Genomic DNA, 57,671 nt, shown 5'->3' with positions numbered 1-57,671 from the left:
AAACTGTCGCATCTCTCGCTCTGGATGCCAAATCAACAGTTTTCGATGAATGACTCTCTGGAATGAAGGCTTTAATGGTGATTTCTGGTTCCCAGTATTGGACTTGATAGTGAACTAAAGCGACGGTGACATTATCGTGTCCATTTTTAGTGTTAGCAATTTCGATTAATCTATCCGCAACATTTGCTATATTTGCTTCCGCAACTAGAATCGGCAAGATTTCTGTTTCCCAGTACTCCTCCACCCGATCAAAATCACTCAAACCATCGGATGTGAGCAGAAAAACACAATCTTCATCGAGCATAAACCGTCCCGATGTGGGATGCAATGAAGTGCTAGGTCCCATACCCAAAGCCTGAACGAGAGAGCCAGCAGCACTTTGTTGCACAGCCTCGCGGTAAATAGCATAACCTAGGCGCACTTCGCGGGAGGCAACATCATCATCAAGGGTAACTTGATAACAGCCGTGGCGTGTAATCCAGTAGGCACGACTATCGCCGACGTGGGTAATGTACATTTCATGAGCAACAGGCAATGCCATAACTAAAGTCGTGCCCATACGCTGCCGCCCTTGGCGATTTTCACTGTCGTTACGCTGACTAATTTTGTCATTGGCCATGGCCACTGCCTTGTCTAGGTCATTGAGCAACAGTGAGGGGTCGATGTGGTCGTAGGGAACTTTTGTTAGTTGCTGTACTTGTTGCTGAATCGTTTCAATGGCTAAATTTGAGGCAACATTGCCGCCCTCATGTCCACCGATGCCATCACAGACAATTGCTAAGGCTGTGGGCTGGGGTGGTTTGCTCACCAGAGTTCCACTGGGAGGGCTACAGGCATCTTCGTTGCGTTGGCGACTTGGCCCGGTGTCGGTTTTGGTGATAATTTGGATCGTGGGTGTTTGCGATCGCCCTAATTGGGCTAGTCCCTGATCTAAAACTCCGATTAATTGGTCGGTGGAATTAATCTCTCCTTGAACTAAGGAAAGGCTAACGCGATCGACAAATTCAGTTATGGCTGGTTTGGCATCACCGATCAACTGCTGCCAAAATTCACCTAATTGGGGCAATTCTGGTGATGTTACGGCATCAAAACGCAAATCCAACAAACGGACTAATGAGCCTTCTACCCGCAATACATAAGAGTCAAGTAAGCTAGAGGCGACACCTTCACTCGCCAGAGGTTGCCACAAATGAGCTATTTGCCACAACCAATTGAGTTGGCGCATTGATGTCGCATCACGCCAAGCGGTGGTTAACTCGCTGCCTAAATGTACTTGTTGGATAGTTTCATCTACTAATAACGGCGGTTTTTCTAAGAGTAATATTTCTTGATGGGAGAGTCCATCAGCTACAAAAATCACTCCATATACCTGCGGTACGTGTAAACGGTAGGGAATGAGTCTCAGGTAAGCTTTGAGAGGCTGTAAATTCTCTAACTCAGGCGTTAGGGCTAATAAACCAGGCTTCGTATCTAAAAGAAGAAATTTATCAAGGACTAAATAGCGATCGGCCAATATTTCTCCAGGGCTACCCACACTTGGGGCATCTACCACAGCCCAGAGGTAATTTTTGGGTAGGGGCGTGGAACAGCGCTGGCAAAACTTGTGAGTCAGGGGATTGGCAGCCTGACAATTTTCGTTTGGACAGTACAGCGTTGCCGCGTCATTTTCCATAGTTTTCGCACCGATCAGCGATTGGCAATTTCTTTAACAGCATTAGTAGGGACAATCTAGACCGCTCATCTTTCTTAAACTTGACATACCCAGACTTTAGATGATGATTTTAGCTGGTGGATATCAGCAGGTGCTAATACTTAACTTATCTAAAGAATATGCTCCTAAGTCAACCCCACAGCCTCATCATAGCTTCTATTGCCCTGTGACTCTCACTCACCAAAGCAACTAACTCCAACCCTGTTACCAAAGCATAACCCAAGCATAACTGCACGATTTGCTTTTGCTGAATTATCCCATCATCAACAGGCAGATAATGTTGGTATTTGTTTAGTTTATAAGTAGGATGGCAACAATTAACTTTAATTAAGAATTAAGATAAGGCGATGTGCAACTTAATATTCTGTCCATTCTCCGAAAAGGAGAGAGGCTGGGAATTTTTCCCCTTCCCGACGCGGGAAGGGGATTAGGTTTTTCCTGGGCTTTTTCAGATGATCTGAATTGTCCGAAGGGTTCAGCAGTCCCCTACCAACTTATTTGCTTATTGTCTGTCGTCAATGGCAACTTGGGGGACTCCCATACTGTAGTTGGTAACACGGGCAGAAAGATTGTAGCTGATTTCGCCCAGTTGCAGGAGCGATCGCAGATAATGTTCTAAGTCTGACCCAACGCGGCGCAGGTTATAGTCCGTGAGGTCTGCGCCACTAGATGCTTCTACTAGTTCATCAAATTTTCGATAAACTTTTTGCAGGGCATCTTCATTCCAATTAAATTCGTTATCTGGGTCAATATCTAACGTTAAGACTTGTGGACTAGGAACCAGTTCGCCATCTCGGTCAATTTCTCCTGCAAAAATGCGGACATGCCGGGTTGTGGACTTGAGCAGCATCGGATTATCCATAAAAGTGTGTAAGATTTGGGTGGATTACACTGAAATTATTGTAAACGCTATATCTGAGCTTGAATGCTCTCAATTTACAAGCTTTGAAGGCAGTTTCAAAAGGGTATATTGAATGGGCATAAGTAAAAATATCACCTGTACTGATTATCTTGCTACTTCTGTTATGAGTTGAAGATATATTTAGCTGCTAGTACTGACAGTAGTCCAATTATTTTTCTGTAAAAGTTAGTGGATTAAGTATTTTATTTTCGTGTATTAATCTTACCTACCGCTAAAATTTTTGTATCCATAAACCCCAAAAGACAGTAGGGAAGGCATTCGACAGGAATAATTTGATCTGTGTACATTTTTTTATGGAGAACAAAAGTTTTAACAATAATAATTCTGCTGATCAATTTATCCTGAATTTTCTATTGCAAAAAACGTACATCAAGTAATTTCACTGAATAGCGCTACATCGACTGCTGGCTTTAATAAACTCAAAAAACTTAAGCGATTTTACTTACGTATAAACACCAAAATTAGAGTAGCAAGTCAAACGGTTGTTGACGTTAACATAAAGTTGATGTAAAAACTTTTAAAAAGGTTGAACAACTTCTTACAGAAACTTTATTGTGTAGAATCTTAAAAACTGAATAATAGTTATGGCTTACCATAAACTACATCTGGCACAAAAACATCAAAATCTAGATAGGGAAAATTTAGCTTGTAAATAAAACACAGGAGAGTCAAATGGAATACAAAGGTGATTGATGAAGAAAAATTCTTAATTCAAGCACTTTGGATTCAAAAGAGATATAAAGAATTTTTGCTAGACATCTACCTCCTTACCCTCATGACAACCAAGTAAAGGAATCTCAATAGCTATGAACTCCAAAGCATTACCACGCCAGATAAATAATCTTGAAGTAGGTGTTTATGAGTGCGAAATCCATCTCAAATTCCGGTTGATTGAGGAAAAGAGTTTATTGAGCGATCGCGAACAGCTCTTACAGGTGCTACTTGATGCTTTAACCGAAGGTTCTGATGACTTTCTGGAGACGCTACAAGCGTCTGTTAAAGCGCAGGAAGTATCTGAGTTTAAAGCCTCACCTCAAATGCGACGACAGCTTATGCGCTTGCGTAATGTTGCTGAAAATCCCACAACTTAAAGGTGTAATTTAAGTTGTAAAAAACGTGAATTGGGCATTAAATCAAATGTTGATCTCATACCCCCGTTGCCATAAAAACTAAGCAGCAAGCAAGTAGAATTCATAAAACACTGTGATTTCTACTTTGTCAAAGTCTTATTTAGCAGCCCAAAGTCCCAGGAACAGTTTCCGCTATTAAAAACTTTGTAGCAAAGGGTACTGGTAGAATCTCAGAGCAAATTCAGCCGGGTGCATTTTACCGAGTTTTTATCAAAACATTGCAGGAAGAACAAAACCCTGTGTCTTTACAGATGGGGAATTGGATAACAGGCGCGAATCAAATGAAAACCAAAAAGACCAAAGTAAAAATAAATAACCTTCCCATTAGCTTTTTGCTTTAGCTAAGTGCCTGATTTGCTGAAATACTTATGTTTTATCTATTACTGGTAATAGATGAATGGCACTAAGAAAAGCCTAAAGGCTTGTGTCGCCTCGTTCCAGTCTTAAGACTGCGAATGTATTCTGAGAGGGCTGCTACCTCTCGTCAATAAAGATGAGGCTCCGCCTCTCAAGATGGGTTAAGAGCCTCCATACTCTTAGCTCGACTTTATCCATTTTTTTCGCAACGCGATCGCTATCGCTGAAACCTATGTGGGATAGTAGTTTTACTTTTTGAACTTGATCTATGCTTTGTGACGTAGAAAAAGTATTTGCCAAAAAGCCACGATTTTTGCCAGATAAAGAAACTGAGTTCTTAATTTTGGATAAAGTCGAGCTTAGAGGATGTTTGAAAAGTTCTCTTCTCGGTAAAAAAACGTTTATATCCCCCTAAATCCCCCGATATGGGGGACTTTGACTCCAGTTCCCCCCTTTTTAAGGGGAGCCAGCGCGGTCTTGGGGTCTCCCCAAGTGGAGCGACTGGCGTGGTTTAGGGGGGATCTAATGAGTACAAAGACACAGCCAACTACTTTTCAAACAACCTCTTAACCCATCTTGAGCAAGGGCTGTATCTTAAACTTAGTGCCATTCGGTAATAGGTCGTGGTTAAGCAGCCAGTTACCTATTACCAATTACCCACGAACAGGGGCAATACTGCCTAGGTTTTGAATATAGCGCTTCTCTGTTGAGTGCAACACAGACCTAACAAGAACAGCCCCAACCCTAGTAGGGTTGGGGAGTAAGATCAAAGCCTCTCTCCTCTTAGGCTACGGTGTACACACAAGTCGAAAAAAGCTCGATTTCCCATTGTTTTCTCGTTCCCATGCAGAGTATGGGAATGGCTGATTAGGGGCTGCCGCCTCCAGTCAAGACATTGAGCGAGAGACTCAATGAATGCATTCCCAGGCGGCAGCCCAGAAACTAGTAAAGCCTTATCAAGTTAGGTTTTTAGGACTTGTGTGTACACCCTAGCCCAATATATCGGGGGGATTAAGGGGAGTAATTTGACTTCTTTACTCGGAACGGGCTAAACGCCCCGCTACCGTTAACGGAACTGTTTTACCCAATGCCCAATACAACTCTTGGAGAGGCTGCGCCAACGACTTCTCTACGAGACGCTACGCGAACGCGGTAGTTGAGCGTAGCGATGCACTGAGCGTAGCCGAAGTGTCGAAACTCAGTACAAGTGCCCAATACCCAATACTTCGACTTCGCGGTAGTTGAGCGTAGTCGAAACTCAGTACAAGTGCCCAATACCCAATACCCAATACCTATTTAGCAAGACCGTGTTCTAAAGCAAAACGAACTAACTCTGTACGGCTATTGGTGCCAGTTTTACTAAATAAACGGCTGACGTATTTTTCTACATTGCGGACGCTGGTTTCCAAGCGACGGGCGATTTCTTTGTTCATCAACCCTTCTGCGACCAAGTTTAAAACACTTTGTTCTCTGGGAGTCAAATCAATTTTGAAAGGGGCTGGCGATTGGGAAATGGCATTTCTTTGAGTTAACAATGCCTTAATTTGGGCAATCTGATTGGCGAGTTCGGCAAGATCAGGGGTTTCAGCGTCATCTCCGGTACTTGCGGACTTAGCGGCACGGCGGGCTAGCAAATTTTCGACTATAGCCACTAACTCATCTGGATCAAAGGGTTTCGGTAGATAGGCATCAACACCAGCATGATAGCCTTGGATGCGATCGCCTGTCATACCCTTAGCAGTTAAAAATACTACCGGGAGTGCTTGGAAGCGAGGGTCTTCCCGCAGTTGCTTAAGGAACTGATAGCCATCCACCTGGGGCATCATGACATCGGAAATCACTAAATCAGGTGTATTCATTTGCATCCATTCCCAACCTTCAAGGGCGTTACTGGCGACTTGAACGCTGAAACCGCTCTCTTGCAAATAGTCTTTCACGGCTTCCCGTATCCCTGGTTCATCATCCACCAGTAACAATTGTGCTGACATTTAAAATTCCCTTGAGTTTTCCTTTTTCCAATTTAGCGAAAGTTGACAGGCATTGATCAGGAGTTAAGAGTTAGTGGAAATTTATCGCCAAGGAAAAGGAAGTGCTACTATCGCAAAATCAGTTATTGGAGCTGTAGACTATCAGGCTGCTGAATATGCTTTAGTACGCCATAGTCAAAACAGCCTGACATAGAAACTAAGATTCTAGTAGTACTCATGACTACAAGCTGAAACCCTTAACATTATGGTTGTTTTTTAGTGGCTCAGGTCGGAGTTGAACCAACGACCCCAGGCTTATGAGTCCCGTGCTCTAACCAACTGAGCTACTGAGCCATGTTTTCCCAAATCATCTATTAATATAGCATATAAATTCGCTCAATACTAGCCCCTTTTGCAATTTTGTTAGAATTTTCATCCCTATTGAGGCCATAGAAAGCAAAAGAGGGAGGTAAACTCCCTCAACTAACAAGGCAATCTTTTAGTTACAGATACCGAAGTATTACAGGCGTTGCGGTAGAAAGGCTATTGGGTTAACAGCGCCTTTACCTGGTGGATGGACTTCAAAGTGGCAGTGTGGTCCAGTGCTGTGACCAGTAGTACCCATTAAAGCAATAGTTTCTCCTTGACGTACCTGCTGACCCGGTTGCACGAGAATCTTGCTGTTATGAGCATAGCGAGTCGTGCTGCCATCAGGATGGCGGATTTCGACAAGGTTGCCGTAGCCACCATTATTCCAGCCAGCTTTTTCAATCGTACCCTCAGCTGAGGCGACAACTGGCGTGCCAGTGGAGTTAGCAACGTCAATTCCTTTGTGCGGTCTTCCCCAGCGCATACCAAAGCCAGAGGTGAGAGTGCCCTTTGCCGGCCACATGTAAGCTAAGGTTGAAGTCGATGGAGGTGGTGTAAGTTCGTCAATGGGTCTAGGCAGATATTGATCCACTGCTGCCAAAGGCGGCATTGTCTGTGGAGAAACTGTGGTTCCCCGCATCTTTCCTAAGGAGTCAGAATTTACTCTTCTAGAAGGTGTTGCAACCCTCGTGGCAGATTGAGTGCCGGAGGGAGTCCACTGACTAGCAGACCCTAGATTAGGCAAGAATTCTGGGTTAACTGGCTCGCTAGGGCGTACAGTAGTACGGAATTGGGGCTTAATTGGCTGAACGCTATAGTTGGATCTAATAGGTGTAGGAACTGCAATTGGTATCGCTACACTATTGGGTCCAGATGCGGCATTAGGTACAGTGAAATTATTGGGGGTAGAAACAGGACTGAGCATCGCAGCATTATTAGCTTCGGTAGCTACTGCTGGCACAGCTAAGTTACCAGACTGTTGAGCGCGATATTTCTGCTGTAACCTCTGGATTTCCGCTTGTAAGCCCCGCAAACGGTCATTATTGTTGCTGTTTCCTCTTGCTACCTTATTTGCTAGTGTTTTAGGCTGTTGCATTTCGGCAAAAGCTGTTGGCACTGGACTTTCACCACCGACACCATAAGACCTAGTAGTAGGGGCTGTTTCTAAGTCAGTCGCACTATTTGCCTGAATTTGAATAGTTACCGGTGCAGGGACGGCAACGCTACTCTTGTCGGCAATGGTTGGTGATGGTGAAGTCGGTAGATATGAGTTGGCACTACCAATATTTATCGGGTAGGTGGAAACATGAGGAGTTTTGCTGGACTCTACAACAGTGGGCTTACTCGCTATAGTTGCCTCAACTTGAACAGCAGGAACAACTAGTTTTTGACTAATTTGCAGTTCATTGGGATTATTGAGGTTATTTGCCTTAACTAGTTCTGATACTGAAGTATTGTATCTGCTGGCGATCGCTGCTAGTGTATCTCCAGGCTTAACTTCGTAGGCTGTATGAGTGGAGGACGCAATAACTATTGGTGTCGCTGGTACAGATGCACTCGTCTGTGTCTTCTGTTTTAACCTCGATACCAGGTTCGCTTTGCTGGCATCGCTAGAAGTATCCAACTGCGCTAATACAGTCTTCTCAACTACAGTTGTCGGCTGCGCCAACCCTATATCAGCTTGTGATAAATTTTTGGTTTCACCAGACCGCAACTGTGCCAGACTGCTTCTTAAACGGTTCGATTTTTCTTGTAAACGATTCAGTGCGAACTCTTGTTGCGCCTTAAGTTGTGCATTTATTTCACTGTTGGCTGCGGTTGACGTTGCCACTGTTTGTGGCTGGGCAGTTAGTGATGTATTTATACTACCAACACCATCAGCACTAGAGTTAGACAGATTATTAACTGTTGGGAAACTAGTCTCGGCTAAGGTATTGTTCAATCCCTGTGCCACTTGAGGCTTCAGGTAGGTAGAATTTTTATAACCTGCTGTTGCTTGAGAAAACTTGTTTGATGCCGGAACTTGCAAAGACATTCCACTTGCCGCGACTTGCCATTTAGCTTCAAGCCCAGGCACTTGTGAAACTGCCGTTGGTTCCACGATCACAGGATTTTCCGGCACGCTCGCTGATGAGATTGCTTGGGACTCCAGCTTTGTGGAGGCGAATTTCACCTCGGTGTCAGGAACAGCAGGAATTGTTGACGTTGCCTTTTGGCTGCCTACTGGCACTGCTGCTTGGGCTTGATCGCTTTGTCGAGTCACCAAAAGGCTGGTTGCTCCCATAGAGATTGCCAAGCCAATCATGGCGGCTTTTGTCCGCACCCGGCGGTTAACTTTTGGATTCATCATATTTAGCACTTCTACCGGGGCATCATCGCTGCTGGGGTTATTGTTCAACACAGCTTTTACTCTCTTTTTCAATGCTCGTTTCAAAGACGACCTCCTATGATCACTAGCGCTTAACTGACCTCGATTTTTCAGTTGGATACTAGTCAATGATTTAGATCACAACAAATGATAGATCGAGATCACATTCACCAGAGATGCTTACGCAAGATTAACCTGCTTCTCTGATTTAGACAAGTTCACACCTGTTAGCAAAACTTAAAATTTGCTGTGTTTACTTGTCCGAACCACTCCTAACACCACTTAGGACGTTTTGCTCTTTACCATTGTCCGCGCTTGTCTTGCGTCAATCGCGGGGACTGGACAAACTATTTGCCAAGTCCATAGTCGCTGCTGAGAATTAAATTGCTGCGACTTCTGGAAAAGTTATGCCCCCTGCTGTAGATATCTTCAAGATATTTCTACCCAATCCGTCTCAAGAGGAGACTTTACGTTGATTATTCCCTAAAAAACAACCGTATTAACTATCGGCTACTTTTAGGCTGTTTTTTAGTGTTCACTGAACCAAAAGCGCTCAAAGCAAGACATGACTTGGTTTTAGCGCTTTTTTTACCCAATTTAGGATGTTTCAAATTCATCAAAATCTATCATTCTAATTTGGCAATATCCCAAGTTTTATATACAGATTTCTTATAATAACCTTCCTATTCTTGTAAGTATCTTCCACTACAATTGGCGGATAAACCCAGTTTTTGGTATATTCTTTTACATATTATTGCAGTCAAGAACAAAATTTTTGCCGCCAAAAATAAATCGTATAATAGGTTTCTCGAAAATTCATAAGTAAATACACTTATGACTAAAAAGGTAAAATCTATTGTAAATAGCCTAACTGACGACGGGTTTCAAATAAGCCAATTGCCACACTTACTGACAGATTCAAGCTGCGAACCCCCGGTTGGCTCATGGGAATATACAAGGTAGCATCGCAATCTGACAGAATTGCTGGTGATAAGCCCGTGGTTTCACTACCAAAAAGCAGCCAATCATCAGCTTGAAACTGAAAGCTGACATAATTACAATTTCCACCAACCGTATAACCCAACCATCTGCCTCCACGTTCCTGATGTATGGTTTTAAAGGCTTCCATCGATTCGTGATAGTGTAGCTTGACATAAGGCCAGTAATCCAATCCGGCTCTTTTGAGGTAACGATCGCTAATTTCAAACCCCAAAGGCCCCACCAAATGCAACTCCGTACCTGTAGCTGCACAAGTACGGGCAATATTACCTGTATTCGGAGGGATTTGTGGATTAACTAAAACTACCTGAGGCATTATCCGTATAACTTGCGTATTGTATAAAACAATTTATTGTCAATGTTAAATCTACCAAAAGGTAGAGGCTATTCATAGGTTTTGTTAATAATAATCAAGCATACTCATATCGATTAGATTTTTTAAACGAAGCAGAAACCCTCGCAGAGCAATGCCTGAGAGGATATTTGGCGAAAACCAGGAAATATTAAGTTTTGTGTAGAAAAAATAAGTGCTTGTGTTTTTTTGTTTGAACAGGGGAGTTAGGAGTTAGGAGTTATAAGAATTCTTTCCCCAATGCCCAATACTTCGACTTCGCGGTAGTTGAGCGTAGCGATGCACTGAGCGTAGCCGAAGTGTCGAAACTCAGTACAAGTGCCCAATACCCAATGCCTTTTGAGTTAAGCCAGCAGGGACGAACACAATTTTTCTTCGAGTTCGATTTCGCGCTGTTGGGTGGCGACAATAGCCTGAGTGATGACGCGCTGGCTGTCAAAACCGACTGCGTGTAATTGCAACCACTGTTGAGCTTCATTGCCTTCGCGGAGGATTTTGTGCAAAGGGGAAAGGAAACAGCTAAAGCCTTGTTGTTTAGCGATCGCCCAAACATCTTGGTACATTTGAGCAATCCAATCTCTGGCTACAATGCTTCTGCCATCTTGCCAATGCCTCAAATGAGCATCTAGACTACCAGCAGCAGCAGCAGCTTCGTTGTCAGCAGTCAGGGTGACGAGTTCTTCAGGAGAAAATGTACTTTGAGTTAATGGATCGATGCTAGGATTTTCGATTATTTGCAACAAACGCGCTTCTAACAAAGCTGTGATGGCTAGCAAGGCAATGGGATCTGTGACTAAATCGCAAATTCGCAATTCTAGGCGATTTAGGTCATAAGGACGGCGATCGCCATTTGGTCGCACTGATGACCACAAATGCCGGACATTTTGCATAGTTCCGGCAACAAGTTGATCTTCCACCCACTGGATATGATCGGCGTGGCTGGCAAATAAGGGTACATGGCTAGGCGTTTGCGGGAAGAGTCCCCAACGCGTGGAGTGATAGCCAGTAGTTTTGCCATCCAGGAAGGGAGATGAGGCGCTGAGGGCGAGAAATAGAGGTGCTTCCATACGGATGACTCGACACGCCCGCATTAATACTTCTGGGTCACTGATGCCTACATTGATGTGTACGCTGGCGGTGACTACTTTTGTGCCGTAGGTGTTCTCAATGTAGTCATGATAGGGGTTTGCTGGATCGGAACGGAGAAAGCGATCGCTCCCACCCAAAGATAAAGTACTTCCCGGTATCAATGTGTAATCGCCCAAGCGATTGAGGTAGTTTCGCAACTCTCGCCGGGGACGCAGTAAGGCGCACAACAAATTATCGTAATTAGGGGATGGTTGGGTTATGTATTCGACGTTGCGGCTATCTGGCTCCCGCATAAACTCACCCAAAGCGGCAACAATTTTGTCGGAGAGACCGACGATTTCACCTTGAGGCGTGCCAGTGTACATCTCAATCTCAAAGCCTTTTAATAAGACCACTTTCTTCTCCTCGGCTCTCTCTGCTTATAAATTGTATCGAATTAGACGAATCTCTGTATCTATCTTTCAGTCAATCAAAGGTTAAGAATCATTTAATTGCCAATTGACGCCAAAACAGGATGACAGATTCTTGGCTGTCATCCTGAAAATTATTACTACTGAAGTATGAAAAGTATCCTAGTATGGTTTAAGCACGATACAGAATAAAATCATTGGGTGAATCAGTCTCTTGAACTATATTGAGACGTAGAAACTGCGCCCAGACTTCATCACTAAGTAAGTTTAAAGCAGTTTGAGGATTGTGAGTTGCGATCGCGCCGATAACTTTACGCCATCCCTGTTGCAATGACTCAATAAAAATTTCTTCAGAAGAAACCTCATTTAGCAATGAAAGTGCCGTTTTAAAACTTTCTGAATCAGCTTGTATATTCTTCGACCTTAACCCTTGAAGTACTACATTCAACCATATAGACAGAAGTTCAAACCAATTATTTTTCTGTATCTCTTTAAGTGCAATATCTTCCATACCTAGCGCCCCCCACACGCATAAAGCCTCTACAGCAAGTTGAGAATCGCGGTTTTCTAGAGAATTTTGCCATAAAATTTGAGCGTGATTTTGGAAGCGATTAGCGAGAAATTCATAAGCTTCTTGGACTTGAAGGGGAATTGTAACTTTATAAACTGACTCACCTCGTGGTAGGTAATCGCCGCGATAAGATAGCCAGTTATGAGATCCACAAAGATGTATTTCCCGATCAACTATTACTTCTTTGACATGGGAATCTCCCAACCAAAAAACCTGTACACAAGGTAAACCGTCAGGTGTTTTTATTGCTCGAAGTTTTTTCTCTACTTCTGGTGGAATTAGTTTATCTTCGTCTTCTAATTGACGCGCAATTCCATGTCCAATTAAAATCCAAACTCCGCGATTAGCTAATTTCTGTAACAGAGTTAGAAATTTTTCATTAACAACTGCCTGATTCACCCACGGCGAATAAATCAGAACTTGACTTTTAGCCGAATTTAAAACCTCTATAAAAGCTTGGCTAATTTGTCCATCGCGTAACTGTATAGCTCCACCTAGCAATGTCGAACTATCTATTTTTACACTGTTTGCTGTAGCAGCTTCTAGCGCCTTTTGGCGAATATTTTCGAGTCTAGCTTCTATTTCAGTATTTTGATGATTGAGAATGGCTTCGCGTTCAAAATTGATGGTTTCGGTGGACAATTTACATAATGCTTGCAAGGATATTTTACCTTCAGCGTGTAGAACTTCTAACCAATTTGATGTTGACTCTATAATTTGCTTTCCATTTCTTATTTGGATAGTCAATTTATCTTCAAGAGCATCAAATATAACGAAAAGCGATATCTTTCGCCAAAGTTTTTGAGTTGAAGCTAGTACCTTATAGGAAGTGACAATTTTTCCCTCTTCTGGTACATGAAGTGCTAAACCTGAAGCTTGAATACTTTTTTGGATTTCCTCAAGCGATAAGGAAGCAATATCAGCAATTGTCTGATCAATAGTTAAAAAATCTGCCAAGTCAGGCAATTTTATCACTGTCTCATTTAATGATTCAGATTGAAATATTATCTTGTCGCTTAAAGGGTCTGTAATAGCATGAATTTGTATAGGATATGGCGGCTGTGGTACAGAACCTTTTTCATAAAATGAACGCCCTTCAGGAGTAACTGTTAGTGGTGATGTTGCTGATAAAGTTTGTAATGACCGAAGAGTTGTAGTAGTAGTTTTGATAAATACAGAATCAAGCCCAAGTACAGAGGCTAATTCATCCTCAGTTGGCGGTGGCTGAAATTCAATAGCAGCGCGGATGATAAATTCTTCAAGTACGTTAAACTGGCGAGGTTCCTTGATACTTACTTCTATAGGAGTTTGACGCAGACTATAACGGAATTCACGCGCTGCTAAAACTGATAAACTATGACTATGCGCTTCTATTTCATCTACCAAATTTTTGAGATTGTCGTCAATCGGTTTAGGCGAAGAGGCGAGAAAAATCAACGAAACCTCCATGTAGACGAACGATGTTTTAAACTCAAGATAAAGCCCAAAGTCTTGTATTAGGTAACGTATTCCGAGAGATTATACCTCTCATCATGCCACTGGAGGTGGAACCTCCCAATATGGATTCCCAGCCTCCAGGCTGGGAAGCAGTTAGGACAAAAGCTGTGTCTTAACTTAGTACCATAGCAGGTAGGCTTCATTAAATATGAGTGGTTATATCTACTTCCTCCAAGGATGGTGGCGATTCAGAAGAACTAGCGCTACTTTCTGGTGTTGAAAGCTGATCACCTCCAATCCCATCCCATGAATAGTTACAGATTTTAGTGCGAAGCAATGTACCAAAAGTCAGGTTAATTGCTAGGGCGAAGGAATCGATAAAAATTAGATTCACAAAGCGATCAATCATTAGACCCCCTTGAGCTAAATTGAGCATCAAGTTATATTTGCTTTAGACTACATATTCCACGATCTCTTTTCCAGAAATGCATCGGATCTCAATATTTCTCAGTTCAAGGGGAAAGGGGATTGCACGTAAGGGTAACAGTAAACAATTCAATTGTTTATTTTCTTCTACAAAATTCTTGCGATTGTCATCAATAGGTTTAGGAGAAGAGGCGAGAAATATCAACGAAACCTTCATGGATACTGACAATATTTGAAACTTCGGAATACATACTTCCGACTTTACCTGCTTGATGGGTAAATAAATTATGACAACCCACAATTATCAGCAGTTCTTGAGCGCGAGAAAATGCAACGTTTACCCGTTCTGGCTTCTTAGCAAATCCTACATCTCCTTTACTATTGTTGCGAACCATACTGACAATTACAACAGGTCTTTCCATACCTTGAAATCGGTCTACAGTACCAGTACGAATTTCTAGTGAAGGGAAAAGTTCAGATTGCAGACGTTCATCGATTTTTCTTAATTGAGCGCCATAAAATGTAATTACGGCAATTTCTTTTTTTGGTTCACCATTAGCAACTCTAGAAGCCCAAGTATTCTCAAACTGCTGACACAGACGTTCAATGGCATCAATTTCTGGAGTATTAAAGTAAGAAGTTCCATTTCGTTGCTCTAAAAATTGATTTTCCATAGGCGTTTTTACCCAGATAAGATGCTGAGATTCTTGGATAATTTCGTCTGCTAAATGATGGGCGCGTTTTGTGTCCGGCTCTAAAATACCAGATTCTAATTTACCGTCATAAAACTGATTGATTGCTCCCATAATAAATGGATGCATTCGATATTGTGTAGTTAGCATTTGTTTGATGCTTTCATCAGCAGATTCAAACTGACTTTTAAACAGTGATTCTTCTAAGAATTGTAGCTCATCTCGTGTATTACCAATTGTTTGAGCAACTTCTTCTAAAGTGCTAGTATCAAGCATGGGTGGTAATTGGCGATGATCGCCTACCATGACTAATTTTTTGCCTTTCAATGCTGGGATTAGTAACTCTGGTGGAGTACATTTACTAACTTCGTCAATGATGACAACATCAAAGGATTTGAATTCTTCAGAAAAACCTCTATTTGCAGCTTGAACACAGGTAATACCAACGACGTTAGCATTATCTAAATAAATACGTCTTAAATCGTCGCGTAGGCGTAGCCCGCCGCAGGCATCGCCTTCACTTGGCTTTCTTAATTTTTCTATCCAATCTTGAACAAAATTCTGATATTTATTGAGATAAATTTCATCCTTTTTGAGTTGTTCTTGCCAAGATTCAAGCTGAGTATTAATAGTGCGTAAAAACTCGATATTAAATAAATCACCATGAGAAGTTTCGAGCTTAAATTTATCAGGGATTCTTTGCCATTCTGTCACCCACCAGTTTCTTTCTGCTGTTGAAATTTGTGATGGCTCTGGTTGTGACTTTTTTTCTATTTCACGGAGATTAATTTGTAATTTCTGAAGTTGCTGTAGAGAAGTTTCAGTTTCTTGTTTTAGTTTTGATAAATGCTCATTTAGAGAATTTCTAATTATCTCTAGTATAGTCAAAGGTTCTAATGATGAAATTAAGTTTTCAAGCTGACTAATGGAAGTTCCCCAATAATTCACTTGATTTGAAAATTCTTGGGGTTGCTCCCAAACATTTGATTGTGTTGCGAGATATTTTTCAACTAGAATCCGTAATTGAGCAGGTATATTTTTTTGATTAAGTTCTTGCAAGATATTTATCACTCGTCCAAGTTGCAAATTAGCATCTTGCTGTGCTTTTTCTACCTCAGCTTGAGTAATGGATATTTGCTGTTGGCTAACTTCATTTTTCTGAAGTTCATTTAATAGTTGTTGCAGATGCTGAAGCTGTTGTTCCGCTTCAGTTTTGACTTTTAAAACACATTGACGTGCATTTGCAAGGATAATATCTAGCAATTCCTGTGTAATTCTAGTGAGAGTAGAGTCTATGTTATTCCATTCCCATGATGCACCATAGGTTTTTTGCATTCTAATTAAAAAAACCTGGGTATTCTCAACTAGTAATTTTCGCTGTTTGGGGTTGAGTAGCTGATAATTGTTAAACTGTTGATAGGTTTCTTGCCATTGGGTGCAATCGCTCTTTGATAGCACCATCGGAATCTGGCTGAAATTTTGTTGTAAAAAATAGCTAAAATTATGCTGTTTACCTACTCTGTCGGTAAAACCTCCGTCTATTTCATAAGCGATCGCTTTTGTTAATACTTCCCATTCTGGCAGGTTAATTTTATATATTCTTGGTACAATTGGTAATTTTAAGGTATTAGCAAACATCAACAAACCTAGCGGTAAATCTAGTAAATTATCTGTTAGCGGCAAACCTGATTGCTGACAATCTTTTAAAGTTTGATACAGATGAGAAGGTGCGGTAGATTTCCATTCCTTAACTGCTGAGATAATGTAATCGATTTCCCGTTTACGATTTTCCCAAATCTGGATTGTTTGCTGTAGGTTTTGTAGCTTGGTAAGATATTGCTGATAATCTGGTTGTACCTGATTTAACAAGGCGAAATTTTGTTTGACAACCTGTACTGATGCTGCGACTTCTGATATAGCTTGACTTGCATTTTGAGCATAAGTCAAAGCAGTTTTAAATTCAGGAATTTCTCTGGCTACAGTGTCACGCAACCAAGCTGCTAAACCAAAAGCACCAAGTGCTGGACGCACAAAGCCAAGTTCATTAGTATATTTGATGGTTTGACGAACATTTGCTAAAAATTCTTCTACTAAATTATTACCTTCTGTGTATGGCTTAAGAAGTGGCAAAAAGTCTGTAACTTCTGGAGCTTCCCATTTGATATTTTGTGCAGTATTTAGTATATTTTCCAGTCCGACAATTAGGGATTCAATCTCGTTCTGTTTTTCTACAGTTTCGTTATGAGATTTTTCTTGATTTTTAAAATTTATCTCTAGTTTTATCTTGTTTTTATGGAATTTATTTTGTTGCTGATTAAATTCTTCCTCTACTTGGAAGTAGGCTGTAAATCTTGGCGAGGATGCAAGTAATTGACTGAAAGTTTGGATATTTTCGATCCGTTGCGTAATATTATTTTCGCAGTCATTAGCTGTATTTTCTAGCCATCTACCAATCACTTGGTCTTCTAAAAATGGCTGTCCTTCCTCGCCAACTTTCTCGGCTCTACCCTTGCGTACAGCGCGAATCACTGGGTTGTGAACTAATCTACTTAGGGCGTTATCTACTGCTAAATTGGCTTGAGAAGCGATTAAGGTACGTCCACCGCGAAGGGCAATTTGATAACATATCTCGGCAATTACGGTAGTTTTACCAGTACCTGGTGGTCCTTGGATGAGAACAAGATCCTTAGCCGCAAGTACCTTTTCTACTGCTGCTTTCTGACCAGGATTAGCTGAAGATAACAACAAATCTTGTGGTTGAAGTTCGATAGTTGTTTTGATTTCTCTAGCCTGAGAAGCATCGAATAAGAAGTTACCTAAATATGGATTTTGGGTGTATCCATTATTCAAATCATCCAAGGCTTTTTTCTTACGCTGAATCTGCTGAATATCACCAACTGCCTCGAAACACAAAAATCCGGTAGCTGGTAATTGATAACGCTCTGCTGCGATATGTTCTGCTAAGTCGCGTTCTAGTCTGAGGCTGATAATACAACGGTTAGGATCAACTTCCTCAACAGTCCCTAATTGACGACCGCTAATCCAATTTTTGCCGACGGGGGCAGTTTCAAAAAGCTTTAAATCTTCGTTTTTTGTGCGTCTAGCTCGTTCCCAAAAGTTTTCTACTTCGAGGGAATTTTGATAGAAGCCGTCAAGGGTGGCTGAGGCTACATCAATTTCAAAACTGATTCGTCTTTTGAAGTTATAGTTATGACTTACATAACGCACACAAAACTGACGCGCTTTCGCAATTTTTTCCTCAATTTGCAAAAATGCTTTCCAAGCTTTTAGCTGATCTTCTGTGGGTACATGCTCGCCACAAACTGGCGCAGCTGCCATGCGTTTTAATGTTGCCGGCGGAATGTCGAGATGATGCTGATGATTGGGTAGCAAACGCAAGCGACAAGGTATAGCATAGCTATCGGCGTGTCCCCGTGAGGGTTGTAGCAACTGAGCCGAAAGTATTTTTAAACCGCCGCGTCCATCTTTTGGTACAGCCGCTCTAAATCCTAATGTTTTTCTGAGCTTCTCAAGTCTTGCGGGTAATGGAAAATCATCGGAGTCTGTTGCTATTGTCAAATCCCAAATTTCTTCTCTTGCTTCTTTACCCGCACCTTTGCGACGTACATAAAATAGAGAAGGCTTTTTTCCGACGCATTCATACATTAACTCATTGGCGCGATCGCGGCGCTCCCGAAATTCGGGATATGATTTCAGGGCGGTTTCACCTTCCAGATGGCGGATAAAGCTATCAATTGCTGAAGCTATAAAGGTATAGCCCCAATCTTCAGAGTTGGTTTTAGTTTTCGAGGATTTTGCTGTTAGTTTATTTACCGCCAGACGAATGCGTTCTGCGTCGGGTTCGGAGATTGTACTGGTATGGCTTTTGACTACAATTTTAAGTTTTTCGCAAATTAATAATAGCTTCTTGCTATCCAAATTTAATTCTTTTGCTAGTTCGTAGATTCTGAGTTTGCTGTTATTCATCCACTAGTGCCTTTGCCGACAAAATAGGGTTTAAATTTAAATGCAAAGGGCGCAGAGGAGCGCAAAGTTTATTTTAGTCCCATTTTGGCAAGACTCTGCGTACCTTTGCGTTTAAAAACGCTACGATTCTGGGTAAGTCCTCAATCTTAAATTCATGGTGCTTTCATAATTTTATGTAGTATTGCTTAGTAAGTGACTATAGTTTATACTGCTGGTAAACTTGACTGGCGGCGCGATGTATTAGGGAATGCCGCCAAACTAAAGATTTCATATCATCAGCATAACCACCGCCAATGACGCAGGCGACGGGATAACCGCTATTCATACAGGTACTTAAAACCTGCATTTCCCGGCGAAAAATCCCAGCATCGGTTAGGGCTAATTTGCCCAAGCGATCGCCTATATGAGGATCTACACCAGCATCATAAAATACTAAATCTGGCTTGACTTTAGACAATAAATCTGCTAAGTAATTCGCCAAGGTTTGTAAATAAGCATCATCCTCCATTCCCACCGGTAAAGGAACATCTAAATCGCTGTTTTGTTTAGTACCGGGGAAATTGACTTCGCAGTGCATAGAGAAAGTAAAAACGCTGTTGTCGTCTTGGAAGATAAAAGCGGTGCCGTCTCCTTGATGGACATCCAAATCTACAATCAAGATTTTTTGGACGAGTCCAAGTTTTTGTAAAACACGACAGGCGATCGCTAAATCGTTGAAAATACAAAAACCAGATCCATAACTAGGAAAGGCATGATGAGTTCCACCCGCCGTATTACAAGCTAAACCCTGACTTAATGCCAGTTTAGCAGTGAGTATCGTACCACCTACCGCTACACAAGTACGATTCGCTAATGCTAGACTCCAAGGCAAGCCAATGCGTCGCTGTGCTTTGGCATCTAGGGTTCCTTCACAATAAGTTTGAACATAGCTTGGGGTGTGGACTAACTCTATCAATTCTGACGGTGGACGTTCGGGGGTGTGAAATTGTTCTTGATTAGCGACACCATCAGTTAATAGCAATTCGTAGAGTTGTCGGAACTTAGACATGGGAAAGCGATGCCCTTCAGGTAATGGGGCAACGTAATCTCGGTGGTAAATAATTGGCAAGTCCATAAGGAAAGAAAATCTCAAGCCCTGGCGATTTCTAATCACTAAGGTGTGTTTTCAAACTACTTGTTTAGCTTCTTAACTTTTTAGATCCCCCTAAATCCCCCGATAAATTGGGGAACTTTAAGAGAGTCTTAGCCCCCTTTTTTAAGGGGGGTTGGGGGGATCTAAGACTTTGAAAACACGCCGTAGGGCTAGGTGCAGCTAACTTAGATTGCTAATGCTCGTTTTTCTAATGGTAGTTCAAAGCGATCGCCTGGTTTTGGCTCAAGTACCCGCGTTGCCAGATTGTTTTTGTCAAGTAAGGAGCGAAATTCCTCAGCACTTCCTTTAGTCTGAATGAATTTCACCAGCAATCCCTCAAAGGAAACATCCCCACCAGCCGCCGTAGGTAATATTACTTGAGGCTGTAACGACTTTACTACTTCTAAAGCACTATTTTGTCCTTTAATAATCGGCCCAAGCAAAGGTAACGTTAATTCAATAAACGGTGTAATCACTACATCTATAGGTGCAGCTTGCTTAACTTCTGGGGAATGATACCCATGAGGCTCGTAATATACGGTTAAACCACTCTCCAATTCTTTGAGGAGATAACTATTTTCTACCAGAGTCGGGCCAATGGGCGAGCCGGGGAAAGCCTTGATTTCAACTTGATTATTTAAAGTGAAAGTTTCACCATGAGCCAGAGTAGTTACTTGGGTGTAACCTAACTGGTGTACTACCTTGGCAGCATTGGGAGAAGCTACAACCTTGATGCTGTGATCAAGTAATTTAAGCGTTGGTGGATGAGCGTGGTCTTCTAAACCTTGAGACAGCAGGATCAGATCAATATTATCTGGGATTGGGCGATTTTGCGATCGCGAACCTTTAAATAACCAATCCAAATTGCTAAAAATTAACGAACCAACCAGCCAAGGGTCAATTAGTATTCGTTTTCCGCCAACTTCCAGCAGCCAAGAGTTGCTATCTAACCAAGTTAAAAACATAAATTTTATGAAAATAACGCCTACCTTCATTATCAATCGTGTCAGCTTTATTAGTAAGCGCTGATATGAGTCCAATAGACCTCTTGCAAAAGTCCCCTAACACCCCACCCCGCCTTTGACGTAAGTTAAAGGCGGGATGGGGTTCTTTTTTTTGATTTATGCAAGAAGTCCAATATCTACATTCATCCGGTTAAGTCTACACACGGAGTTCTTTTAACTTTACACCTTATATCCCGCCACTGAACCTGTACCCAGGTCAGTGGCGGGATATAAGGTGTGAATTAATTATAAGTATTTGCATATTCTATAACCCGATTTTTTCCTCTTCGCTTGGCCTCAAGCATCGCTTGATTTGCCTGATTCAGAAAATCCTTAACCGTAATCCCTGGTTTTGATAAAGCTATTCCAAAAGAAGCGGTGATGCTTTCGAGGATCTGATCGCCGTCCTTCAATTGCATTCGTTCAACATCTACCCTTAGTTTTTCTACTCGCTTCCTAAGCGCTTCCATTGTCATATTAGGCATCACAATCACAAATTCTTCACCACCCCATCTGCAAGCAATGTCAAAGGAGCGAATAGATTTTAACAGCAGTTTTGCTAATTCCTTGAGAACAATGTTGGCAGTCAGATGCCCATAGCGTGAGTTGTAATATTTGAAGTTATCGATATCAAGGAAAATAACACCAAGAGGTTCTCCCGACCGATCAGCTTCCGCTAGCCTCTGTTCTGTGATGTTTTGCATATAGCTTTGATTGAATAGTTGGGTCATTCCATCCCGCAAGCTATCATAGGTTAGACGTTTTTTTATCGATAGATTATTCAGTGCAATGCCTAAAGTTCTAGCAATAATCTCAGCAGTTTGTTGATCTTCTGGACTAATTTCTTCAATACAATATATGTGTAAAATCCCCACTAATTCGCCTTGTCCAAACAATGGAATACACAAATGTGCGCCGCTAACAGGCTGTATTAAGTGGCTGCATATCAGTCCTGAGTTAAGAGGCGATAAAGGGTTTGATTTACCTCTCCGCAATGCCCAACATTCCGATTGTGAAAATATTTCTTTACTAGTTCTTTTATCTCCCCAAATACTATTCATTTTAACATAATTCTTGGAATTAACAATTATACAGACACAACCGTTCATATTAGGAAATAACTTGGAACAAGTTAAAGCCACCACTTGATACACCTCATCTTCAGACTCGCAGGAATAAAGCATATCTGCCATATCTGAGAGATATATAAGTTCTTGTTTTTTTGTGTCTAATTGTAGTGTTTTTTGTTCTAGCTGCCGATTTAGATCAGTGAGCGATCGCTGTGCTTCTATAGATTCTGTAATATCAATACTAATCCCACCAATGCGGTAAGCGCTCGTTGTGTAATCGCGGAACGGAAACTTAAACGATAGCCAGTAGCACGGGTGATGATTGCCAGGTACTTTTACCTCTTCAATCAGCTTTAAGGGTTGTAGAGTCTTCAAAACGATTTGATCGTTTTCCATTACCCGCCGCCCCTCTTCTGGATCTGGCAAAACTTCACTATCCATTTTCCCCACCCATTCTTGTGGATCTATTGAAAATCTAGTCTGTATCTCCTGGTTGTAGTAAAGAATTCTAGATTGCTCGTCTTTGATATAGGCTCCAAAGGGGCCATGATCTAGAAATAGCTGTTGCATCTGCTGGCTGCGTTGAAGTTCGCGGGTATCTTCTTGAGATTTGGCGATCGCTTCTAAAATTCGATGAGTGGTTGGCATCAGGTTGAGTAAAGCAGCCAAGGAAATAACTGCCATTACATCGAGTACGCATAAGTGCAGCAACGACACTGGCATATATGGCTCAAAAATCGCCAGAAAATGATGAAATCCGCAAAATAGTACAAATCCACCTGATAATAAAAAGGCTAGCCAAAACTTAGAAGGGATGGTTGCCTTGGTTTTGGCAAAAAAAACCCATATCACTGTGGGGATACCAAAGTATGAAAATGCGGTGATACCGTGAGCAATTGTGCAATTCCAGTGAATAGGCTCCATTGCTTATTTGAGATTAAACACCGGCTTACTATAATCCTTGTAGCCTCAAAATGTAAGTACATAAGGGATGATTTTAGTGTCTCATACCTTCGTGTTTATCTGGGAGAGGCTGAAAATCCCTGACAAACTTGACTTACCAAGTGAGTGAGTTCGGGCAAAATCAATTTTTCCATCGCCAGTCGCACAGCATTACTGGAACCAGGAAGCGAGAAGATTAATTTATTTTGATAAACACCAGCAACAGCGCGAGAAGCGATCGCCCGCGAACCAATTTCTTGATAACTTAAAAAACGAAATAACTCCCCAAATCCCGGCAAAGTTTTCTCCAACAACTTCTCAATGGCATCATAAGTGGTGTCCCTGGGTGCAATACCCGTTCCACCATTGAAAATTACAGCATCCAAATTTGAGCTTTTACCCAGATTTTCTATCTGCTCTTGAATTTGGGTCGGTTCATCCTTGATAATCGTGTAGGCTCCTACAGCATAGTTAGCACCAAAGAGTAACTGCTGAATTAGCTGTCCACTTTTGTCTGTTTCCAAAGTGCGTGTATCGCTGACAGTAACCACAGCACAAGTTACCGTAATCTTAGGCGAGTCTGGGTGGGGTTGTGACATCATCGAGCAGTCATAAACTTTTGATCATGGATAATTTAATTGGGCATGGAGAATGGCGCATTGGGCATGACAATAATTACCGATGCCCAATGCCCAATGCCCTATACCCTATGCCTCATTTTTGCTCAGTCCCAGATCGTTTTCTTTAGCATACCGCTCCATGAAGCGCATAAAGCGATCCCATTCTTCAACAGATTTCATGACATAAAGTGCTTCTAATGCTTCCGGTTTCCCGTTGACAAATTTAGCCTTGACTTCACGAGTAATTATCTCACCTTCTTCGTCAATCAAGTACATCCCGGTAATATCTTCAGTGCTACCTTGATCTAAAATCTTTGGATTGGTAAAAATAAACGTCGCTGTGCCACTGTCGCCACTGCGCGATCGCGTCAGCCGCACCTCTGGAGTTACCTCTTCGTCAAGACCTCTAGAAAATTGGATTTTCGTCATGATCAATGAATTTAAACTTTTGTGATGGTTAATTTAATATTCTCTCATCAATTAGAACACCACGATCTACAGGCTACTGTTATTCATTTTTTTAGTATATACACTTAAATTGCTTGATTATCAAGTAACAAAGTTACGAGGCGATGGTTTTCAATTGTCACTTGCATTATTGCCCCAAATTGACCTAATTTAACCCTTTACCCCTCTTTTTTATGAAGCTCAACAACCATATTCTCTTCTCTACCCAAGGTACAAAGTCAACAGCCTAGCATCAGTCTAGAGGCCTATTGCAAAAGTCCTTAACACCCCACCCCGCAAGCGAGGAGGGGAGCGTTTGCCTTAGCAAATGCGGGGTGGGGTTCTTTATGATGGTAAAACCTTTCCACAAAAATACTGGAACGGTGCTTTTGCTGCTTTTCGTGGTTCTTGGAACCGCGATCGCGGCACTGGTTATAAAATGGTATTTGTTCCCTTCGATGCTAAAGGGCGATCGCCAGGTTATGACGAAGACTTTCTCACCGGATTTTTGCTAAATCCTTCTGTACCAACCACTTCGGGACGACCTGTAGGTTTACTCGTGTTGCCAGATGGTAGTCTACTATTAACAGAAGAAGCCAATAATCGGATTTACAGGATTCAGTATACCGGGGAGTGAACAATTCAAAATATCCATAATCATCTAGTTGAGAAATTAGTTATGACTCAAAACGAAAATAATATTCAGTCAAATATCAACGAATTGTCTCCACATTCCGGCACACGATATTGGGGCGAGGTGGAGGTGATCGAGGAGGGAGAAACCTATAGAATTAGTCGTGTTGAAATTAAGCCCAGGCATGGAATTAAACCACAAATTCATTATCACCGCAATGAACATTGGGTTGTAGTTTCTGGTGTGGCAAAGGTGACTTGTGGCGATGTGGAAACATTACTAAATCGAAACGAATCAACTTATGTCCCCGCAGCAACCCTACATAAGGTAGAAAATCCTGGACATATTCCGCTAGTTATTCTAGAAATTCAAAATGGTGAATATTTAGGTGAGGATGATACTGAGCGTCCTTATGACTTAAATTTGGTCAAACCTGTAGCTGAAGGTCAGTAAGGACTGGGAGATGAGGGAGAAATCAATTCAAAATTCAAAATTCAAAATTCAAAAACTTCTACCTCCTGCCTCCTCTTTCCCAATACTTCGACTTACCTCGGCTTCGGCTCCATCGAGCGAAGTCGAGATGCTCGGCACAAGTCGCGGTAGTTGAGCGTAGCGATGCACTGAGCGTAGCCGAAGTGTCGAAACTCAGTACAAGTGCCCAATGCCCAAATTAAAACCACCCTTCTTGTTCCAGGGTTTCAATCAACTGTAAGCCACGGGGATCACCCACTCCTAACAGTGAGGCTTTGGCGTCTTCCCGTACTCCCAAATCTTGGTCTTCGGCAAAGGCTTGAATTAGGGCATCGATCGCTGTGGCATAAACTACATTAGAAGGTAGTTCGCGGCACAGTTGACCAATTGCCCAAGCACTGTTACTCCGCACTGCTGCCACGGGGTCTTTGACTAAGGCTTCAATTAATGGTGGTGTTGCCCCGATAACTGCTTCATAACCTACTTCTGCCATCTGTGCTAAGGCGCTAGCAGCCCACAAACGTACTGCGGAAATGTCAGTTCTTAGGGCATCTGCTAGGGGTGGCAAAGAACGGCGATCGCGACAGTTTCCTAAAGCCCAAACAACACCTTTACGTACATAGCCATTCCAATCATTTTTGAGTTGAGCAATTAACGGACTCACTGCCTCTGAGCTGGGATTGCGTCCGAGTCCATAAGCTGCACTCACCCGCACTAAAGGACAGGTATCAGTTAACAGGCGAATTAGATGGGGAGTCGCACGTGCATCTTCAATATCACAAAAAGCACGTGCCGCTAACATTCGTTGCTGGGGCTGGGGATTTTCCAGGAGGGATAGCATCACTTCTGGATCGGGTCTTGCCACAACTGATTCGGCAGTTAGCGGCTCTATTTTATCTAAGGGGCTTTCTAGCTCGTCCTCAACATCGAGTAGGCTTAGATCGTCTTCGTCATACATAATTTCATTTCAATCCCGAAAAGGGATTAACATATACCCCCGCGCCAATAAATTAAAACCTTATAAATATAAGTTGCAATATTATACACTTTATTTTTACCCTCGTTGAGTTTTATCCAAACGAGAACCTCAGACGCTACAGCGATCGCAATCATGATGTTTATTGTTCTGCACTCAGGAATTTTACCATCCAGATGGATTGGGTTTGATAACCTAACTGATTGTAAAGATTCAATGCGGGTTTGTTCGATTGAAACACTTGCAGTCCAATCTGGCGATCGCCTCTTTCAATAGCCCAATTTTCTATATATCGCATCAACGCCCTACCAATGCCCCGTCGCCGATGTTCTGGTACAACGTAGAGGATAAAGATATGAGCATGACGGTTTCCATGTACTTGATCTATGGCATTCCCCACCCAGAGGCAGGCTATAGGGGAATTGGGCATTGGGAATTGGGCACTTGGAATGGGGCATGGGGCATTGCTTATTCTTCTTGTCTCCCCCATCTCCCCCTGCTCCCCGCTCCCTGCTCCCTGCTCCCCCTCTTCCTCAACCCACCACAAGGGCGTATCGCTAGAAAAGTATTGCTTAACTGTTTGCTCTAAATGGGAAAAATCCTCATTGGGAAAGAGATCCTCATAAGTTCGCTGCATGAATTTAAGCAGAAGCGATCGCTCCAAAGCGGAGCCACGGCGAATAATATACCCAGGTAGTAGTTGTTCAGACACTTCAATACGTTTATTTACTTAGCTAGCTAAGTTATGTGCTGCTGGTGGTAAATCAGTTGGAGTCGGTTGAGAACTCATCTCTACCTTTTCAATTGGTGCGGGTGCTGCCATATCAGAAGGTAAAAAGATCCGGGCGCTGACTGCGACTAAGGCAAAGAGAAATACCAAAACTGCAAGCAGTGGGGCGATGTATTGACGAAAAATAGCCATATTTTAATTGCAAACAGAGTGACGAACTTTTATGAGAACTTAGCTGAAGATTTGTGAAGTATTCTTGATTTATTTTAGCAATTTTATGTGCATGGGAATTGGGAATTGGGCACTTGTACTGAGTTTCGACACTTCGGCTACGCTCAGTGCATCGCTACGCTCAACTACCGGGACTTGTGCCGAGCATCTCGACTTCGCTCGATGGAGCCGAAGCCGAGGTAAGCCGAAGTATTGGGCATTGGAAAAATTCTCTCTTGTCCTGCTAACTCCTAACTCCTAACTCCCAACTTCCCTACTCCTTCTGGCGATCGCGCTCTAAGTCATCAAGCACTCTTTCGCAATACCAATTCTCCGGCATCCCAGGATAAGTTTCTTTTGCTTGTTCAATTAACCGTTCGGCAGCAGCAGTGTCACCGGATAATTTAGCAATTAGCCTGTTTTTGAGATAGCTATCAGATAAACCCTCCTCTACCTGGTTTGGTATCCCTTCATTTATAGTTGATGACCGAGACTGCTCTCTCCGCAACTGCCAAAATAAAACGTAATAAAGTGTACCAAAAATTAAAATTAGGCTGAGTGTTCCAAAAAAAGTTAGGAGGTTAAATGCGAGAAATCCTAGAACTAACTGCGAGAGAACATAGCCAAGTAATAAACCAGTGAGTAAGAGAATAAATGTGCCGACAGCAATAACTACTTGATTCCCCATATATCCTCTTCTTCGTTCTCTAATCCTGGTCTGGATAATACTACCACTGGCTTTGGATTCCAAGGGGCAAAGAATGGCAATAATAGTAATCCTGGCAAAGCTGCTATTGCTGTCAGTAGAAAGAATGTAGACCAGCCGGTGGCTTGTGCCCATGTACCTGCTGGAGCTGTGACAATATCTCTACTAAAAGCCTGCAAACTCGAAAGTAAGGCGTACTGTGTAGCTGAAAAGCTTTGGTTACAAAGACTCATCAAAAATGCTACAAAAGCAGCAGTTTCTAAACCGGCACAGAATTGTTCTATATTAACGGCAGCTAACATTAGATAGAAGTTTTTACCTACTACTGCTAACGCAAAGAAAGCCAAGTTTCCAACAGCCTGCATGATGGCGAATATCCAAAGCGCCCGATTAACACCAATTTTGGTCATTACTGCTCCTGCTGCCAAGGTGCCAACAATAGTGGCAAAAATTCCCAATGCACCAGGAAATGCGATGTCGGTTTGAGAGAAATGTAAGCCTTTATCTAACAAAAATGGGGTGGATACATTCTTAAGTAAAGAATCCCCCAACTTGTAGATCACAATGAATATCAGGATTAAAAGTCCTTGTAGCCAGCCCTGACGCTGGAAAAATTCAATGAAGGGTAATTTGACTGCGGCGGATAAAGTCTGAGGTGGGCGATCGCGTAGGACTGGTTCTGGTGCAAAAATAGAACTTACTAATCCTACGAGCATCAACAGCGACATCAACAGGTAAACAGCCTGCCAAGGCATTCTGTCTGCCAAAAATAGCGTGACGTAACCGGTTACTAGAATGGCAAGGCGATAACCCAATAAATAAATAGATGCTCCAGCACCTCTTTCTTGTACTTCCACTACATCAGTGCGGTAAGCATCAACTAAAATGTCCTGGCTGGCGCTAAAAAAAGCAACGGACACAGCCGCAATTATTAAAGGTTGTAGCCCTTGAGATGGGTGTTGTAGAGCCATTGCAGCTATACTTAACAGTAATGCTACTTGTGTAATTACCATCCAACCTCGACGTCGCCCCAAAAAAGGCGGTACAAATCTATCTAGTAAAGGCGACCAGAGAAATTTTAAAGAATAGGGTAGCTTTACTAAACTAAAAGCGGCGATCGCTGCCAAGCTGATTCCTTCTTTGGTCAACCATGCTTGTAATGTCTGACTGGTTAAATATAACGGCAACCCTGATGAAAAGCCAAGAAATAACAAAGCTCCCATCTTCGGGCTGCCATAAATTCGTAACAGCGATTTATTTACTTCCACAATCTTGAAGATTCCTTTTTATTTAATTGAATTGCAGTTATCTTGCCATAACTGCTGTCTAATTTCGTGTAAGCACACAAACCTGCGAAGATTTTCTTTATTTAAGATACATATAGCGGTTATCGGTTGAGTGAGGTACAAGAACCCCACCCCTCCCTGCTTGCGGGGAGGGGGCTAAAATATAACCTTCTATGATTAGGAAACGCTATAAGCTAAAACACATCTAATTTGCATATTAAAATTTTCTCAACATCTTGTGGGGTGGGCATCTTGCCCGCCTTGATTATGCAACTTAAATGCCCATTAGCTTATCAGCAATACTCTAACAGTGTGATTATTGCTTAATTTTCCTTAATGGAATAAACCTGATGTGCCCTGATTTCTACCCCGTGTGCAGTAAGGCATTTCTCCCAACCTTCACGCGTACCGATGTCGCTTTTGTGATTGAGTAATCCTAATTGTTCTTCTTGTTTGGTGAGTTGAGCAAATTCTTCATAGCCGGGGTAGTTGCTGATCACAAATGTTTCTTTGCGGTGCAAAATCGGCGGATTTGCTCTAGTTGCATAGTCTCGGTGAGTAACGACTAGGGTTTTTAAGTCAATAGTTATACTAGCTTTTAATGCTGGATGGGGATCAGTATCGAAATCAGGGTAACACAGATAGGATATTTGTGGCTTATCAGTGTGATATTTGATCAATGTGGCTTCATCTACACGCCCAATGGTACGGCTAGCGCAACCTTCATAAATCCGTAGCACGGGGTTAAGTGCTGCTAGTGCCGAAACATGGACATAAAGGGCACCGCGTGTATGTTTACCAATTTTGCTTTTTTCACAAGCAGTTTGAATCACGCCAGATTTCCCTAAACTGAAAAGCTTTTGATCGGCTACTTGACAAGCTTCTTCATAGCTACTAAAAAAGGCTTTGATATCGTGACGCATTTCTGGCGCTAGCTTGTACCATGCAGGGCGTTTATCAAAGTGAGTTAGGGCGAGATAAACTTGGATATCTAGAGAACGACGGTAAGCGATCGCATCCCATTCAGCTTCATCAGTAGCTTGTAAAACTACACCAAAGGCGCGGCGAAAGTTCCCAAATTCCCTCAGTAATTCCGGTTCATTTTCCAATTCGCCTTTCACGGGTAGTCTGCCGCGCTTGGTAAAAAAAGCCATGAGTGGTTGCAGCTGTTCTTCGTAGTCTTCAAACCGCTTAGTGGGGATGCGGACTCGCGGTGTAGAGGTGGTAGAAAAGAAGCGGATAGCTTTGAAACTTTGTTTTTCGGCTTCATCTCGAAAAATAAAGTAGACACCTAATGCTATGGGTATGGCATCGGTATTTAGTACTTCATCAATATAAGTTTTGAGTTCTTCTTGTTCGTAATATTTCTGAAAAGTATTGCGGCGCGTCACAATGCCATCATTGTAAGCAAGTTGGGTTTTGCTGGGTGCGTTAATCAGTATTTGAGCCGCGACAATTAAAACTTTCCCACTGAGTTCCCAAGCTTGGAGCAGGCTTTGACGGCGTTCCTCTGAGTCTTCAATGACGTTGAGGACATAGCCCAAATTGACCACATCGGCGGCGGTGCGTGGTACATCAGGATAGTAGTAAGGGTCCCAGCCTGCGCTGGTATAGCCTAAGTTTGCTACTCGCTGAACATCACCACCGTAGCCACAACCGTAGTCAAAAAAAGTGGTGTCTTGATTTAGGATTGCCCATTCTATTGCCAATCGCACGGGGCGAGATATGTCAGTGCGAGCGATCGCAGCTCTGTGACGCTCGATTTCTAGCGCTTCAGGCATAAGAATAATTCGTAATTAAGACACCCAGCACCTAATATTGTTTCAAGATTTCATGGCCAGTTCGATTAAATCTTCAATTTTCTTGATATTTGGATCGCCTGCTAAGTAGCCAATACCGCGATGCAAATGCAGGCGAAATTGGCTGGCGAGGGTTTCTTTGTCGGTGGGATAGCCGTCATTGTGACAGCGTTGCTTGAGGGCGAGGAGCAGAATATCGGACATTTCACCGCCAAAGACGCGCCAAGTCATTTCGACGTTACTATCTTGGAGAATTGGGACGGGGGAGGGGGCGGTTGATTCTGCGAGGGAACGACAAAACGCCCAACGACATAGGATATTCCATTGCTCAATTTTGGTGCTGCGTCTGAGCTTGGTAAGTTGCTCTTTGGCTGTTTGGGAGAGGCGAATACGTTCGATTGGTGATTCCATAATCTTCGTCAATAATCACTTTTACTAAAAATTCAACGCGATCGCGGGAGTCCCCCGTCAATATTTAGAATTACCCTGGTTGCGCTGGTGGAATAATCAAGGTAATTTGCTAAAGACAGGATGAGAGCGATGTCTACGACGGACTATGACGCTCTCTACGTTCGCGCAGCGTGTCGCAGACAGACGCTAAAAGCGAACGCGGACTCGCTACCGCTACGCTATCGGCGTCGCAACGTCTAGCTGCTAAACTAGGAAAATTAAATATCAGCCGCAAGAAGTTAGTTTAATTATTTTGGCAACTACCTTTAGATAGATAGGGTAAACACTACGCGGTTTATCATCATAAATTCTTTGCTAGTAATGAAAAGGCAACTTTCATATCTAAATAATCCAGACAGCATATTTAATTTTTTTTGTCAATACCTAATGCCCAGCTTGTAGTAATAAATCATCAAGGCCTTCTCTGGACTGAATCTATATTCATGCTTTCAGTAGATGCAGTTATGACTTTGCAAATGAGATTATATAAGTACTCTCGAACAATAAATAGTTGCTGTTGTTCAGATGATAAAATCAGATTTTATCGGGTTTCAGTAACTTTGGATTGTTTGATGTTTTGAGAAGGTAACACAATGAATAATATCCTAAAGCGTACACTTTTACCCAGTCTTATGGCTGCAAGTTTAGCTGGTGTCACCTTAGTTCCCGCAAAACCGGCTGCTGCTGATGATCAAATACTACGAGATGTAGGTATTGGCGCTGTTACCAATGTGGTAACCGGAGCTGTTAGGGGAAATGGTAGTGGTGTATTAACCAATGCTGTTAGGGGTGGCGTGACTGGCGCAGCCGTCAATGGTGCAAACGGTCTGAGAAACCATCACAATCGTCGTCACCGAAACCTTGGTCAAGATATCGGAGTCGGTGCAGGGGCTAGCGCATTGACTGGCATAATTACAGGCCATCGCAGAGATACCCTTGGCAATGCTGTTGATGGTGCTGCTGTAGGTGGAGCAATCCATGTATTAACCAATAAATAGTTCGTGAATTCATCGAACTCATAACTCCCTAATTGCTCTCCTTCCTCAAAGAAGCAAACCTAACCTCTCATCCTTGCTAGGGAAGGGAGGTTAGGGGGTTAGATCTATAGTGAGATATATGTCACCATCATGATCGGCTGACCTTAGACTTAATACTAAACTCTAGCCCTTTAACGCCTTTCTAAAGTTTCGACGATAGGATTGATTTGTAATAAACAAAGCTGGCCATAGCAAAGATAAACCAATGCGATTGGTCAAACTTGGATTAAAATTAGTCCGCTCAAACCCATTCCAAAACTTCCAAACGCCGCCTCCGTAAACCACGATCAAGGCAAAAATAATAAAGTTACCCATTCCTATCAACTCCCTTAGTAACTGACAGAATTTAAGTTAAGTTTTACCACACGAGGTAATCACCTCATCAGCAATACCGAGAAGGTATGACAAAACTCCCCAGTTTTTGATATCTAAGTCAGTTAAACACACATTCTCTTATTCCAGTGTAGAATAGCCTCATCCATTGCAGCTATAGCGCTTCTGGGTTGAGTCGAATAGAGACCTAACCAAGTTATACTAAAAATTAACCTTAGACAAGACCAGAACCTCATCTGAAATTTAGACGTTTTGGATGGATCGCTGTAAAAAACTCAGGTAAAGACTTTTCACTTTAAGTGTTGCTACAAATGGGTCGCACAGACATTTATTCTACTTATCATAATTTTCTGGCATCCCCACAGGTGATAAACCTGCGATCGCTCGTAAGTTTTGGCAACGAATCAATTCGGTAAAATTTAAACCAGAACGCCCTTCAATTTTGGCTACCGCTTCAATTGCAGATAGTAGATGCTGTGCTGCTTCTGTTTCTGAATAACCGCGCCTCTGTGCTATTTTAATTGCTGCTGCATCGGCATTTAACTCTGACTCTTGAGATTTATTAGTACGCCAGATCCGAAAAGTGGCGATCGCACTTAGCCCCCCAGCAACGGCTACACCCACCACATCTGACTGTGCTGCTTCCAAGAATCCCCCTAACAACCCAGCCAGTACCACACCTTGGTAAATGTCAGGCTTAAACCACTTCACCCCCGTCAACCAGCTAACCATTTGCAACAGTAGCAAATCTCGTTGCGGCTTTGTCAAGCGACGCCACAAATCAAAATTAATATATATTGGTCGCGTCTGATTCCAGGGTTGGGGAAAGGACGCATCAATCACTTTTGCTTGCTCCGGCTTACTAACAAGTTTTGTCGTCATCCGACCAGAAGCAGGCATCACATCTAACAAACGGCGAATTTCAACATTTGGCTCCATAAATATAATTATTAGCCATAATGTGCATAATGGAGTTTAGACTAAAAAGGACACAACTATTAGTAATTTTCCCTCATAAATAGCTCTGTGTCTACCCTCTGGCGCTAAAATTGCATAATAACGTGCATCTCAAGCCAGGAGGAAAGAGTTGTGAAAGCAGTCTTGATGACAACATCTGGCAAATTATACAGAGTTTTTTCTGAAATCAAATATGAGTCCTATAGAAGAATTAAGTATAGATTTGATTTCTGCGGAATATTGGTTTTACGGCATATCAACCAGTGAATTAGCGGGTTTAGCATCTACTTGGGAATGCACATAAGGCGCAAACAAAGAACGTTCCTCTGGGCGTAACCGCCTTGGGCGCATTGTTTGTCTATCTACAAACAGTCCCTTTTGCCATCCTTCTGCTGCTAATATTTTCTGTTCGTTATAGAAACAAAACTGCATAATAGCAGAAGCATTCTTCAGTTCAGAGATCCACATTTCTACCTGCACAAGTTCGCCCAAATAGAGCGGTAATTTATAGGTGATATTGGTTTGAACCAAAACCGGAACAAACCCTTGCTGAAAAATTTTTTGTGTTGGCATTTCAACAGCTTCCAGCAGTTTTGTCCGTCCAATTTCCATCCACTGAATATAAACAGTGTTGTTCACATGACCAATAAAATCAATGTGGAAAGAATAAACCTGTAACTCAAAGGAAATTTTTTGCATCTTCAATCCTCAAAGTCACTGCTCAGTGACAAAGTATCATACTGGAGTTTAGACTAAAACAGACACAAGTATGAGCAGTTTTCCCCTCATAAATAGCTATGTGTTTACCCTCTTGCGCTAAAGTTGCATAATAACGTGCATCTCAAGCCAGGAGGAAAGAGTTGTGAAAGCAGTCTTGATGACAACAGCTGGCAGTCCCGAAGTTCTGCAAGTACAAGAAGTACCAAACCCTGCTGTTCCTGTAGGGAATACTGAACTTTTAGTACGTTTGGTAGCAGCTGGCATTAACCCCATTGACACTAAACTTCGTAGCCGAGGCACTTTTTACCCCGATCGCACACCGACAATTTTAGGATGTGATGGTGCTGGTATTGTCGAAGCAGTCGGTGCTGGGGTTCAGCATTTTCGCCCAGGTGATGAGGTATATTTTTGCTATGGTGGCTTAGGCGCACATCAAGGAAACTATGCTGAATATACCGTTGTAGATGAGCGATTTGTGGCACGGAAACCCGCTTCCATCTCCTTTGCCGAAGCAGCCGCAGCACCTTTAGTATTAATCACCGCCTGGGAAGCTTTATATGAACGTGGACGATTAGAACCTGGTGAAAGAGTTTTGATTCATGCGGGTGCTGGTGGTGTCGGCCATGTAGCAATTCAATTAGCAAAACTCAAAGGTGCCACTGTCTCTACCACAGTCAGTTCTGAAGAAAAAGCTAACTTCGTCAAACAACTTGGTGCTGATCATGTAATTTTTTACAAACAAACAGACATTGTGCAAGCAGTATTAGATTGGACTAACGGCGAAGGTGTAGACTTAGCTTTTGATACCGTAGGCGGCGAAACCTTTCACAAAACCTTCCCCGCAGTGCGAGTATACGGCGATATTGTGACAATTCTCGAACCAGATGCCAATACTGTTTGGAAAACTGCTAGACAACGCAACCTCCGCATTAGTTTAGAATTAATGTTAACACCAGCATTGCTAGGATTAGAACAGAGCCTCCAGCATCAGGCAGAAATTCTCAAACAATGCGCCACCTGGATCGATGAAGGCAAGTTAAAAATCCATGTTAGTCACAAATTTCCTTTAAAAGAAGCAGCTAAAGCCCACCAACTGATTGAAAGCGGTACTGTAGCAGGTAAAATTGTTCTGCTAATTAGCGACGAACTTGCATAAATTAATTTTTAAACGCATACACACGCACAACTTCAAAAAAGCACACACAAAGCTTTCTCTGCGAACCTCTGCGCTTTCCTTAGCGTACCTTTGCGTTTTAACTCTTTTCCTCCTCCCCCTACCTGCTTTAGCAGCACAAACACAACCAGAACGCACACCTTTAACTCTAGAATTATTACAAGAACGACTGCATACACCCAGACTCCGCGAAGGAAATTTGACTATAGATTTGCAGAAGATGGTGATTGATTTGCGCCCAGAAAACGCCAGTTTTCATGATGTTTTTTACCAACTGCTGCGAAAAGAACTAGGTGCAAAACCTTTAGGTTTAGACCTCAGTTATGCTCTAATTATAGGGGATTTTGTCGGCAGCAATTTGGGTTTAAGAACACCTTTGTATGGTCAAGAAATTGCTCCCATTTTCACCGCTACCGAACAACAAGAACTAGAACGTTTGCGCCTCGTTTGTCTGGATTCACTAGGGATATACCCGACAACCTACACTTACGCTTTACCCAACTCTAAAGATTGTCGATCGCTTTTAGGAACACAGCCAACACCATCCAGTGAAATCATCATCTTTCGTGGTGTCTTAACACTAGTGCAAACTCGGTTTAATGGTGAAGTGAAATTCTCCAATACATTTTTTCTTCAGTCTGTAGATGCCCAAGGTGCAACTTTTCTCCAACCTACTAACTGGACTGAAACAAGATTTGCTCGTTCCGTTAATTTTGCTAGTGTTAACTTCAAGCAAGCAAGCAATTTTCAAGGCAGTATTTTTTTTGAAAAAGCTAATTTTAAACAAACTAAATTTCAGGAAACTGCTGATTTTCAAAGCAGTATCTTTGAAAAAACTGCTAACTTCAACCAAGCCAATTTTAAACAGTTGGCTAAATTCAGTAGTGTCCAGTGGCAAGAAAATGCTGATTTTTCGGATGTGCGCTTTGCCAATCAAGTACAGTTTACTAAAGCGGATTTTAATAATTCCCTGCTTTTAACAGAGGCGACTTTTGAACAAGCTGTAAGCTTTCGGGAAGCAGAGTTTAACCAATCGGTAAATCTGCAAGGTGCAAACATTCTTAACCAAGCAGATTTTAGTGATGCCAGATTTGCGATAGAGGCTTGTTTAAGCGTACCTGGTTTAACTTTTAACTCCAACCAAGCGAAAATTTTAGGTAATCCCGGTGAGATTGGTAAAATGTTTTGTATCCCTACATTGCAAGGTAATCAAAACATCTTGCGGAATTTGGGGCAAAATTTCCGTCAACAACAGCAAGTTGCTGATGCTAATGAACTGGAATACACAAAACAGCGACTGCGATTAATAGAAATGAGTCGCCGTTTGACGGCTACAAATATTAACAGTGCAACTGTCGCAAATTTGATTCATCTGGGTTTTTCTCCAACTCAAGCCAAAGCGATCGCCCAGCGTCGTCTCATCAAACCATTTCGCAACAGCAATGAGTTACTCACCTTAGCAGACATCGGTTTAGAAAAATATACCCAACTGAGCGATCGCCTAATTGTTGGCGAAACCCTTTCTATCGGTGGGTGGTTACTGCAAGCGTGGAGTTGGTTGGCATTGAGTTTACTGTTATTGTTGAGTGGCTATGGTACGAGTTTTTGGTTAGTGTTTGGTGTGGGAGGATTAGCGATCGCTTATTTCGGCTTACTATTTTGGCTAGTGGATCGCTGTCGTCGGCTGCATCCTGTACCAATTATTCCCACATCTTATGAAACCATTTCGATATTAGTCAGTTTTAGCGTTTTAGAATTCTTCAGCTTACTAGCGATCTTTCGCAACGCTGAACAACCTTGGCTAACATTGGGGTGTCTTTTGATAATTATTGTCCCCGTACCAATGGCTTTATTGATCCGACTTTACCAAGAAGGTCGTTATCATGATTTAATGGACGTTTCTTACTTCACAGAAGACGGCACATTTCGCCAATTACGATTATTGATTGGACGTTTGCCAGTGATACCAAGGAATCAGACATTTCGGGAACGATATATGCCCTTGTTGTGCGATCGCCGTTGGAACTGGCTAAACTACTATGATTTTAGTCTTAACAACCTAGTTAAATTAGGATTTAACGACATTCGCCTACGAGATGAACACCTACCAGGTATCATCTCTGCACTTGCTTGGTATCAATGGAGTTTGGGTTTAATTTACATCACCCTAGTTTTGTGGACACTTTCCCGTACAATTCCGGGGTTGAATTTGCTGATTTATCTGAAGTAATTTTTTGTACCTAAACTTTTGCTTGATTTATACGTGTCTATCATCAGTTTTTGCAACAAAACCGCCAATAGTCCAGTGCAAAAGTTTATTATGCTTCATACCTTATTGGTGACACGCTCAATGGATTGCAGCATTGGTATACGACATTTTTCCGTTCGGGATTTGTCAGTGCTATCAATTCTATTTAAACTTTGCGATCGCACTTCCTCTTTCTCTACCAGGTTGACTGACAGCAGTAATTAGCGAGAATTTATGCTGATTTTCATAGAGACGATTTGCGATCGCTATTCTTCAAGTAGCAGAAAATGTCAAGCGAGCATGCCCTTTTCAACTTTTTGTATACCCTCCTCGCCGAGATTTTCCGGCAGAAATCCACCTGCCTGCATCTTCCATAACTTCTGGTAAGCGCCGCCGAGTGCCAGCAGTTTAGCATGAGAACCATCTTCAATAATCCGACCCTTGTCGAACACCAGAATCCTATCTAGATGCACGATAGTAGATAGTCGATGAGCCACTACGATAACCGTTTTCCCATTCATGGCTAAGTCGAGGGTATCCTGGATCGCTTTTTCGGTGATGGAATCAAGGCTAGAGGTGGCTTCATCTAAGATGAGAATCGGCGCATCTTTGAGAATTACCCGCGCAATCACAATGCGCTGCCTCTGCCCTCCAGACAACTTGACACCACGTTCGCCCACCAGAGAATCGTAACCATCCTGACTTTGAGCGATAAAATCGTGAGCGTGAGCCTTTCGCGCTGCCTCGATCACTTCCTCATCGGTTGCATCCAAGCGTCCGTAACGAATATTTTCCCGCAAGGTGCGATGGAACAAAGACGGATCTTGGGGAATCAAGCTGATCTGAGCGTGTAAAGCATCCTGAGTCATATCTCGAATATCGACCCCATCAATGATAATCTGTCCAGATTGTGGGTCGAACAAACGCAGAATCAGATTCACGAAGCTGGATTTTCCCGAACCGGAGAAACCCACCAATCCTACACGCTGTCCCGGTTCGATGGTGACAGAAAGGTTGTTGAAAACTTTCTTCTCATCGGTGTAGTTGAAATTCACCCGTCGAAACTCAATTTTACCTTGGGTAATTGAGTGGGCGATCGCGCGATCGCGATCAACTAACTCGTGGGGTTGAATGATGATGAAGACACCATTGGCGACATTACCGACATGTTCAAAAAATTCCAGAAAGCGGCGGCTCAAATTACGCGCTTCACTGATGATCAACAGCGAGAGACTGGTTGCTACAACAAAGTCAGCAGTAGCGATCTTTCCTTGACTCCAGAGAGAGAGCGAGTAATATAGGGTGCTGATTTTCAGAATCGCTGCTGAGATGAACTGAAACCAGCGAATTCGCTCCGAGTACCAGTTGGACTCTCTGACGTGTTTGATTTCGCGCTTTAATTGCTCATTCAAATAGCGTCGTTCAAAACCGAAACGAGCAAACAATCGGCTACTGGTGAGATTTGTCACCGCATCTACGATAATACCAGTTGTCTCACTTCTGGCGGCGGCGGCTTTCCGGGAGTAAAATCGGCAGCGAGTTGCCAGCCAGAAGGAAATACTGATAAAGAGAACCGCCCATATTCCCACAAGTGCAGCTAGGGGAGGATAGGCGCGATACAGTATCGTCGTGGCGACGCTATACACAACGATTACTGGCATAAATTCAGTAATCATCATTTGCATCGTTTGGGTAACACCCAGAGAAGTTTCGCTAATTCGATGTGCCAATGCCCCGGAAAAACTACTGCTTAGGTAGCGATGGGAATGGTGTTGCAAGTAGGCATATAGCGATCGCACAATGTGCTGTCGGTGGATGGGATGGAGGATAGTTTGCAAAAGTCCAGCCGATCGCCCGAAGATCACTTCACCTACACTTAAACCGATGAACAGCATCAGGGGTTGCCTCATGGCATCAAAAATGGGCTTACTATCGCCCGTTGATCGCGTTACGCCCCGGATGATCTCGCCAATGGCATAAGGCAACATAATGCCACAGGTTGCGTGTATGATTTCCAGGATCACCATTAACACATACCACCAGCGAAACTGGTTAACGAAATAGCAAATGAACCTGAATGGAGTTGATGGCAAATCTGGTGCATCGGCAGCACGTTGAAAGAATTTGGATTGGCTAATCTTTTTCTTCATAAAAGTCGATCTCGTAGCATTAAGCTCTTCTGTAAAATAAAAATGGACGGCTTACAGCAGTTTTCATGTATTTGAACCACAGATGTCGTCGGGGCACAGCATGCTGTGCCCCTACCGCGTGGTCTATTTACCTGAAAATAGGTGTAATTTAGCCGTCCGGTGGTGTTAAATAAAATCATTCCTAACGAAGAGAATCTCCTCTTCGATATTCGGCAGTTAAGTCGTCTAACTTTTGTTTCAAACTGTCGTCGAGTTTTAGTTCTACTGCCTTGAGATTGTCAGCAAGTTGTGGTGGGCGACTAGCGCCAATGATGGGCGCAGTGATAATTGGATTAGATAAAACCCAAGCTACTGCTAGGGTAGTGAGAGACAATCCGGCGAGATCCGCTACTGTGCGTAATTCCTCAACAGTATTAAACTCGCGATCGTGCCAGTAGCGGTCTTGATAACGTTCTGCGGCAGCACCTAGGGTGAAACGAGTGCCTGAAGTGGGGCCTTGAGCGAGAATGTGTTTGCCAGTAAGGAGGCCGCCCGCCAAAGGATTATAGGAAATTACACCCAACCCTTCTTCTTTCGCTAGGGGTAATAATTCTCGCTCTATTTCCCGGAATAACAGGTTGTAGCGGGGCTGAATCGAGATGAACTTGGTGAAATTGCGGGTTTCAGCCCGACCCAAGGCGCGGGCGAGTCGGTAAGCTAAGAAGTTGGAAACCCCGATGTAGCGCACCTTGCCAGCACGAACCACCGCATCCAGCGCTTCCAGAGTTTCATCAAGAGGGGTTGAAGCATCGTCGGAGTGCAATTGGTACAAATCGATATAATCTGTTCCTACCCGTCGTAGGGAAGCATCAATCGCATCCAAAATATGTTTCCGCGAAGCCCCTTGATCCCAAGGTGCAGGGCCAACCCGACCGACGCACTTAGTAGCCAAGATAAAATGTTCGCGTTTGCCTTTCAGCCAGCGTCCAACGATTTCTTCAGTGCGTCCAGCAGTGGTAAGCCCGCCGCCGAGGGGATAAACGTCGGCTGTATCCAAAAAGTTAATTCCGCCATCGGCAGCAGTGTCGAGGATGTCCCTGGAAGTTTCTTCGTCGGTCTGCAATCCAAAGGTCATGGTGCCGAGACAAAGGCGCGAAACGGTCAATCCAGTTTTACCGAAATTGGTAGTTGCTAAGGTCATAGATATGTTGTTGATTGAAAGTAGTTGATTGAGAAAGTGTTGAAATTTTTAAATAGAATGCGACGTGCGTTCCGCCCCGCTTCTCTACGAGACGCTACGCGAACGCTAACGCAGAACAAAAAGCCTATAGGACACATAGCCAATAGGATAGATATTTTTTAAGGCGTGAACCAATTTAACCAACCTTCCCAGTTTTGTACGATGGCAGCAAATTCTGCATAACCTTCTGCTTTTGGGTGAGCGCAGATATTAATATATTGTTATGGCAGTCCTAAATCATTCGGGAAAATTTCTATTCATTCTTCTCTCTGTGTTCTCTGCGCCTCTGTGGTTCGTTAAAAATAGTAATTTTCACAATATGTTAGGCAGGCATCTTGCCTACCTAACGGAATATTACAAAGTTAGTTTTTGGACATTTCACCTCAAGCGACTACAGAAATTTCACGACGGCTTTGTGAAATTAGCCACTGTTGCAACTTCGGATCGCCGTATACCTGATCTGCAATAAAATGATCGCCTTCCGGCAGCACTGTCAAATCGACTTTCCCACCGACTTTGCGTAGGCGCTCAACAAAATGCTCTGTATCCTCAATCGGCAGATTTTTATCCTGTCCACCTTGGAATACCTGAACAGGAATGTCTTTGAGTGCAGCTAGTTCGCTTTCTGCTAATGTTTTTGGTACACGTCCAGACACAGGTACTAAACCTGCGAAGCGATCGGGATGCAAAGCCGCGATATGCCAGATACCCGCCGAGCCTAAGCTGAACCCAGCCAATATCACCCGCGCTGGATCGACGGGTTGGGAAACGAGCAGTTCATCAAGCAAAGCAAGCACATCATCGGCTCGATCTGCCCAAGTCTGTTCAGCCGGAATCTGAGGTGCGGCGAAGACATAAGGTAAGGAGTCGGATAAATCTACGAAACGAGGTAAACCCCATTTTAGTAGCACATTCAAATCCGTACCGCGATCGCGTCCTCCGTGCAGAAACAGTACTAAGGGTGCAGGTTGTTTGGCATTGTCAGAAACAGGCGAGAAAAGATAAGGCAAGGAACCATTGTTAGTGTTGTAAGAGCGTTGTTCGACAGGCATTGTTGTGACTCCTAATTTTATTTGGGAATTGGGCAATTCAATTTGGGATTTTAGATTTGGGATTTTGGATTGGAATTAAATCTAAAATCCCAAATCTAAAATTCCTATTACGCTACTACTAGGCTTTTGTCCACTTGGTTAAATTCGGGGTTACCTACCTTAGATTCGATCGCTGTACCCTTGAAAAATTCGGGGTTAGCTTGGGTGTAAAACTTGTAGGGATTAGCGAATACATAGGATTTAAAGTCGGCTTCGGTAATAACGCCTTCTTGCACCAAATCCCAGCTTTCAGCCAAGGGGGAAGTCAAATCTGGCACATCCCAGTGACCTACATCGGAGGAATAAATCGCGTTGATTTTTACTCCCAAAGGATTGGCTTTGTCATTGAATGCGGCAGCGATGGTGCGATCGTCGGACTCAGAACCAAAGAAGAAACTGTTCACCCAGCGATCGCGGATGTCTTCAGTTGATTCAATACCTGCTGCTGCAAAATCCTCTAGTTCGCTACCAATGGGTGCCCGACTATGACGACTGAATGAAGCTCCGAGTACAGTCTTGGTCAATTCATCCTTATCGAGGGAATGCCCTTGAGTAATTTCAGCCCCATATTGCTCAAATATCTCAAATAGCTCATCGGCATTGGTCAATGCTGGATTGTAGTTTTGCAGTGCCTTGAGATTGCGCTTGGAGAAGCGATCTACCAAATGAATGTAGACGTTGGCACCCCAAGCTGCACCACCTTCGAGCATAGCTACTCGCAACTGTGGAAAACGCTTGGTAACACCACCGAAGAACAACGCCTTAGCAAAAGCTTCTGAACCATCGGCAAAGTGGCCGATATGGTTATTCATGTAGTTACTGATAGAGGAGCGTCCAGTCCAACCCTGACTGCCGTAATGGGTGGTTACGGGTACACCCAGTTCCACGACTTTCGCCCAGAATGGATCATAGTCGTATTCACTATCTAGTCCGTAAAAGTCGATATAAGAAGCATATTTGGCGATTTCGGGGAATTGATCGGCTGGATATTTATCAGCGATCGCTTTTACCGGACGTTTCACCCCGCCAGTAATATTAATCACTTTCAAACCCAGTGTTTTAACGGCAAACTCTAGCTCCTCAATGCCTTCTTGGGGATTGGTCAAGGGAATGCCAGCTACCGGTGTCAAGCGATCGCTATATTTCCGGTAAATATCAGCATGATAGTGATTGACTGCACGTTGTAGCGCCTGACGGTTCTCTGCACTAGCTCCAGCCGGTGCCAGCACATTGTTAGGAAACAGCACCGAATAGTCTGACCCTTGCTCCGCCTGACGCTCATAGAGCAATTCGGGGAGGGTGTAAGTAGCGAGATCCAGTGTGTTTTTGGTAACTCTAGCCCACCAAGGCGATCGGATGGTGCGGTTGTATTGACGTTCTTCAGGGGTTTGCTGATACCAGTCTTTACCGTTGCTCTTGGAGTTAAGACGGGAAGCTTCAGTTTTACGTAACTCGTCTACAAGTTTCACGCCGCCATACTTAGCGATGTAATCTTCAAAAGCTGGGGTGAAATCATTGGTATGAACATCGGTGTCGATTACCGGATAATCAAGGGTTGCTCTGATGGCGGCGGAGCGTGAGGTCTTCAATCGGCTATATTCAGTCATGTTTTTTTCCTTGCCTACTGCACATTATCCGAACAAAAAATTACAGGTTTTTCTCAGCATCCAATGCTGGTAGTAGTTCGCCAAACAAACTTTATAGAGTTCTGTAGGGTGGTGATCTACAGAAGTTGCTGTTTAAAAAGTATGGTTTAAGCATCTGTGAAAAATTCATATAAGCACAGTGCAGAGATGAAAAGTCTTTTACGCCAACACCAATCTCTCATCCACTTGTTTAGCGGCAAAACGATTACCCGGACGACGCAGACCAAGGTTTTCACGCAAGGTACTACCCTCATATTCGGTACGGAACAGTCCGCGTTTCTGGAGGACGGGAACGACTAGGTTAACGAAGTCATCTAATCCTGTCGGGAGGATTGGCGGCATGATATTGAAGCCATCTGCTGCACCGTTGTTGAACCACTCTTCTAGCTGGTCGGCAATGGTTTCAGGAGTACCAAGTATAGTCCGATGACCTCGGGCGGTAGCAAGAGAGAGATACAACTGGCGCAGTGTGAGAGTCCCACGAGTCGTCAAATCTCTAACTAGTTTGAGACGACTTTTGTTAGTGTTGGTGTCGCTGGGTAGTTCAGGAGCCTGATCATCTAAAGAATATTTTGATAAATCTACACCTTTGTAATAGTTCTTTAAAATCCCCCAGGCAACATCGGGATGAATTAACGATTGCAGGAATTCGTACTTCTCTTGAGCTTCTGATTCGGTACGGCCAATGATGGGGAAAGCACCAGGCATGATTTTTAGATCGTCTGGCGATCGCCCATATTGTGCTAGCCTACCTTTGACATCAGCATAAAATTCCTGGGCATCAGCTAGGGTTTGATTGGCTGTAAAAATCGCCTCAGCAGTGCGTGCCGCCAAGTCCCGTCCCGATTCTGAGGCTCCAGCCTGAACAATTACCGGGTAGCCTTGGGGCGGACGACCGACGTTCAAAGGGCCTTTTACAGAGAAATATTTGCCCTTGTGGTTGAGTGTATGCAGTTTATCCGGGTCGAAATAGATCCCAGATTCTTTGTCACGGATAAAGGCATCGTCTTCCCAGCTATCCCATAGACCTTTCACCACTTCCACAAACTCTTCAGCACGTTCATAACGCTGGCTGTGTTCTGGGTGATGTTCAAGGCCGAAATTACGTGCAGCATTCTCATTGCCTGTAGTGACTACATTCCACCCCGCCCGGCCTTTACTCAAATAGTCCAAGGAAGCAAACTTACGTGCCAAGGTGTAGGGTTCTTCATAAGTGGTCGAGGCGGTGGAAATGAAGCCGATATTTTGGGTTACAGAGGACAATGCCGAGAAGAGGGTAACAGGCTCGAAATGAGCTATTTTACCGTTGCGATGCTGAGTTTCTGGAGCGCCCCCCCAGACCCCTGGACTATCCGCCAAGAAAACGGCATCGAATAAGCCGCGTTCGGCAGTCTGGGTAATTTCCTTATAATGCTCGAAATTTAGTCCGGCATCTGCTTGTGAATCGGGGTGTCGCCAAGCAGAGATATGGTGTCCGGTGGCTTGAATGAATGCACCTAAACGAAACTTGCGTGTTGTATTCATGGAATGTAATTCTTTAATGCTCTTCTTGCAACCAAACTTCCCGTTAAGTTGTTTACTAATTGCTCAAAAATCAAATAACCGAACTGTAAGTAACCTGATGTGCAACTTCTTCTTAAAATCCTGCTTCCATTCCCCTTACCCACAGGGAGAGAGACTTTGATTCTTGCTCCCCTTCCTTTGTCGGGAAGGGGTTAGGGGTTAGGTTTGAGAGAAAGTTGCACACGGCACGGCATTAAGTCAGGTTAATACCACAGCAGAATTAAGGATGCTACTGCTTGGCGCTCGAATTACCATAAATTTATCTAGTAATTTTACCCAGCAGATAGAGCCTACACAATATCAACAAAAAAATATGTAGTGGAGATCACAATAACATGAAATACTAATTATTAGTTTCTCGAACATTAAGTATTACAAACTAATTATTTGCTGAATATATAGTTATGCATCAGTAGCACAGGTTGTTACGTTACATATATATGACTTATGCAAAACTACACGGGTGGGGTATTTCTATACCTCACGGAGTTGAAATCTGTTGTAGGTTGAGCTTTTAGACTTTAACTATAAAAATTGCACATTTGATTTTAATAAAAAATATAAATTTGCCATAAAAACATCATTAAAGATTAAGTTCAAACACTGAATTCTAATTACGGCGCATCAGGTGAGCAGTTAATGTAATTTTCAGTATAAATACGCTAAATAAAGAGCTATTTAAATATACAAACAAAAGCCAAAATAAAGATTGACTTTGCTCAATCATCGCTGTTAGAAGTTAAGGAGTGACGCAGACAGGCTGCTCAAAACATTACTGTCTAAATTGTTTTCCCTACTTAATGAGTCTTGATATGAAACCTACTTTATTCACTGCCTTGATTGCCGCTACCGCTACCTTAACCGGATTATTATCCCAAGTAGGAACTGCATCTGCTGCTGGTTTTACTTGGAATAATACCTGGAATCAACCAAAGATATCTAGTGGTTTTAACGCTGATCCTTATCAAAAATTTGTCCAACAAGAAGGTATTGCTCTCCCAAATAGCGGACAAGTTCAATTAGACCCTAATAAATTAAACCTAAAATACGACTACAACGTATCTGTTGACTTTATCAATGAGGGCGCTGGTTATAGAAACCAGTTAGCCTTCAATGCCACAGGAATTACTAACAAGTCTGGACTGCTTTTTAACGATGCTTCTTGTGACGGAGCTGGGTGTATGATGGGCGGGGCCAATAGTGGACTAAAAATCGGTGATGGGGTCAATATTGGTACTATTGCCGGAGGTACTCAACTGGACTTATTTTTGAAAGCTGATGGTTTTAACAATTCCAATGGCAATATCTTTGGTACTCAAACTGCCTCCAATGCTGACGGACTACAGCACGTAGTTGCTTATGCTTATAACAACTACATCATCCTCGGATTTGAGGATTTATACGGGGCTTTACACGCAACTGGTAACTTAAACCAAAATTCTGACCGTGACTTTAATGATCTTGTCGTAGTTCTTGATGTCGGCGAGGCAAATGTTAAAGCATTAATTGGTGCTACCGTTCCTGAACCATCTGTTACTCTGTCAATGTTTGCGGTGGGAGCAGTTAGTATGTTTGGATTGCGTCGTCGCCGTCAAACTCGCACTTCTAACTAAACAATATAGATTACGTTTAGTTTCATTGGGAAATAACAAGTGATTGATCGCATTTTCACCCGTACAAGTATACGGGTGAATTTATGTTTGTAGTGGCATTTATATTCTAAGCTGTCGCGCATTTAATTTGCACAACTAGGGCGCTCATGTTGCCCACCCCACAAGAGATTTATTTTTTGGAGGATGCAAATTAAAAGATTTTTAGCTTATCTATTGCGATCGCGTTCTAAATCATCAATCACTTTTTGCAAATACCACTCGTCTGACATCCCCGGATGGTAATCCTGTTCTTGCTGAATCAATCTTTCGGCAATTTCCCAGTATCCCCCAACCATTCGCAAAAGTCGCTGACGTAGCAGGTGAGATTTTTGCTTTTTTGACTCTGGACTAAATTTCTGGATTTTTTCGAGGCTATTTAAGACTTGTTGATAATTTCCCCAGTCTTCTTGTTCACAAAAGATACTCGCCGCCCGTTGATAATCTTCCACGGCGTTTTGCATTTCTTCTAAGCAAGTATAGGTAATACCACGATTGTAGTAAGCTTGAGCATCATCGGGATTGATTTGTAGGGCTTGGGTGTAATCTTGAATTGCACCGAGATAATTACCCGTTGTTCGATAGGCATTACCCCTGGCAATATAGACTAAGGGATCTTGGGGTTGCATCTGGAGTGCTTGGTTAAGATCCGCGATCGCACCTTGATGATCTCCCAATACAGAACGGGCTTTACCTCGGTTACGATAGACAATAGCATCTTGAAAATTTAGTCGCAATGCTTGATTAAAATCTGCGATCGCTTCTCGATAATTCCCCATTTTACAACGCACAACCCCACGACAGCAGTAAGCTTGGGCATCTTGCGGATCGGCTTTTAATACCCAGTTTAAATCGGCGAGTGCCTCTTGGGTATCTCCCTTTTCAGCTTTTTCTAATAATTGCGTAAAATATTCCTTTGTGGATAAAATTGGCGCATTGGTAGAATGAGATTGCTCTACAACAGGTAATTCCTTGGGTTGTAGCTGTTTAATTCGTTCTAGACACAGGCGACAATTCTCTTTGTCTTGTTGTTCTAGATATAATTGTGCAGCCTTTTTAAAGTTAGCGATCGCATCTTGAATATAACCTTGTTTGCGCCGCACCATCCCCCGGAGATTATAAGCAGCAGCATAATTGAGATTGAGACGAATCGCGCGTTCCACATCCTCCAGCGCCCCTGGCAAATTTTTCAGCGCTACCCTAGCCAATCCACGACAATAATATGCCTCTACACTCTCAGGATTTAGCTTCAAGGCTTCGGTATAATCTGAAACAGCATTAAGGATTGCTCCTGAGTCATAATATGCCAAACCCCGTTGTAAGTAAGCTTCCAGAAAGTAAGGTGTCTGTTGTAAAGCATGGTTAAATTCTTCAATTGCTCCAGCGTAGTCTTTTTGCCTAGCCTTTTCCAATCCTCTATTGTAAAGTTCGTCATTCATGGCATTTGTTTGGTTAATTCAGTTAGTTGAATTCCAGCAGGCTTGTTTCGTAGTCTAACCTATGCACTCATCCTTAATATTCTAAGTATTCACTGTGGCTTTGCTTTATTTCGGATTTTCGATGAAATCAAACGAACACAGCACCCTAAGTTGTTATCAAGGGAATTTGCCAAAATTATTAAATGTATTTTCCGACAAAGTAAAAATAGCTATGTAACTTTCGTTTTTTCCGCCCGACTATTTCCAATTACAAACAAAAAACGTTGGGGAAATGACTACATTCAATTCCCCATATCTCATAGATTATAAAATATTTACAGTTGACTAAAATTATTCTGAAAGCAAGCTAGGAGAAGTCAGTACAAAAACATCAAAACTTCCTTGAGCATCAGTCTGTGGTTTTATGGGATTGGCAAAGTGGAAAAATTCATGATCGTTAACCAATAATAGTTCCCCTGGATTTAGAACTTTGCTAAACACAGGTTTTTCTCTTTTGGCAGTATATAAATGCGTTTCTCCACCTTGAATATTATCTCTATCTACTGAAAATATACCAATAAAATCAGTGCCATCTTGATGGATACCTTCAGGTGCTGGATTACTAAAATTATCTGGCGAACAAATAATTCTAATTTGATGAACTCCGATTTCTGCTTCAGGATGAAGTTTACAAGAATCACTAAATGCTAAGACAAGATTTCTAAAAATATCAAGTTCTATGAGTGCATCATCTAATTCGGCAAACTCTCTTTTTAAGTCACCCATTAATGGATTGTACTCTTTACTTTGAAAGAAGTAGCCATGAGGTAATTTGATTAACTCATTTCCTGATACTGTGAATCGAGATAATCTTCTCGAACGATAGTTATAGTTGCCTTTGATATAAGGGTCAATAGGCATATTCCTAAAAAATGGCTTGAAACCTTCTAGATTTATGGAATTTACTTTTCTTAAAGTAAACAGAAAAGCATATTCTAATTCCGTTTCTGTTCCCAATTCTTGCATAGGATTTACCTCCTTGCACATTAAAATTCTCCCGGATTTTTTCTGGGAGGCTTACAATACTTAGTCTATGCTACTTTTTATTAATATGTTGTTAATTTGACTACAAAAATTGACAATCCATGATATGGAAAGTTGCTCAAGTTCTGCCATAAGGCGGAGTCGCTGCTGAAAATATTTGCTGATGGGGGTTCGGTGGGGAAGGAATCGACGTATATTTAGTAACAGCAACAAGGTTCCATAATGATAGATTGGCTTTACTCTTACCCACCTTTATATCCCGGTATTTTACTCAAGCGTTACAAGCGGTTTTTTGCTGACGTTCAACTTGCTTCTGGGGAAATAGTGACAGCACACTGTCCCAATACAGGTCCTATGACTGGAGTATCGACTCCCCAAAGTGCGGTACAGCTTTCCAAAAGTGATAATCCTAACCGCAAATTGGCTTACACTTTAGAACTAATTCAGGTACATGACAATGAGCCGACTTGGGTAGGCATAAATACTTTTTTGCCCAATCGGGTGGTAAAGCTAGCTTTGGCGAAACATCTTTTCCCCGAATTGGGCGACTATAGCCAAATCAAGGGTGAGGTGGTTTATGGGTTAGATAAAAAAAGTCGAGTGGATTTTTTCTTAACGGGGAGTGATGAGGAACGCCCGATTTATTTAGAAGTGAAAAATGCAACTTTTTCTGAGGGTAGATTAGCCTTATTTCCTGACACGGAGACTACAAGAGGACAAAAGCACTTGCGAGAACTAATGGCGCTGCTACCTCTAACTCGTGCGGTGATGCTTTACTTTATCAATCGCGGTGATTGTATCGAGTTCTCCCCTGGCGATCGCACAGATCCTGTATATGGTAAATTATTACGGGATGCGATCGCTCTCGGTTTAGAAGTCTTACCTTGCCGTTTTGACATTTCTCCCGAAGGTATCCGTTATTTGGGTTTGGCAAAACTAAAAATTTGATTACATCTAATTAAATCTACACCCATAAAACAATAAATCCATCTAGATACTGTCTAGATGGATTTGTTGTTAGTTGGTGTTTAGTGACATACTCCCATTGCTGATTCAGAGTACCGAATACAGTATGGGCTTTTTACCCAACCCGGCTATTGCTGAGGAGTCGATGAACTTTATTAAACAGACAGAATGCCCTAACGCCCCTATACATTAATGTCATATAGATTGGCGATTGGTCATAGGTCTAGTCTGCGGGAATCAAAACGGTGTCAATCACGTGGATGACACCATTATCAGCAGCAACATCTGCTGTTGCAACTGTTGCATCATTGATCTTAACGCCATTAGAAGCGTCAATTTTTACATCTGAACCTTCAACTGTTTTAGCTGTCTTCAGCTTAACTACATCAGCAGCTAGTACCTTACCTGATACAACATGATAGGTCAAGATTTTCTTGAGCTTTGCAGGATCTTTCAGTAAAGCGTCTACTGTACCTGCTGGAAGCTTCTTAAACGCTTCATCAGTAGGTGCGAAGACGGTGAATGGGCCAGCGCCTTTGAGTGTATCTACTAGACCGGCTGCTTGGATTGCTGCAACTAATGTTGTGAAAGAACCATTATTAGCGGCGGTGTCAACTATATTGGCCATGTGCTTTACCTAGTTCTGTGTAACTTGTTACAAATCTAAACTACTTCTTTAATAAAATCTATCTATCGTTAGACGTATGTAAAATAAAATTTTTTATTGATACCATAAAAGTTTATATATATTTTTATCCAAATAAAGAATTATGTGCATACCCTCTGCGTGGATGAGTTCCAACCCAGGTGTGTAGGTGTAGCCCGTCGTAGACATCGCACCCAAGATTGTCAACCCACCACTTTTAATACCAATAAAGTGAGTTAAATTGATCATAAAAATTACTTTGTTGGTATAAATCGAGTTTTAGACAATATTTTATTATCTGGAAATTTACAGGTAAATCTATATCTGGTAGTTATTTCAGGGATTTTTCAGGATTTATCTGCGATCGCTGTAGCTTTTTGTCAGGATTTCTTAACCAAAAATGTTGGTAATGTGCGTACTTAACTGATATTATTTCATAACTAAATACATTTCACTCGCTGTTTGTGTAATTCTACCTGGAAATAATAAATGGCCAATCACACTAATGCTTTTAGCAATTGTGATTGGCCGTTTACAGCACTTTGCAAGTAAATGAAGTACACATCTTAATCTGATAAATCTTGTGGGGTGGGCAGCGTTCGACTGAGCGCTCACGCCGAAGTCCTGCCCGCCCTTGTACCTCATTCAGATGAAATGTGCTGTATTTTCCAGTAGGACTTACGCGCAGTGGCTCCCCTTAAAAAGTTGACTCTTAGGGTTCCCTTTTTAATGAAACTTCTAGGTAATATTTTCCCCAAACTATAACTTTCATGAACAGAAGAAGACTTATTGCTTGGATTGCTACAGCAGTTAGCAGCATGATGCTGGTAATAGGGTTGCAGTTTGTCAATTTATCGCCAGCAAGCTCTGCAACCACACTTAACGTATATGCGGCTGTCAGCTTAACAAACGCGCTGAATGACATTAAAACTCAGTATCAAAATGCTAACCCAGGTGTCAACGTTGTTTATACCTTTGGTGCTTCTGGTACTTTACTGAGCCAAATACAAACAGGAGCGCCAGCAGATATTTTCATTTCTGCTGCCACCAAGCAAATAGATGTCTTGCAGAATTCAACCCCAAGTAAATTGGTGGCAAATAGCCGTAAGAACATTGTTAAAAACCGTCTAGCTTTGATTGTTCCTACGACACCTCTTGTTAGTGCTGGTAGTGCTGCTCTCACTAGCTTTAATGGTTTGACTAACGCCAACATTACTGGCATTGCTATAGGTGACTACACAGGTACTCCTCCAGTGGTGCCAGCAGGAAATTATGCCAAACAAGTTCTTACTAGTCGAGGTATTTTCACTATTATTAGTCCGAAATTATCCCTTGCTAGCAATGTGCGTACCGTTTTAACTGCTGTTGAAAATAAAACTCTTCAAGTTAATGGTGTAAATAAAACTATTGATGCAGGTTTTGTTTACACAACTGATGCTGCCATTTCTAAGAAGGTAAAAGTCGTACAAACTGCTCTAACAAAAGAGAGTGATCCAATTGTCTATCCACTGGGTATACTCACCAGAACTACAGCTTTAACGACAGCACAGAGTTTTTCTAGCTACTTAAGTGGTACTACTGCCCAGAATATCTTTAAAGGTTATGGCTTTCTCCTGCCTTAATCGCCACATTGTTGTCGTGAATTTTGAACTATTTGGAGTCATGTTTCGTGAAGTTTACTAAAAAATTCTCAATTATTGTTTGTAGTTTGACCACTGTCTTCCTTCATGGTGCTGTGATTACCAATACTTATAAATCAGCAGCACAAGCAGAAGGAAAAGAACTGATTTTCAACGGGGGATTTGAAATCGATCCTCTTGTAGATCCTAATAATCCCAATGTTACAAATCCTAATGTTACAGGATGGATTAAGTCTGGTAATCCGATAGATACATCAGTTATTAAAATTAGCAACTTTCCTAAAACTGGGAATCAGGGTTTATCACTTGGTGGATTTTCAAGCATTAGCTATATATCACAGACTATTCGGACAATTCCTGGTAAAAATTACCAAGTTACTTACTATTTAGCATCCATAGAGGAAGCACCTGACCTGAACAATAAATTTCAGGTTTTTATCGGTGGAAAGGAGGTTGATGTGAAAAATAATACTCCTTACCAACCCTATAGGAAATACACATTAGATTTTAAAGCAAAAGGAACATCTACTGAGATCAAGTTTGGTTCCATAGCCAAATATGGGTTTTTGTATTTGGATGATGTGAGTGTTAAGGCTACACCTTAACATCAAGGATAAAACTATGGAGATTCAGGCGTAAATATCTGGCTCCATAGTCTCGATAAGTTTTATTGAAAACTACTTAGATCCGGCATAGATATAACTATCAACTTGTTTGAATCGTCGGAATTTGGAATTATTTGGAGTCAAATTTGATGAATTTAACCAAAAAACTCTTAATTATTGTTTTTAGTGTTAACACTACCTTAGCTAGTACTGCTGTGATTACTGGTACTTATATTCCAGTAGCGCAAGCACAATATGATCCGAACTATGTTCTAGATGCTCAAAACCTTGTTTTTAACGGAGGATTTGAACTTGATCCTCTCGTAGATCCTCATAATCCCAACACTACAAATCCTAATGTTACAGGATGGACTAAGTTTGGCGATGCAATGGATACAACATTGAGTAAAATTAGTAATTTTCCTCATAGTGGTAATCAGGGCTTATCACTTGGTGGATTTGTAGACCTCAGCTATATATCACAGACGCTTTCTACACAACCTGGTCAGACATACGAACTTACTTACTATTTAGCATCTATAGACGAGGCACCTGACCTTGATAATGAATTTCAGACATTTATAGGTGGAAATAAGATTTTTGATCAAAAAAATATTTCTTACCAACCTTACACACCATATAAGTTCGATTTCACAGCAGATGCATCATCCACAGAGTTAAAGTTTGGAAATGTGGATAAATATGGATTCTTACACTTAGATGATGTGAGTGTAATAGTTGTACCTGAGCCATCAAGTATTGGAGCAATAGCAATTGCTGGGTTGTTAGGAATATGGCTGAAGAAAAAGAAGGCAATTAGCTAGAAAAAATAACCCTCTCGGAAAATAATAAAGCGATATCTACACAATTTTTTGTGCTAATAAACTGCTGACAATTTCTCACTGTGTGGACGGGTGAAAAATTAGATCCCCGACTTCTTCGAGAAGTCGGGGATCTGGACATCGCGCATTTTCACAACTCATTTAGGATTGAAGCGATAAAAATCATGACGCGTTTAAATTCTAATGCTAATCAAGCTTAAGCAAAGCAGTGCGACGCCGAATAGCCCGTCGTAGACATCGCTAACCCGCATTCACAGTTAGATTACAATCTAGGTGTAGTTTCTCTGACTGGAGTTGTTCATCGGGTGATTCAATCCGATTCAATGACAAAGCATACCAGACAAGTATTACTTAGTGCGCTCAAGGTGGTTGTCTTGTGCCTGACACTGTTCCTACTATGCACAAGCAATAGTTGGGCGCAAATCGCTACTGACACCAAAATTGCTCCCCTGATTCAGAAGCTAATAGATGACGATGCCCACATCAGTAGCATTGCCGCAGATGCATTAGTTAATATTGGTTCGGCAGCAGTGCCATCTCTGATTGAAGCTCTGAAAAATCAGGATATTAATCTTCGTTGGCACGCCGCTTCGGTTTTAGGAGATTTGGGTGCAGAAGCAGCACCAGCCGTTTCTGCCTTAAGTGCGGCATTGCACGATGAAGATGGACAAGTCCGCCTGTACGCCACTTTAGCTTTAGGAAATATTGGTACAGCAGCCAAAGCAGCAGTTCCATCTTTGATGGCGGCATTACAAGATAAGGAGCAATTCGTTCGCATTTATGTTCCTTCTGCACTCAGGAAAATTGGTGTAGAAGCAAAAGTAGCTGTCCCAGTATTAACTGCTGCCTTAAAAGATAATAACCCCACAGTCCGTTATAATGCTGCCTACGCTCTGGGTGCAATGGGTACAGAAGCAGTATCTTCTGTCCCTAATTTAATTGCCCTGTTGAATGATGACCAATTTTACGTGCGTTTAGGTGCCCTCAAAGGTTTGGGAGGAATAGCCGCAGGTTTTCAGGATAAAGCAAATGCTTTACCTAGCTCAAAGTTGCAGAAAGTCATCTCAGACTTTGAGCAGGTATTGACAACTATCCAAGCACACAAAGATAAATTCACAGAGACGGACAGTAAGCTGATACGTCGCCCTCTCAATGCCCTGAAAGCAGAAAAAGAAACTCGCCTCTTTGATAGAGTTCTAGAATGGCTATTTGGGCATAAATTACTATTGGGAATTGCCGCCTACCTGATCTTATTACCTTCTGTGTGGTTTATTCTCTTGCGGGTAGCCCCTTTATGGTTGTTGAAAATTAACAACGGCCTCAAACCTTATACAGATTTTTCTCTCCCATTTATCAGTGTCAATGTACCTCTGCGATATGTGCTATTTGTTGGCTGGTTTCATTACCATCCCAGAGTATTAGATGCATGGGTAGCTAAATATATTGAAGCAGCCCGCGAACAATTTCCCAAAAAGGATACGGTTAGCAGTCGCGCCTGTTACATTCCCATTCCCGTTGTTCTGGATGGTACAACAGTTCCTCAACTTATGAATGAGAATTTGCGCTCAACTTTTGACAAACAACGTAGCTGTCTAGTAATTACCGGGGAAGGGGGTGTAGGTAAAACCAGTTTAGCGTGTCGAATAGCTGGATGGGCAATGGCTGAGGCTGAAGACCAACAACTCTGCAAACATTTGATGTTACCTGTGCTTTTGGAAGAAGAATTTCGGGTAAGTGAAGGTAAGTTGCCGCTTTTAGAAGCCATCAGAGGACAGTTGCAAGCTTTAATTGATGAACCAGAGCCGATTTGTCAAGAATTACTGTTACGTTTGTTAAGAAAGAAACGGATTCTAGTAATTGTAGACCGGTTCTCAGAAATGAATGCTACTACACGAGAAGCAATTGAGCCGGAGTCGCCAGAGTTTCCGGTGAATGCGTTGGTGATTACTTCCCGAATTGAAGAAAAGCTGGGGCGGGTTAATAAGACGATAATTAAACCCTTGCGGATTGAGGCTAATAAACTATCGTCCTTTATGGAAGCTTATCTGATGCAGCGAGGTAAACGCGATCGCTTTACCGATCAAGAATTTTTTGATGCTTGCAACCGCCTATCTCTCATGGTAGGTCAACATAATATCACTGTTCTACTGGCTAAACTTTATGCTGAACAGTTAATCGCCAGTAGAGAGGTTGCATCTAATATTTCGGCGCTACCAGAGAATATTCCGAATTTGATGCTGGGTTATATCAATGAACTCAATCGTGATGTTACAGACAATCAATTTGATGACCGCACTGTTCATCAAATTGCCAAAACCATCGCCTGGGAATGTTTGCAGCAAAGTTATCAACCAGGAACCGCCAAGCGTGCAGATGCTATTGTTGCATTAGCAAATTTGGGTATTGATGATCCAGAAACCGACCTTGATTATTTAGAAAAGCGTTTGCACCTGATTCAGACTATCGGTTCTGCTAAAGATAGAATCCGTTTTTGTCTTGACCCTTTAGCTGAGTATCTTGCAGGTTGGTATTTAATCGAATTATATGACAATAATGATGGCAAATGGCGATCGCATTTTTTCAAAAAGGCAGATGATTTAGTCAAAACAGGCAGACAAGATGCTATCAAAGGCTTGTTGTTGGCAGTGCGAGATTGCTACTTATCTGAGGTTCAAGGTAGCAAAGAAACCGACTTTGTACCCCAGAAGTTGGGTAAACTGGCTGGGTTTACACCTTCTGTTAATACATCAGCTACTACTGTGCAAACATTAATACCATGAGCGATCGCATTGATGTAAGCATAGCTAAATTCCTCTTTCTGGGTAGTGATGTACATTCAACTGAAATTTATTGTTTATTCTTTATAGCAATTCTCATTTGAATGGGTACTGGGTAGAGACATTGTAAATCCCTGTTAAATTACCTCCACCATCGCGCTACATCCACAATCGCACGGGCAATTTCTGCCGTTGCTGCTTCACCACCTAATGCAAAGATAACTGGAAACAATGCCTTGATATCTTGCAGCAAGTCAGGGCGAGTGCGAAGAGAGAGTTGATGAAGTGTATCTTGCCAAAGGGGGAAAAGTTCGGTAGATGGCATTTGTGACAAACTGTCAGCTAAGGCACTCAAGGCTTTGGCACGAGAAGACTCAGACTGAATCGCCCTGGCAGCAGCAAGGGCTTCTGGCAATAACTCTGGCAGTTTCTCAGCTAAGGCACTCAAGGCTTTGGCACGAGAAGACTCAGACTGAATCGCCCTGGCAGCAGCAAGGGCTTCTGGCAATAACTCTGGCAGTTTCTCAGCTAAGGCACTCAAGGCTTTGGTACGAAAAGACTCAGACTGAATCGCCCTGGCTGCTACCAGGGCTTCTGGCAATAACTCTGGTGGCAGTTTCTCAGCTAAGGCACTCAAGGCTTTGGCACGATAATCCTCATCCTGAATCGCCCTGGCAGCAGC

The 57,671-nt window shown here is 42.4% G+C and carries 45 protein-coding genes, 1 tRNA gene and 2 pseudogenes (1 of these 48 running past the window's edge); 12 read left to right on the top strand and 36 right to left on the bottom strand.

What is annotated here, in order from left to right:
* Positions 1–1,672 carry the 5' portion of a protein phosphatase 2C domain-containing protein gene (locus tag V7K50_RS11020; protein WP_334959900.1) on the bottom strand. Its footprint begins 614 nt before the window's first position, so only the first 1,672 of its 2,286 coding nucleotides appear in the window; the start codon lies at positions 1,670–1,672; its stop codon lies beyond the left edge, outside the window.
* Between the two features lie 541 nt (positions 1,673–2,213).
* Positions 2,214–2,573 (bottom strand): NAD(P)H-quinone oxidoreductase subunit M, encoded by a 360-nt coding sequence (locus V7K50_RS11015; protein ID WP_334959898.1) that lies wholly within the window; start codon positions 2,571–2,573, stop codon positions 2,214–2,216.
* A gap of 866 nt (positions 2,574–3,439) precedes the next feature.
* Here V7K50_RS11015 and V7K50_RS11010 point away from each other — a divergent pair.
* Positions 3,440–3,724 (top strand): Npun_R1517 family heterocyst differentiation transcriptional regulator, encoded by a 285-nt coding sequence (locus tag V7K50_RS11010; RefSeq protein ID WP_334959896.1) that lies wholly within the window; start codon positions 3,440–3,442, stop codon positions 3,722–3,724.
* Positions 3,725–5,200: 1,476 nt separating this feature from the next.
* Here the strand turns inward: V7K50_RS11010 and V7K50_RS11005 are convergent.
* From V7K50_RS11005 to psb28, 14 genes are all read right to left on the bottom strand, one after another.
* The gene (locus tag V7K50_RS11005) at positions 5,201–5,395 is read right to left on the bottom strand and encodes a hypothetical protein (RefSeq protein WP_334959894.1); all 195 of its coding nucleotides are present in this window, start codon (positions 5,393–5,395) and stop codon (positions 5,201–5,203) included.
* 17 nt (positions 5,396–5,412) lie between these two features.
* Positions 5,413–6,108 carry a response regulator transcription factor gene (locus tag V7K50_RS11000; RefSeq protein ID WP_334801566.1) on the bottom strand — a complete coding sequence of 232 codons (696 nt, stop codon included), beginning with the start codon at positions 6,106–6,108 and terminating at the stop codon, positions 5,413–5,415.
* A gap of 259 nt (positions 6,109–6,367) precedes the next feature.
* A tRNA-Met gene (locus V7K50_RS10995) sits at positions 6,368–6,441 on the bottom strand.
* A gap of 166 nt (positions 6,442–6,607) precedes the next feature.
* Positions 6,608–8,890 carry a peptidoglycan DD-metalloendopeptidase family protein gene (locus tag V7K50_RS10990; RefSeq protein WP_334959892.1) on the bottom strand — a complete coding sequence of 761 codons (2,283 nt, stop codon included), beginning with the start codon at positions 8,888–8,890 and terminating at the stop codon, positions 6,608–6,610.
* 787 nt (positions 8,891–9,677) lie between these two features.
* Entirely contained in the window at positions 9,678–10,139 is a 462-nt protein-coding gene (locus V7K50_RS10985; protein ID WP_334959890.1) for a tRNA (cytidine(34)-2'-O)-methyltransferase, read from the bottom strand.
* A gap of 380 nt (positions 10,140–10,519) precedes the next feature.
* On the bottom strand, positions 10,520–11,659 hold the full coding sequence (gene gshA, locus V7K50_RS10980; RefSeq protein ID WP_334959888.1) for a glutamate--cysteine ligase: 1,140 nt from the start codon (positions 11,657–11,659) through the stop codon (positions 10,520–10,522).
* A 187-nt stretch (positions 11,660–11,846) separates the two neighbouring features.
* Positions 11,847–13,682: a hypothetical protein gene (locus V7K50_RS10975; protein WP_334959886.1), complete on the bottom strand. Its 1,836-nt coding sequence runs from the start codon at positions 13,680–13,682 to the stop codon at positions 11,847–11,849.
* Between the two features lie 202 nt (positions 13,683–13,884).
* The gene (locus tag V7K50_RS10970) at positions 13,885–14,118 is read right to left on the bottom strand and encodes a hypothetical protein (protein WP_334959884.1); all 234 of its coding nucleotides are present in this window, start codon (positions 14,116–14,118) and stop codon (positions 13,885–13,887) included.
* Between the two features lie 169 nt (positions 14,119–14,287).
* On the bottom strand, positions 14,288–18,787 hold the full coding sequence (locus V7K50_RS10965) for a translation initiation factor IF-2 N-terminal domain-containing protein (protein WP_334959882.1): 4,500 nt from the start codon (positions 18,785–18,787) through the stop codon (positions 14,288–14,290).
* A gap of 196 nt (positions 18,788–18,983) precedes the next feature.
* Entirely contained in the window at positions 18,984–19,901 is a 918-nt protein-coding gene (locus V7K50_RS10960) for a histone deacetylase family protein (protein ID WP_334959880.1), read from the bottom strand.
* 203 nt (positions 19,902–20,104) lie between these two features.
* Positions 20,105–20,884: an MBL fold metallo-hydrolase gene (locus V7K50_RS10955; protein WP_334959878.1), complete on the bottom strand. Its 780-nt coding sequence runs from the start codon at positions 20,882–20,884 to the stop codon at positions 20,105–20,107.
* Positions 20,885–21,165: 281 nt separating this feature from the next.
* Entirely contained in the window at positions 21,166–22,917 is a 1,752-nt protein-coding gene (locus V7K50_RS10950; RefSeq protein WP_334959876.1) for a diguanylate cyclase domain-containing protein, read from the bottom strand.
* 95 nt (positions 22,918–23,012) lie between these two features.
* Positions 23,013–23,537 (bottom strand): MogA/MoaB family molybdenum cofactor biosynthesis protein, encoded by a 525-nt coding sequence (locus V7K50_RS10945; RefSeq protein ID WP_334959874.1) that lies wholly within the window; start codon positions 23,535–23,537, stop codon positions 23,013–23,015.
* Positions 23,538–23,642: 105 nt separating this feature from the next.
* Positions 23,643–23,984, bottom strand: coding sequence for a photosystem II reaction center protein Psb28 (gene psb28 / locus V7K50_RS10940; protein WP_334959872.1), 342 nt, complete (start codon positions 23,982–23,984; stop codon positions 23,643–23,645).
* A 364-nt stretch (positions 23,985–24,348) separates the two neighbouring features.
* On the opposite strand from psb28, the pseudogene V7K50_RS10935 reads away from it, so the two are divergent.
* Both V7K50_RS10935 and V7K50_RS10930 read left to right on the top strand, forming a co-directional pair.
* Positions 24,349–24,639 (top strand): annotated as a pseudogene (locus tag V7K50_RS10935) (PQQ-dependent sugar dehydrogenase); the annotation flags it as partial.
* A gap of 42 nt (positions 24,640–24,681) precedes the next feature.
* Positions 24,682–25,089: a phosphomannose isomerase type II C-terminal cupin domain gene (locus V7K50_RS10930; protein WP_334799110.1), complete on the top strand. Its 408-nt coding sequence runs from the start codon at positions 24,682–24,684 to the stop codon at positions 25,087–25,089.
* Between the two features lie 217 nt (positions 25,090–25,306).
* Here V7K50_RS10930 and V7K50_RS10925 read toward each other — a convergent pair whose 3' ends face one another.
* From V7K50_RS10925 to dndE, 7 genes are all read right to left on the bottom strand, one after another.
* Positions 25,307–26,065, bottom strand: coding sequence for a HEAT repeat domain-containing protein (locus V7K50_RS10925; RefSeq protein WP_334959870.1), 759 nt, complete (start codon positions 26,063–26,065; stop codon positions 25,307–25,309).
* Between the two features lie 160 nt (positions 26,066–26,225).
* Complete coding sequence (locus V7K50_RS10920; protein WP_334959868.1) at positions 26,226–26,795, bottom strand: GNAT family N-acetyltransferase; 570 nt, start codon at positions 26,793–26,795, stop codon at positions 26,226–26,228.
* Between the two features lie 18 nt (positions 26,796–26,813).
* Positions 26,814–27,005: a hypothetical protein gene (locus V7K50_RS10915; protein ID WP_334959866.1), complete on the bottom strand. Its 192-nt coding sequence runs from the start codon at positions 27,003–27,005 to the stop codon at positions 26,814–26,816.
* 292 nt (positions 27,006–27,297) lie between these two features.
* The gene (locus tag V7K50_RS10910; protein ID WP_334799107.1) at positions 27,298–27,711 is read right to left on the bottom strand and encodes an ABC transporter permease; all 414 of its coding nucleotides are present in this window, start codon (positions 27,709–27,711) and stop codon (positions 27,298–27,300) included.
* Positions 27,696–28,997, bottom strand: coding sequence for an AmpG family muropeptide MFS transporter (locus tag V7K50_RS10905; protein ID WP_334959864.1), 1,302 nt, complete (start codon positions 28,995–28,997; stop codon positions 27,696–27,698). Before V7K50_RS10905 ends, V7K50_RS10910 begins: the two co-directional genes overlap by 16 nt.
* Positions 28,998–29,338: 341 nt before the next feature.
* On the bottom strand, positions 29,339–30,796 hold the full coding sequence (locus tag V7K50_RS10900; protein WP_334959862.1) for a DNA phosphorothioation-associated putative methyltransferase: 1,458 nt from the start codon (positions 30,794–30,796) through the stop codon (positions 29,339–29,341).
* A 42-nt stretch (positions 30,797–30,838) separates the two neighbouring features.
* The gene (dndE, locus tag V7K50_RS10895; protein ID WP_334959860.1) at positions 30,839–31,225 is read right to left on the bottom strand and encodes a DNA sulfur modification protein DndE; all 387 of its coding nucleotides are present in this window, start codon (positions 31,223–31,225) and stop codon (positions 30,839–30,841) included.
* A 632-nt stretch (positions 31,226–31,857) separates the two neighbouring features.
* On the opposite strand from dndE, the gene V7K50_RS10890 reads away from it, so the two are divergent.
* Entirely contained in the window at positions 31,858–32,262 is a 405-nt protein-coding gene (locus tag V7K50_RS10890) for a hypothetical protein (RefSeq protein ID WP_334959858.1), read from the top strand.
* A gap of 162 nt (positions 32,263–32,424) precedes the next feature.
* Here V7K50_RS10890 and V7K50_RS10885 read toward each other — a convergent pair whose 3' ends face one another.
* From V7K50_RS10885 to V7K50_RS10875, 3 genes are all read right to left on the bottom strand, one after another.
* Entirely contained in the window at positions 32,425–32,616 is a 192-nt protein-coding gene (locus V7K50_RS10885; RefSeq protein ID WP_334959856.1) for a hypothetical protein, read from the bottom strand.
* Between the two features lie 351 nt (positions 32,617–32,967).
* Positions 32,968–33,573: a DUF3318 domain-containing protein gene (locus V7K50_RS10880; RefSeq protein ID WP_334959854.1), complete on the bottom strand. Its 606-nt coding sequence runs from the start codon at positions 33,571–33,573 to the stop codon at positions 32,968–32,970.
* Positions 33,574–33,837: 264 nt separating this feature from the next.
* On the bottom strand, positions 33,838–34,290 hold the full coding sequence (locus V7K50_RS10875) for an acyl-CoA thioesterase (RefSeq protein ID WP_334959852.1): 453 nt from the start codon (positions 34,288–34,290) through the stop codon (positions 33,838–33,840).
* A 163-nt stretch (positions 34,291–34,453) separates the two neighbouring features.
* Between V7K50_RS10875 and V7K50_RS10870 the strand changes: the two genes are divergently transcribed.
* On the top strand, positions 34,454–35,467 hold the full coding sequence (locus V7K50_RS10870; RefSeq protein WP_334959851.1) for a zinc-dependent alcohol dehydrogenase family protein: 1,014 nt from the start codon (positions 34,454–34,456) through the stop codon (positions 35,465–35,467).
* On the top strand, positions 35,460–37,715 hold the full coding sequence (locus V7K50_RS10865) for a pentapeptide repeat-containing protein (protein WP_442944575.1): 2,256 nt from the start codon (positions 35,460–35,462) through the stop codon (positions 37,713–37,715). The genes V7K50_RS10870 and V7K50_RS10865 overlap by 8 nt, the downstream gene beginning before the upstream one ends.
* A gap of 308 nt (positions 37,716–38,023) precedes the next feature.
* Here the strand turns inward: V7K50_RS10865 and V7K50_RS10860 are convergent, their stop codons facing one another.
* The 5 genes from V7K50_RS10860 to V7K50_RS10840 form a co-directional block, all read right to left on the bottom strand.
* On the bottom strand, positions 38,024–39,883 hold the full coding sequence (locus V7K50_RS10860; RefSeq protein WP_334959850.1) for an ABC transporter ATP-binding protein: 1,860 nt from the start codon (positions 39,881–39,883) through the stop codon (positions 38,024–38,026).
* Between the two features lie 181 nt (positions 39,884–40,064).
* Positions 40,065–41,063, bottom strand: a complete 999-nt coding sequence (locus V7K50_RS10855) for an aldo/keto reductase (RefSeq protein ID WP_334959848.1) — start codon at positions 41,061–41,063, stop codon at positions 40,065–40,067.
* A gap of 422 nt (positions 41,064–41,485) precedes the next feature.
* Entirely contained in the window at positions 41,486–42,154 is a 669-nt protein-coding gene (locus V7K50_RS10850) for a dienelactone hydrolase family protein (RefSeq protein ID WP_334959846.1), read from the bottom strand.
* A 107-nt stretch (positions 42,155–42,261) separates the two neighbouring features.
* On the bottom strand, positions 42,262–43,800 hold the full coding sequence (locus V7K50_RS10845; protein ID WP_334959844.1) for an amidohydrolase family protein: 1,539 nt from the start codon (positions 43,798–43,800) through the stop codon (positions 42,262–42,264).
* A 198-nt stretch (positions 43,801–43,998) separates the two neighbouring features.
* Positions 43,999–45,363, bottom strand: a complete 1,365-nt coding sequence (locus V7K50_RS10840) for an LLM class flavin-dependent oxidoreductase (protein ID WP_334959842.1) — start codon at positions 45,361–45,363, stop codon at positions 43,999–44,001.
* A gap of 851 nt (positions 45,364–46,214) precedes the next feature.
* On the opposite strand from V7K50_RS10840, the gene V7K50_RS10835 reads away from it, so the two are divergent.
* Positions 46,215–47,015, top strand: coding sequence for a DUF4114 domain-containing protein (locus V7K50_RS10835; protein ID WP_334959840.1), 801 nt, complete (start codon positions 46,215–46,217; stop codon positions 47,013–47,015).
* A gap of 206 nt (positions 47,016–47,221) precedes the next feature.
* Here V7K50_RS10835 and V7K50_RS10830 read toward each other — a convergent pair whose 3' ends face one another.
* Together V7K50_RS10830 and V7K50_RS10825 are read right to left on the bottom strand one after the other, a co-directional pair.
* On the bottom strand, positions 47,222–48,490 hold the full coding sequence (locus tag V7K50_RS10830) for a tetratricopeptide repeat protein (RefSeq protein WP_334959839.1): 1,269 nt from the start codon (positions 48,488–48,490) through the stop codon (positions 47,222–47,224).
* A 330-nt stretch (positions 48,491–48,820) separates the two neighbouring features.
* Positions 48,821–49,495 (bottom strand): 2OG-Fe dioxygenase family protein, encoded by a 675-nt coding sequence (locus V7K50_RS10825; RefSeq protein WP_334959837.1) that lies wholly within the window; start codon positions 49,493–49,495, stop codon positions 48,821–48,823.
* A gap of 240 nt (positions 49,496–49,735) precedes the next feature.
* Here V7K50_RS10825 and sfsA point away from each other — a divergent pair, with 240 nt between their 5' ends.
* A complete protein-coding gene (sfsA, locus tag V7K50_RS10820; RefSeq protein ID WP_334959835.1) occupies positions 49,736–50,461 on the top strand; it encodes a DNA/RNA nuclease SfsA in 726 nt (241 codons plus the stop codon).
* 241 nt (positions 50,462–50,702) lie between these two features.
* Here sfsA and V7K50_RS10815 read toward each other — a convergent pair whose 3' ends face one another.
* Together V7K50_RS10815 and V7K50_RS10810 are read right to left on the bottom strand one after the other, a co-directional pair.
* On the bottom strand, positions 50,703–51,107 hold the full coding sequence (locus V7K50_RS10815; RefSeq protein ID WP_334959833.1) for a fasciclin domain-containing protein: 405 nt from the start codon (positions 51,105–51,107) through the stop codon (positions 50,703–50,705).
* 93 nt (positions 51,108–51,200) lie between these two features.
* The gene (locus V7K50_RS10810) at positions 51,201–51,374 is read right to left on the bottom strand and encodes a hypothetical protein (RefSeq protein ID WP_334959831.1); all 174 of its coding nucleotides are present in this window, start codon (positions 51,372–51,374) and stop codon (positions 51,201–51,203) included.
* A gap of 521 nt (positions 51,375–51,895) precedes the next feature.
* Here V7K50_RS10810 and modA point away from each other — a divergent pair.
* The 4 genes from modA (at position 51,896) to V7K50_RS10790 (ending at position 56,992) form a co-directional block, all read left to right on the top strand.
* Entirely contained in the window at positions 51,896–52,747 is an 852-nt protein-coding gene (modA, locus tag V7K50_RS10805; protein ID WP_334959830.1) for a molybdate ABC transporter substrate-binding protein, read from the top strand.
* A gap of 47 nt (positions 52,748–52,794) precedes the next feature.
* Positions 52,795–53,370, top strand: coding sequence for a DUF642 domain-containing protein (locus V7K50_RS10800; RefSeq protein WP_334959828.1), 576 nt, complete (start codon positions 52,795–52,797; stop codon positions 53,368–53,370).
* Positions 53,371–53,519: 149 nt separating this feature from the next.
* A complete protein-coding gene (locus V7K50_RS10795) occupies positions 53,520–54,194 on the top strand; it encodes a DUF642 domain-containing protein (RefSeq protein WP_334959826.1) in 675 nt (224 codons plus the stop codon).
* 323 nt (positions 54,195–54,517) lie between these two features.
* Positions 54,518–56,992, top strand: coding sequence for a HEAT repeat domain-containing protein (locus tag V7K50_RS10790; RefSeq protein WP_334959824.1), 2,475 nt, complete (start codon positions 54,518–54,520; stop codon positions 56,990–56,992).
* Positions 56,993–57,131: 139 nt separating this feature from the next.
* Here the strand turns inward: V7K50_RS10790 and V7K50_RS10785 are convergent.
* Positions 57,132–57,671 (bottom strand): annotated as a pseudogene (locus V7K50_RS10785) (hypothetical protein); the annotation flags it as partial.

Origin of the sequence: Nostoc sp., from assembly GCF_036917135.1 — a bacterium.
Taxonomy (GTDB): domain Bacteria; phylum Cyanobacteriota; class Cyanobacteriia; order Cyanobacteriales; family Nostocaceae; genus Nostoc.
This window is presented reverse-complemented; position numbering and strand designations above follow the sequence as displayed.

What these genes read in the sequence shown, in the direction of transcription:
- V7K50_RS11015 (WP_334959898.1), bottom strand. Translation starts at nt 2,573, where the DNA reads ATGGATAATCCGATGCTGCTCAAGTCCACAACCCGGCATGTCCGCATT.
- V7K50_RS10960 (WP_334959880.1), bottom strand. Translation starts at nt 19,901, where the DNA reads ATGGACTTGCCAATTATTTACCACCGAGATTACGTTGCCCCATTACCT.
- V7K50_RS10910 (WP_334799107.1), bottom strand. Translation starts at nt 27,711, where the DNA reads ATGGGGAATCAAGTAGTTATTGCTGTCGGCACATTTATTCTCTTACTC.
- V7K50_RS10890 (WP_334959858.1), top strand. Translation starts at nt 31,858, where the DNA reads ATGAATAATATCCTAAAGCGTACACTTTTACCCAGTCTTATGGCTGCA.
- V7K50_RS10840 (WP_334959842.1), bottom strand. Translation starts at nt 45,363, where the DNA reads ATGAATACAACACGCAAGTTTCGTTTAGGTGCATTCATTCAAGCCACC.
- V7K50_RS10830 (WP_334959839.1), bottom strand. Translation starts at nt 48,490, where the DNA reads ATGAATGACGAACTTTACAATAGAGGATTGGAAAAGGCTAGGCAAAAA.
- V7K50_RS10900 (WP_334959862.1), bottom strand. Translation starts at nt 30,796, where the DNA reads ATGCCTGAAGCGCTAGAAATCGAGCGTCACAGAGCTGCGATCGCTCGC.
- V7K50_RS10985 (WP_334959890.1), bottom strand. Translation starts at nt 10,139, where the DNA reads ATGCCTCAGGTAGTTTTAGTTAATCCACAAATCCCTCCGAATACAGGT.
- V7K50_RS10810 (WP_334959831.1), bottom strand. Translation starts at nt 51,374, where the DNA reads ATGATCAATTTAACTCACTTTATTGGTATTAAAAGTGGTGGGTTGACA.
- V7K50_RS10825 (WP_334959837.1), bottom strand. Translation starts at nt 49,495, where the DNA reads ATGCAAGAATTGGGAACAGAAACGGAATTAGAATATGCTTTTCTGTTT.
- sfsA (WP_334959835.1), top strand. Translation starts at nt 49,736, where the DNA reads ATGATAGATTGGCTTTACTCTTACCCACCTTTATATCCCGGTATTTTA.
- V7K50_RS10860 (WP_334959850.1), bottom strand. Translation starts at nt 39,883, where the DNA reads ATGAAGAAAAAGATTAGCCAATCCAAATTCTTTCAACGTGCTGCCGAT.
- V7K50_RS10815 (WP_334959833.1), bottom strand. Translation starts at nt 51,107, where the DNA reads ATGGCCAATATAGTTGACACCGCCGCTAATAATGGTTCTTTCACAACA.
- V7K50_RS11010 (WP_334959896.1), top strand. Translation starts at nt 3,440, where the DNA reads ATGAACTCCAAAGCATTACCACGCCAGATAAATAATCTTGAAGTAGGT.
- V7K50_RS10795 (WP_334959826.1), top strand. Translation starts at nt 53,520, where the DNA reads ATGAATTTAACCAAAAAACTCTTAATTATTGTTTTTAGTGTTAACACT.
- V7K50_RS11000 (WP_334801566.1), bottom strand. Translation starts at nt 6,108, where the DNA reads ATGTCAGCACAATTGTTACTGGTGGATGATGAACCAGGGATACGGGAA.
- modA (WP_334959830.1), top strand. Translation starts at nt 51,896, where the DNA reads ATGAACAGAAGAAGACTTATTGCTTGGATTGCTACAGCAGTTAGCAGC.
- psb28 (WP_334959872.1), bottom strand. Translation starts at nt 23,984, where the DNA reads ATGACGAAAATCCAATTTTCTAGAGGTCTTGACGAAGAGGTAACTCCA.
- V7K50_RS10835 (WP_334959840.1), top strand. Translation starts at nt 46,215, where the DNA reads ATGAAACCTACTTTATTCACTGCCTTGATTGCCGCTACCGCTACCTTA.
- V7K50_RS10855 (WP_334959848.1), bottom strand. Translation starts at nt 41,063, where the DNA reads ATGACCTTAGCAACTACCAATTTCGGTAAAACTGGATTGACCGTTTCG.
- V7K50_RS10875 (WP_334959852.1), bottom strand. Translation starts at nt 34,290, where the DNA reads ATGCAAAAAATTTCCTTTGAGTTACAGGTTTATTCTTTCCACATTGAT.
- V7K50_RS10885 (WP_334959856.1), bottom strand. Translation starts at nt 32,616, where the DNA reads ATGGGTAACTTTATTATTTTTGCCTTGATCGTGGTTTACGGAGGCGGC.
- V7K50_RS10970 (WP_334959884.1), bottom strand. Translation starts at nt 14,118, where the DNA reads ATGCTCAATTTAGCTCAAGGGGGTCTAATGATTGATCGCTTTGTGAAT.
- V7K50_RS10880 (WP_334959854.1), bottom strand. Translation starts at nt 33,573, where the DNA reads ATGGAGCCAAATGTTGAAATTCGCCGTTTGTTAGATGTGATGCCTGCT.
- V7K50_RS10930 (WP_334799110.1), top strand. Translation starts at nt 24,682, where the DNA reads ATGACTCAAAACGAAAATAATATTCAGTCAAATATCAACGAATTGTCT.
- dndE (WP_334959860.1), bottom strand. Translation starts at nt 31,225, where the DNA reads ATGGAATCACCAATCGAACGTATTCGCCTCTCCCAAACAGCCAAAGAG.
- V7K50_RS10845 (WP_334959844.1), bottom strand. Translation starts at nt 43,800, where the DNA reads ATGACTGAATATAGCCGATTGAAGACCTCACGCTCCGCCGCCATCAGA.
- V7K50_RS10955 (WP_334959878.1), bottom strand. Translation starts at nt 20,884, where the DNA reads ATGTTTTTAACTTGGTTAGATAGCAACTCTTGGCTGCTGGAAGTTGGC.
- V7K50_RS10965 (WP_334959882.1), bottom strand. Translation starts at nt 18,787, where the DNA reads ATGAATAACAGCAAACTCAGAATCTACGAACTAGCAAAAGAATTAAAT.
- V7K50_RS10950 (WP_334959876.1), bottom strand. Translation starts at nt 22,917, where the DNA reads ATGGAGCCTATTCACTGGAATTGCACAATTGCTCACGGTATCACCGCA.
- V7K50_RS10915 (WP_334959866.1), bottom strand. Translation starts at nt 27,005, where the DNA reads ATGGCTATTTTTCGTCAATACATCGCCCCACTGCTTGCAGTTTTGGTA.
- V7K50_RS10945 (WP_334959874.1), bottom strand. Translation starts at nt 23,537, where the DNA reads ATGATGTCACAACCCCACCCAGACTCGCCTAAGATTACGGTAACTTGT.
- V7K50_RS10925 (WP_334959870.1), bottom strand. Translation starts at nt 26,065, where the DNA reads ATGTATGACGAAGACGATCTAAGCCTACTCGATGTTGAGGACGAGCTA.
- V7K50_RS10850 (WP_334959846.1), bottom strand. Translation starts at nt 42,154, where the DNA reads ATGCCTGTCGAACAACGCTCTTACAACACTAACAATGGTTCCTTGCCT.